The following is a 47075-nucleotide window of genomic DNA, read 5'->3' as shown; positions in this document are numbered from 1 at the left end:
CTTTGCGACTCTGCGTCTTTGCGAGATTCCCTTTTATTATTCTTTAAAAAAAACTTTGCGTCTTAGTGTCTTCGTGGCAAAAAAAAATATTGAATCCTTTAATCTGTGGTTTTTTTTTTTAACACATAGAGACATAGCTTTTTAGGGATGTGTAAAAGGCGTTTCACTTATTTAAACACACATAGTCTTGCGTTTATTTTTGATGTTTTTTCACGCTCCCCATAGCTATCGGGATTAAACAGATTTGAGTAGATTTAAATTTATTAGTTTATTTTAAAAAAAAACTTTGCGACTCTGCGTCTTTGCGAGATTCATTTTTATTATTCTTTTAAAAAAAAACTTTGCGTCTTCATGGGAAAAAAAAACATTGAATCCTTTAATCTGTGGTTTTTTTTAACACATAGAGGCATAGCTTTTTAGGGATGTGTAAAAGGCGTTTCACTTATTTAAACCCACATAGTCTTGCGTTTATTTTTGATGTTTTTTCACGCTCCCGATAGCTATCGGGATTAAACAGATTTGAGCAGATTTAAATTTATTAGTTTATTTTAGAAAAAAACTTTGCGACTCTGCGTCTTTGCGAGATTCCCTTTTATTATTCTTTAAAAAAAACTTTGCGTCTTAGCGTCTTCGTGGCAAAAATAATCCATTGAATCCTTTAGTCTGTGGCTATTTTTTAAACACATAGAGACATAGCTTTTTAGGGATGTATAAAAGGCGTTTCACTTATTTAAATACACATAGTCTTGCGTTTATTTTTGATGTTTTTTCACGCTCCCGATAGCTATCGGGATTAAACAGATTTGAGCAGATTTAAATTTATTAGTTTATTTTAGAAAAAAACTTTGCGACTCTGCGTCTTTGTGAGATTCCCTTTTATTATTCTTTAAAAAAAACTTTGCGTCTTAGCGTCTTCGTGGCAAAAAAAAATAATCCTTTATCCCGATAGCTATCGGGAGAGGCACTTTTTTAAATTACAATTTTATAAATATTGATTTTCGAAGTTTTGGCTTGATATTTTTTGTTTTGTGGCCTTTTCCAGTAGTGTCTTCTACCAATAAAATTGAACCAGTCGGGAATGTTCTTTTTTCGCCCAGCGAAGTTTCGATTTCTACGCCTCCTTCCAGTAAAACAATGTACTGGCGGTCAGGCGCATTATGAAAATCGTAATCGTAAGACGGACTTACTTCTCTAAAAACAATAGATTTGACAGGTTCATCTTCAGATAAAAATCCAATATCGCCATTGTTTTTCAACGGAACTTCAAAGTCTTCAAAATTACTTTCTCCGTTAGTATCGCTGTAAACACGGGTTATAGTGATCATTATTTTTTATTGAAAATCAATGCATTTGCGCAATCTACTTCATCTTGACTGATAGTATGTCCCATGTTTGGATAGATTTTTTTAGTTACGTCGGCACCCATTTTTTCCATAAGCGCTTCGGTATCATTTACTCTTTCTACAGGAACGTGAAAATCAGGATCGCTTGTTCCAATAAAAACTGGCGTATTTTCAAAGTTTCCAGAATAGTGATTTTCATACACCTTATCACCAATAAGTCCGCCTGTAAAAGCTACGATTCCGCCATATTTTGCGGCATTTCGGGTCGTAAATTCCAAAGCAAGACAAGCTCCTTGAGAAAAGCCTAAGAAATAGATATTTTCTTTCTCAATTCCGTTTTGTTGAATAGCGACAACAACCTGATGAATTGCATCTAAAGATTTTGAAAATGAAGGTTCGTTTTCGTTTAACGGAGCCAGAAACGAATATGGATACCAAGTTCTATTTTCTGCATGAGGAGCAACCAATGCAAAATCTTCAACTTTAAGATGTTTGGCAATAGAAAGAATATCATGAGCACTCGCACCGCGTCCGTGAATCATGATTAAGGCTTTTTTCGCTTCGTTTAAAGGAACACCGTCTGTTAATATATCTGTATTCATAGTTTTTAATCTTTAATTTTAGTATAGAGACTAGAGACTTTCATCTCCAGTCTTTAATCTTTCTTCTTTATTCTTGCTTCTTTCGTCTTTCTACTTCTTCCAAATATCTTCATATTCATCTGGATGCCTTTTGAATTGTGCGTGTACATAAGGACAAAGTGGTAAAACTTTCAAATTGTTGGCACGAACGTACGATACCATTTCTTCTAAAAGTTTCTTTGCATAACCTTTTCCTTCTCCTTCTGGCTCAACTCCAGTGTGATAAACCGTCAATAGATCAGGTTTGATGCTTACTGTCATTTCGCCCAGTTTTTTACCATCGACATAGAGATTAAAAGCACCGTGTTTTTTTTCGTCTAATTCTAATTTTATTGTTTCCATTTTATTGGGTTGTATTTTTGTTTTATACCTAATATCAGCAATTTCTTTTTTAGGAAAAAGAGATAAAACCATTCTTTAAAGATACTATATTATTTAGTAAACTGCAATTCAAAAAAGCTTGTTTACTGGCTATCTCGATGGTATAAATAGCAAATAATCATAGCAGTTCCTGGAAGAATTAAAGTCCCTAATCCGAAAAACTTTCCTGCAACAGCTCCAAGAAAACATCCGACAAGAAATCCGATTAGAGTAACTAATTGCTTTTTAAAACTTAATAGAACTTCAGCGTCTTTAAATCCGTTTTTTAGAAGATTTCCCAAATCGAGAGAAGCCTGAGTTACATTTCCTGTCATCATAGTTGTCGGGCCGTGCGTTTCTTTAGCGTAAAGCTTTCCAAAAGCATTCTGAAGCCCCATTGCAAATACAGTCGTCATGGCAACAGTGTACATTGTCCATTCTTCGAAATTCTGAAGATAACCGAAAGCATAAGAAGCTATGCCGCTTAAAACCAGTATTATGCCTTCCCAAAATAAAATAGTGTAACGATTAGTAGCTTTTAATGCAATTCTTCCTCCCGTAATGACTGCAATAATAAAAATGGGAAAAGTAAGCAGTTTTATCCACGCATGAAGGTCTGAGCCTTTGATAATCTGGTAAGCAAATACGATAAAGTTACCTGTAACATGCGCCGAAAATATCGAGTCGGCAGCGACAAAGGTTACGGTATCGCAATACCCTGCTATGATTGTCAGAAGCAGGGTTACGTACCAAATATTGTTTTGTTTTATTTCCATAATATGATTTAGTTTAAATGAGCGCGAAGCATCCACGCCATTTTTTCATGATTTTCTACAAGACCAGTTATAAAATCACTTGTTCCTGCATCTTGCAGATCGTTAGCAATAAGATTGATGTTTTCTCGAAGATAAATAATAATGCTTTCGTGATCTAAAAGTAATTCTTTAATAAAACCATTACTGTCATTTTTTTCCTGTAATTCTTCAGTAAGATGTGTTAAAGCTAAGAAATCTTTTAAAGTAGCTGGAGTATAATGACCTAGAGAACGGATTCTTTCTGCAACAGTATCCACAATTTCATCAATGGCATCATATTGCTGTTCGAAGAAAATATGTTTGTTATAAAAATCAGGACCTTCAACGTTCCAGTGTGCTCTTTTTGTTTTGGTGTAAAGTATAAATTCGTCTGCAAGAACTTTAGTCAAAATTTCTACGATTTTTGAGATGTTCTCTTGTTTGATTCCGATGTTTGCTTTCATTTTTGAATTGGGTTTTATTAAGTTATGAATTATGAGTTATGAATTATGAATTATGAGTTATGAGTTATGAGTTTTGAGTTATGGTGGAATCTAAATGAATAAACACATAGAAACATAGATTTTTCTTGATTTTGAAAAGAATAATGAAAGAAACTAGTTTCTCACACATAGTTCTTTGCGAGAACTTTGTCAAAGCTATGTGTATTAATGCAAGTGAAACGCCTTTTACTCGCTCCAAAAAACTATGTTTCTATGTGTTTAAATCAATTGTTTAGAAACGTTATTAGATAATAATCAAGTGAATACGTTCCTGCGCCAAGGGCAAGAAGCAGTAATAAGGATAAAGTGTACATGTAGGGCACATCGCGCACTTCGAGCGAATCGTTTTTGTGAACCACAAAATAGCCAATTGCCGTTACACCAATTGTAGGTAAGACAGCGAGCCTTGTTCCAAGTCCCAGAATAATAAAAAACGGAATTACAGTATCTGAAAACGTCGCAACTAAACCGTTTAGTTTTTCTGGCAAATGCAACGGATTCGGAACATGTTCTTTTTGTCCGTTTTCGACTCTGAATTTCTTCATTCCGTGTACTCTGAAAAGTTCAACTGCAAGTAGAATTCTAAATACTAAAAGCGCCGCATTGTTGAATGATGTTCCTAAATCGGAATAAAGGATTTGTTTTATAATATCAATCATTTTTTTAAGTTTAAAAAGCAAAACAAGAACAGCCCAAAGCGCCCCAAAATGCATTATAATTGTTAACTGGAACATTGCTCATTCGTGCAGCATCGTGATTGTGTAAATGAACGTCGCAACTTCCTGAACAACTGTGAATTTGCGAAGTCAGTTTTGGTTTTGCATCTGCTTTTGCATTTTTTTCAATAGCACTTTGCAGACCGCTTCTCATAGGATATCCGTTATAAATATTCGTTGGCGACCAATCTGGTAGAATCGGAATATGAGGCGGGGAGAAAGAAGAAAAATCTCCGTTGGCATACACAATTTTTCCGTCTACGATGGTTAAGTCAGCCTCGATTTTTTTAATGTCTTCGTCCTCAATTGTAAAATAATCGCGGTCGAGAACTACCAAATCGGCAAACATTCCCACTTTAATATCACCTTTTTTAGTTTGTTCCTGCGAAAACCAAGCGCTTCCTCTGGTATACAATTCCAAAGCAGTTTGTCTGTTCAATCTGGTTTCGTTGTACAATTGCAATCCTCCAACTGTTTTTCCAACCGTCATCCAATACATAGAAACCCACGGATTGTAACTACTCACACGTGTAGCGTCTGAACCAGCGCCAACAGGGACTTCCATTTCGAGCATTTTCTTAATTGGCGGTGTGTTTTCTGCTGCTTTTGCACCGTATCTATCTGTAAAATATTCACCTTGATAAGCCATTCTGCTTTGTATAGCGATTCCGCCTCCTAAAGCTTTTACACGTTCGATGTTTCTTTCATCAATAGTTTCTGCGTGATCAAATATCCAAGGAAGTCCGTTGAAAGGAACGTCTTGATTGATTTTTTCAAAAACATTCAAAAATCTGGTAATGCTTTCGTTGTAAGTTGCGTGCAGTCTAAATGGCCAACGGTTTTCTACTAGAAGGCGAACCACTTTTTCTAGATCTGCTTCCATATTTTCTGGAAGATCTGGTCTTGGCTGTAGAAAATCTTCAAAATCGGCTGCAGAAAAAACCAACATTTCGCCAGCACCGTTGTGGCGGTACATATCGTTTCCTTGATATAATTTTACAGTATCAATCCAATCGGAGAAATCTTCAAATTCGTGTTTTGGTTTTTGAGTGAAAAGATTGTACGCAATTCTTACTGTTAATTGGTTCTTTTCATTTAATTCATTCACCACTTTATAATCATCTGGAAAATTCTGAAATCCGCCACCAGCATCAATAACACTTGTGATTCCGAAACGATTCAGTTCTTTCATAAAATGACGAGTCGAATTAATCTGATGTTCATACGAAAGAGTAGGACCTTTTGCCAAAGTCGAATACAGAATCATCGCGTTTGGTGTCGCAATAATAAGTCCTGTTGGTTCTCCGTTTGAATCGCGTTCTATTTGTCCGCCTGGAGGGGCAGGAGTATTTTTGTTGTATCCAACCGCTCTCAACGCCGCTCTGTTCATAATGGCTCTGTCGTATAGATGCAGAATAAAAACAGGAGTATCTGGCGCAATAGCATTGATTTCTTCTAAGGTTGGCATTCTGCGTTCAGCAAACTGAAATTCAGACCAACCGCCAACTACACGAACCCATTGCGGATTTGGCGTGCGATCTACTTGTTCTTTCAGCATTCGAAGAGCATCGGCTAGAGAAGGAACACCATCCCAGCGCAATTCTAGATTATAGTTTAATCCGCCGCGAATAAGATGAATGTGTGAATCATTGATTCCAGGAACCGCTCTTTTATTCTGAAGATCGATTATTTTGGTTTCTTCAGAAGCAAAACTCATAATGTCGCTGTCATTTCCAACGGCAATAAATTTTCCGTTCTTAATAGCAACTGCTGTCACATCTGGAGTTTCTGGATTGAAACTATGAATTTTTCCGTTGAATAAAATTAAATCTGCTTTCATAATTCGATTATTTAGAGTTTAATTTTGCAATTGCTTCTTTAATTCCTTCTCCTGCAACTGTATAATATGCAGGGCCTGCAAGAAGAATAATTTTTGTTAAAGGCTTATAATCCGTTAACTTTTTTTCTTTTAAATAAGATTGAGTTCTATAGGCTTCAAATGAACCTAAAACCACATTTTCGGCTACTATAGCAGTTGGAGAATCAATTCCTGCATCTTTAATATCGCTTGCAAAAGAATAATTTGAAACGCCTAAACGTAAAGCTTCACGCATGGCAGTGCTTCCCACGCTAATCATTAAATCGGGTGTGAATTTATTGCGGTCTCCCAATCCGATTAATAATAATTGTTTGGATGCCAAAGTGCCTTTTGGGGGCGTGATCAATAAAGTTTCTAGAGAATGTCCTTGAAATTTACCGCTTTTGCGTAATTCTGTAATAATGCCTTTTAACGCATCGTCTAAATGCACCATTCCGTTTAGGTTTGCAGGAAGAGCAGGAGGATTAAAAATATCACCTTCTGTATATTCAAAAACGCAGGCAACTTGTAAATCAGCTTCTGCTGCAGATGGCCCTTGAACCAATCCGTTAACTGCAATTCCGTCTACTTTCCCCCAAGTTACTGTAGAACCAATTGAAGCGGTTTGTGCAAATGCATTGTTACTAAGTGAGCCTGCAAATGTTATAAGTAAAAGAAGTAGATGCGAAAATCTAATTCTGTATGTTGAAGTGTTTGTTTTCATGGTTAAGGGTTTAGTGTTGTTTTTATTTTTTTATGCGTACAAATTTTGACGCGGATATAACGGATTTGCTATCGCAAAAGCGCGGATTTACACAGATTTTTTTACGATTTTATTTAATAATCCGTTTTTTTCAGCGTCTTTGCGATAGCAAATCTGCGTTATCAGTGTTCTAATTTAGCGTCAGTATATTTTTATTAAAATTTAAATGTTAATCTAGCATTAAAGAAAACGCCGTCTTTAGAATTCGGAATGACATCATTGATAAAAGCACCTGTTTTGAAGTACTGAATACCGCTGACAACCGAAATATATTTGTTGATACCGTATGTAAAATTGGCGAGATAAGCCGTTCCAATATATTTCTCATCAGAATCGCTTCCGCGGAGGTTTAAAATACCGCTTGGTCTGTAAACTCCATCTTGTGTTGAATATCTCCAGTTTAAAACCACATCGACCTGCATCTTTAAATTTGAAAGTAAATCCAATGTGGCATACGGATGAATATCGATAAGGTTTACTGGCCCAACCTGCGGACTAAAACCAAAATAACCTCCTTTTGGATATAGCGGATTAAAAGTCTGGAGATTTCCGTTGCCTTGATTTTTATCTCCTGAGATATAATCATTTCGAAGGTTTATGGTTGGTTTGAATTTTATATTTTCAAACATGTATCCAATATCGATAGATCCTGTCCAAGCGTTGATATCTCCCGATCCGAATGTTCCAAACTGATACGCTGCTTCTAGATTGTAAATAAAACCGCCGCCGTATTTCCATAATCTAGAACCTATTGTATGGCGTCTTTCGGGAGCAATTCCTTCTTCAAAAACAGAAGCATCTCTTCTGAACCCGAGATAATACAGATCGAGATTTCCTGCTTTCGGAAATATTATTTTAGAATAGGCTCCCCAAAGGTTAAGCTGTTTAGACATTTTGTTATCAAAAACGCCTGTATAAACAGTATCTGCCATCATCGCAAAAGCATCAACAGATACTCTTGACGAAGTATACATTAGTTTTCCTCCTGTAAAATAAAGCCTTGCATTTGGACCTTCTCGCACAGAAATCAATCTTCCAGAGCCATAATCTAATTCTTGTCTTCCGGCACGGATCGTTATTTTTTTGTCTTTTTGCTGCCAGACATTCACATCCAAAAATAAATTCTGAACATTCAGCTGATCTTCGTCTATCCCGCGTGCTCCGTTTGTACGACCGTCTTCTAAGGCACTTCTTAATTGGGCAAATATTCTAAAGGTTTTTCCTAAATGAATATCGGCATGAAGATCGTAGCGCTGGAGTAGGAAATTGTTATGTCCGACATTAAATCTTCCCCAGTCTTCATTGTTGAAATCAACATATTCATATCGTGCTTCACCGCCAATTGACATATAAATGTCTTTCTTTTGATTTAATGGAATGAATTTTAGTCTTTCATAAAAGTTTCGATTTGAATCTTTTAAAAATTCATAATTTTCATCGTAACGGAGTAGCTTGAAGTTTTGAGCCGATGCCGTGTTTCCTATTAAAAGAAAAGAAGCAATACATATGAAAAGGATTTTGGATAGTATGGATTTTGCTGATTCCAACATAATGAAGCGTAAGAGATTGATACTAAATTTAGGTTTCTTGATTAGTGTTTTAGCATCTTGTGTGCGTACTGAATGCCTAAACCATAAGAACCGCCATATTTTTTCATTAAAGAAGTTACAGGTCCATAAGTAGCTTCGCGCGCCCAGTCTCTTTGAAGTTCTAACAAATACTGGATAGAAGTAATAGGAATTGCGCCGGCTTGTACCATTCTCTGTACAGCACGTTCGTGAGCTTCTTTGCTTACATCGCCACAAGCATCTGTAATAATGTAGACTTCGTAACCTTCTTCAATAGCCGACAATACAGGCCCAACAATACAAACGCTTGTCCATAAACCAGCTAGAACTAGTTTCTTTTTGTTTTTCGCTACAATAGCCTTGTAAGCGTTTTCATCTTCCCAAGTATTCATAGTGGTTCTGTCAATATATCCAGAAGTAGCAATTGGATAAAATTCTTCAACTTCAGGGAAAACAGGACCTGAAAAACTTTCTTCTGCAACTGTAGTTACTACTGTTGCTACATTGAAGATTTTTGATGCTCCAGAAACGATTGCCACATTGGTGCGTAATTCGTGTACAGGAAGATTGACTGTAGCAAAAGCCATTTGCCCTTCAAAATCGATTAAGACTAAAGCGTGATTGTCTGGAGTTAATAAGTTAGAGGATGGTTTCATGATGTTTATTATTTTTTAGATTTATAATTAGTTAAAAGATTATTTTTAGGTTCCGAGAGAACTAGCGATATATCGTTATTCTTGCGATATGCTGTTATTTTTATATTAGTGTGTAGAAAGCTTTTTAATCATTTCGGCAGAAACAGAGTCTGCATAAATTCCAAAGGCGCTAGTTAGAACACCTTTTACATTGTAAATGTCAGAGATTATGCCGTACACAATGTCTTCATCGCCAGGATCAGTATCGCCTTCAAAACGAAATAAATACTCAATTTTGAAATCTTCAGGAGACATACTAAGCGTATTGTTATTGTATCGTATACAATCTGAATCGAGGTTAAAGTTTTCTGTAAAACCTTGTCCATTCAGCCATTGCAAAGCTTCTGTAACGGTTTCAAAATAGGGTTGTTGTAGTGAACTCATGATCTAGAGAGGTTTAAGCTGTCTGCAAAGAATTTTTCCAGACAGCTATATTTTAAGCGTTATTTTATAAAAGCTAGAATATCATTGTTGATTGTTTCTGCTTCTGTAGTTGGCATTCCATGAGGAAATCCTGGGTAAGAGATCAATTTTCCGTTTTTCAGCAATGCAGCCGATTTTAGTGCTTGGTGATAAGGAACTATCTGGTCATCTTCTCCGTGCAAAACCAAAACCGGAATATCTAAACTTTTAAGATCTTCTCTAAAATCGGTTTCAGAGAAAGCTTTAATTCCTTCATAATGAGCCAAAACAGAACCCATCATTCCTTGACGCCACCAATTTTGCTTAATTCCTTCTTGAACTGTTTGGCCTTCACGGTTCCATCCATAAAAAGGAATTGGAAAATCATAAAAATATTGTGATCTAGTAAAAGCTGTCCCTTTTCTAATTTCGTCAAAAACAGACAAAGGCACACCTTCAGGATTTGATTCGCTTTGCACCATAATTGGCGGTACAGCGCTAATGATTACTGCTTTTGAGATACGTCCTTTTCCGTATTTTGCTGCGTAACGAATTACTTCACCGCCTCCTGTTGAGTGACCAACGTGAATAGCATCTTTTAAATCAAGAGCCTCAACTAATTGAGCGATATCAGATGCGTAAGTTTCCATGTTATTTCCTTCAGAAGTTTGGCTTGAGCGACCGTGTCCGCGGCGATCGTGGGCAATAACTCTGTATCCTTTTTGAAGAAAAAACATCATCTGTGCGTCCCAATCATCGCTTGATAAAGGCCATCCGTGGTGAAAAACAATTGGCTGTCCTTTTCCCCAATCTTTGTAATAAATTTCTGCTCCGTCTTTTACTTTAAATGTGCTCATGGTTTTCGATTTTATGATTAATATTTGTTTATATTTTTAATTTAAATTGATTTATAGGTTTAAAATTTAAACTTATAAGCGGTATTGTGTTTTGTTTTGTTATGATTACACTGCAAATGTATTGCAGAGTGAAAGCTGAATTGGTTAATCTAGATTAAGAAGTGATTTTTTTTGTTTCTAACATACGCTGAGGCTTGGATACTGGAGGGTTTTTATTAGTTGTCATATTTCGTCTTTTTATATTTGTTAATAATGCCAGACTTTAGCCAATTAGCGTGCCTTATTTGCAATGCCTTTATTTTAAAGGCTTTATCGAAAAGAGGGAGTTTTTTATTTACGATATTTCGTTAATTCGTGCAGAGTTCGTTTTTCTGTAAACTGGATTGAATGGTTTTTATAGATAAAAAATGATAAATGCTTTAAAATAAATACAAAATAGTATGTATTTTTGCCAGCAACTATTGAACAAGCAATTGAAAAGGGTAATCATCATAGCGCTTTCTATTTTAATTCTGTCGCCATCTTTTGGCAGCTTGTTCGTTTATGCTTCTTTTAAAATCAATCAGAAAGAAATAGCCAAAACCATTTGCGTTCAGCGTAAACAAGCTTTTAATAGCTGTAATGGTCGTTGCGAACTTCAAAAAAGCATTAAAAAATATTCTGATAACGAACGAAAAATGCAGGACAGCCTAAAAGATAAATTAGAGCTTGTGTATGTTCAAAATACTGCTGAAATCAATTTTAGCGTGATTCCAGTTATCGAATCAAAAGAGAATACTTCTATTTTATCTGTAAAGAAACCAATCGGGGCTTCTAATCTTACTTTTCATCCTCCGCTCTATATAGTGTAGAGGTCTTTTTTAGTTTTAAATTCCAATATTTTTAGACTCCAAATTCCAAATTCTAACTTTGGATTGGCTTTTTACAATCTATTTTTTCTTTTAAAACTGATTTTGATCTTGTTTTGTAATTGAAAAGGAAAACTCTTCTATTTTCAGTTACGGTGCCATTCCTTTGGCTTATTCACAGCATTTTGGCTCTTTTCTGGTATTCGAAAAATTATATCAAAATGCTACAGTTTAAATTTTTTTTATCACATCATCAAATGAAATCTTTTAATTTTTGGATAGTCGCAATATTGTTTGCGGTTAGTTCCTGTACAATTGATAAAACAGATTACGAAGCAGAAACTGGTTCTGAAGTTCCTGAAAATTATGTTTTTAAAGAAGCAACTTCGTTTAGTAGTGGCGTCTATAAGATTAGTATAGAAGCTTTAAACGGAACATTTTATAAAGGGTATAATGAGCTTCACTTAAAAATTGTCAATACGCAAAACAATCAGGAGTTGACTTCTTCTGCTGTAACTTTTCTGCCTATTCTGAGCAACGCTGACGGAAGCAAAAGCTCATGCCCACATGAATATAATGTGGCATACGATTCTGCAAATAAATATTACAGCGGGTATTCTGTTTTTACTGGTGAAAACTCTACTACGGCAAGCTGGAAACTGTACATCAGTTTTACGGCTGATAATCAGAAGTTTGAGATTAACAAAGATGTTTCTGTAGCGCAACAAACCAATAAGAACCTTAATATGACGGCTTTTGCAGGAAGTGACGGAGAGCAATATGTAATCGCGCTCGTTTCACCTCAAAAACCGACAGTTTCAGAAAATCCGCTTGTGGCTGGAGTTTACAAATACAATAAACCAACAACGCCTGCTGGAACTTTTCCAGATCCAACTCAATTTTCGTATTCAAAAGTAGTGGGTTATACTTTTAAGTTAGATCCTAGAATGCCAGAACCTTCTATGGGAAATCATTCTTCGCCAAATAATAAGGATTTGGTTCAGGAAAACGACGGGTTGTATCATGGTGTGGTTAATTATACGATGACTGGAAATTGGACATTGAATTTAATTATGATGAATCAGAACGGATTAATCGTAAAAGGAACTGTAGTTCCAACTGATCATACGCCTGGAGTAGAAGGCGTAAAAAGCGAACTATATATTGATACTTTATTCTAATAACATGAAATATATTATAATGCTGCTTTTTTTGGGAATGTCAGTAGCAGCTCAAAATCAGCATGCACATCACGACAGCATCAAAAACTTAGAAGAAGTAACAGTAAAAAATAGGACGAAAAAGAAAATTGAGACAGAAATGAAAATGGCCGTTTCTGTTGATGAATTTTTGTCATCATCGGAGAATATAAGTTTTATAAAGCGTGGAGCTTATGCGTGGGAACCATTATTGAACAATATGAGCACGGAACGTTCTACGGTTACTATTGACGGAATGCATGTTTTTGGCGCTTGTACCGATAAAATGGATCCGATTACGTCTTATGTAGAAAGCAATAATCTTGCGGCAATTGATATTAAATCGGGACAGGAGGGAAGCCTTCACGGATCAACCATTGCGGGAAGCATTGATTTAAAAAGAAAAAGCACGCCGTTTGGTCTTCAAAAGAAATGGAATGGAGCATATCAGACAGGATTTGAGTTTAATAATAAGCAGTTTTTCAATTTAGGAAATATCTCTTATTCGGGAACTAAGTTTGTGGCAGACGGAAGCATTTCGTACCGAACTGCCGATAATTACTATGACGGAAATAACAATGAAGTGAAGCATTCGCAATACAATAAATTCAACACTTCATTGGGATTAGCTTATAAAACTAGCGATTTATCTTCGTTACGATTAGACGCGATTTTTGATGTGGCAAAAGATGTAGGTTATCCTGCTTTGCCAATGGATTTATGGCTTTCGCGCGCACTGATTACTTCGGCTTCCTATAAGCAATTGTTTGAAGAAGGTTTGGTAAGAGTAGTAGATACAAAAGTATATTTTAATGCTATTGAGCATTATATGGATGATACTACACGTCCTGAGAACTTGGTTCACATGGATATGCCGGGCTGGAGCACAACTTACGGATTGGTTTCTAAAGCCAATTTGAAAAGGAATAATTACTCGTCTGAGATTCAGTTGAATGCTTACGATAATTTGTCGATTGCAGAAATGCGTATGTATCCGCAAGACAGAAGTAAAAGAACAATGTTTGCGTATAGCTGGCCTTGGGTTACCACTCGTTTTGCGGGGCTTTCTATGAATAATTTTTGGGAACTTTCAGAAAAAAGTACGGTGAATTTAGGTGGTTCTTTGGGAGTGAATTACAATTATTCTAAATACATAGAGTTCAACTGGATTTTTCACCCTGGCGCACCTCAAGAAAAAACGAGATTTCTGCCAAGTGTAAATGCCAGTTACCAGTTAAATGTTGACCAGTTTAATTTCTCTGTAGGAACAGGCTACGGTCATCGTGCGCCTTCTGTTTCTGAAGGTTACGGATATTATATTTATAATAGTTTTGACCGTTATGATTATATCGGAGATCCGAATCTGAAAAATGAAATTTCGTATGAAGGAAATGCAAGCGCAGGTTTTAAAAACGAAAGATTAAGCATTCAAGGAAAAATAAACTATTTCTACATTGATAATTATATAATTGGTAAAATCTTGAGTTTAGGAAGCCCAATGAATTATCAGTCGGTTGGGGTAAAAGGATATACTTCGCTAGATTATGCAACACTTTTGAATATGTCGGCGAATGTGAGTTATGATATTTTGGAGCATCTTCACTGGAATGGAACGCTTACTTATGCCCGCGGAATGGATAATAAAGGAGGAAATCTGCCTTTTATTCGTCCGTTGAGTTATGTGACTTCATTGCATTATATGTATAAAAATTTCGGAATTCAGACTTCTGTAAATGGCGATTTTGAACAGATTAACTATAGTCCAGAATATGGTGAAGATTTAACGGCTGCTTATGCCATTTGGAATATTTCTGCCGATTATTCTTTTAAAATCAACAAAGTAAGAAGCACGATACAGATTGGCGCAGAGAATGTATTAAACGAATATTACAGCACGTATGCCGATTGGGGAAATATCCCAAGAATGGGACGCAATATTTTCACGTCTTTAAAATTGAATTTCTAATTAGAAAGATATCAAAATTAAACACATAGAAACATAGGTTTTTCTTTCTGAAAAGAGAATTGAAAGAAACTAGTTTCTAACACATAGTTTGCTATGTGAATTTAAATTAGGGAAACGCCTTTTTTAAAGCTAAGCAAACTATGTTTCTATGTGTTAGAATAATTAACTCAATAGTTTAAAATAAAATAAAACACAATAAATTAAAATCACAATATGGAAACTTTAAAAAAATACCTTTTATTATCGGCCGCAGCACTAACATTTGCATCATGTTCAAGTGATGATAATAGTCCCGCAGCAAACAATCTAACATTGGAATTCAATAATACCTTCAAAGACAAAACAATTGTTTTAGGAGATGCGACTTCAGCTTCTGCAACTACAAATACTTCTGCAGCAGGACAAATTCATCATTTTTCTGAGGTGAAATATGTAATCAGCAATATTCGCTTAATAAAAGATGATGGAAGCGAAGTACCTTACAATGTAAATGATTTAGATAAAGGTGCGACAGTAATCGATCAGGCAAAAACAGCTTCTTTAAGTTATGTTTTGAGTAATGTGCCATCGGCAACATACAAGCAAATTAAATTTGGTTTAGGAATCAAAACAGAACAAAATACATTAGACCAAACAAGATTTCCAAAATTTTATGCAGCTGCTGGAGCTAATGACACACAGATGATGTGGGAGTGGGGAACAGGATACCGTTTTACAAAAGTAGAAGGATTTTATGATGCAGATAGCAAAGTAATGTCGATTCATACTGGGAGTACTATTGCTGGAACAGAAGGTGCTTATACTCAAGGTGTAAATGCCTATAGAGATGTTACATTAAGTCTTACTACAAATGCTGTAGTTGGAAATAAAGCTTCGAAAATCAAAATTAAAGCTGATTTTGATAAATTATTGAGCGGAAAAATAAATACAATTACATTATCAACAGGAACAGGAATGGGCGATAATGCCACTCCAAATGTGCATACTGCTGCACAAATGGTAAAATTTGTGGATAATCTGGGAGGAAACGGAACAAATGATATTTCAGGAATGTTTTCTGTTACTAGCGTAGAAAACTAAACTAAGCTTTGATGTACAAAATATTGCCTCCATCTTTAGATGGAGGTGAATAAATTTAGCAAAATTAGGGCTTTAGCCTAAACGCGTTAATTTGGCTAAAGCCTAGTTTGTTTACATTTTTAAAATCCCCTAGTTAAAACTAGGGGCTATTGAAAAACTAAATCTAATCTATTGATTTAAATTATATGAGCCGTCTGAAATTAAAAGACGGCTCTATTTTAAAATTCATTAAAATGAAAAAAATATTTGGCTTTATCATAATTGTAATCATTTTCGCTTCTTGCAGCAGTAGCGATTCTGATGAAGCTTATTTTGATAATCCTGAGCTTTCATTGCATATTCCGACTGATTTTCCAGAAGTAAACAGTTATGTGAGTTTGAACAAGCCCACAAAATATGGCGCTGAATTGGGAGAAAAACTTTTCTCTGACAAAAGATTTAGCGCAGACAATACTATTTCTTGTTCAAGCTGTCATATTCAAGGAAATGCTTTTGCAGATCATAATGCGCGAGCAATTGGAATTGAAGGAAGGGTCGGACTTAGAAATGCGCCACCGCTTCAGAATTTAATGTTTCTAAAGTTCTTTAATTGGGATGGAAGCAGACTTCAGTTGGAAACGCAGCCTTTAGTGCCAATTATTACGCATGAAGAAATGGATTCTTCGATTCTAGATGTTATTGGAAAAATTAAAGACGATGCATCTTATAAAGACTTATTCAAAAAAGCTTTTGGAGACCAGGAAATTACTCCCGACAGAATTTATAAAAGTATTGCTCAGTTTGAATATACTTTAATTTCTGCTAACAGCAAATACGATAAAGTAAAACGAAAAGAAGGACAGTCGTTTACAGAAAGTGAAGCGGCGGGTTACGCAACGTTTCAGCAGAAATGCGCCAGCTGTCATAGTACAGAATTGTTTACTGATCAGAGTTTTAGAAATATTGGATTTCCTTTAAACACAGATTCTAACGAGGCGGGAAGAGGAAGAGTAACAGGAATTCCGTCTGATTTTATGAGTTTTAGGGTTCCAAGTCTGCGTAACGTTGAATATACAACGCCTTATGGAAGTTTTGGTCAGTTCCCGACTTTAAAATCTGTTTTGGATTATTTTGATAATGGTGTTTTGGAAGCAGAGAATCTAGATCCTATTTTTAAGAATAATGGCAATAGAATTCCGCTTACTGAACAAGAAAAAGAGAATCTTCTTGCATTTATGAAAACCCTGAGCGACAAAGATTTTACAGGAAACTAATCTCGAAACGCTTGAATTTACTGGCATTTGGGATTTCTTTTATAAAAAAGAAGAAATGTTTATAATATGTTGATAAATAATACGTTGCTGATTGTGTTAAAATCTGATTTCGATAGATTAAATGTTTTAAATTTAGTAACTGAATGATAGTTAATTATTTAAAAGTATTTGAATATGGAAAGAGCTATAAAATTACAGGTTCGCAAAGAACTTGACGGGAAGCAGCAGGTAAACGTAATTAAGTTAAAAGGCAGTTTAATTACCAAAGGCTACACAGAAATTATCCATATTAGCGATAAGGACGATGAATTTTACATTAATTCGTTTGCAACCAAAACAGAAGCAAGCAATGAAGTAAAAGAATTTATTTTAGATTTTATAAACAAAGAAAATTTAAGCAATACAATTAGTGTTCTAGCATAATATGATAGAACTGTACAATTGTAAGGTTTAATATCGCAGATTTAAACTGCACTTGTAAAACTTGTATTTTGATCCAGATAAAGAGGCTTGTCTTCTATAACATCATCTGGTTTTTCGTCCCAATCTCCCCAATCTCCTACATAAGTTTTACGGAATATTAATTCGTTATTGTCACCATTACAAACCAAAGTTCGGTCAGTGCAGGTTTCATTGTTTGGACTGAAATTTATTTGTAAATTTTTCATGACGTGATTATTTGTAATTGTTTGTATATGAGATTATAAAAGTAGAAATAACCAATGGAAATTAATTATAAAATAATATTAAATTATTGTTTAATTTGCATGTATTAGATTGGAAAATAACGTTATACAAAAAATGCTAAACATATTGTTTAGCATTTTTTGTATAGTATTTAATCTTTAGTCTCTCATCTCTCATCTCTCATCTCTCATCTTTCATCTTTCATCTTTCATCTTTCATCTTTCTTTCTCTTAAGGCATCTACCTCGGGGTTCATCGCCTTCTTGAAGTATAATTTCAGAATGTAAGAACTGGGCGGCATCTGCAGAACCTTGTACTTTTGCTGCACTGCGTTCGAGCATTTCAGTTTCAAATTCGTTTAATACAGATTCTCTCAATCCTTTTTCTTTCCATTTTGATTTAGCGTTACAGCCTTTCGAAATTTTTCTGGCCAATTTTAAAGCATCTAATAATGCTTGATTGGCGCCTTGTCCCTTAAACGGACTCATCGGGTGTGCCGCATCGCCAATTAAAGTGATATTTTGATTTTTTTCTAATAGTGCTGAACTTAATAATTCGCGGTCGTAAACGGGATATCCAGAAATTAAATTTTCCTGTGTTGCCTGCAAAATTTGAGGAATAGGAGTGTGCCATTGCGTTCTTCGGCAAGCTTCTTCTTTCAAGGCTTGTGGCCCTTTTGAACTCAATTCTTTGGCTTCTTCTTCAGACATCGGAAAACTAAGCTGCCACATCACAGAATCTGCTGTATAGGGCATTACATAAATACGTTCATTCCCGTTGGCAGTCTGAAATATTGTTTCACCATCCAGCAAATCATTAGAAAGCCCTTCTAGAGCACTTAATGGACAAATTCCTAAGATTACAATGCAATCTAAATAACGTAGTGGTGTGGTCTCTTCGCCAATTATGAGTCTTCTAACAGCACTGCGAATGCCATCTGCACCTACAACAAGATCGGCTTTTACTGTTTTTATATTTTCATTTGTCTGAAAGTCTAGTTCTACACCGTCTTCAGATTCTCTTAGATTTACTAATTGATGTCCCCATTGTACAGCATTGTTTCCTTCGAGCTGTTCCAAAAGAGCCAATCGAAGTAATTGTCTTGCGATATGTATGTTGGTGCGTTTTGTAGGCGATTTAATGGCGGTTTCCAACCATTTTCTCGTTCCCCATTCGCCTAATATTTTTCCCTCAGTATTGTGTACAATATGTTTTGTCGAAATTACGCCATCTAAAGAAGTAATTCCTAAACCTTTCATGGCTTTACTGGCTTGCTGTAAAGTAAGTCCGTAGCCTTGAGATCTTGCATCAAAGTCGCTGTCTCTTTCATAAATTGTAAAAGGAATTCCGCGGTGTAAACAGGCTACCGCTAATGCGACACCGCCTATACCTGCACCAATAATGGCAACATGCGGTTTTGTAAGATCAGGTTCAAGATACTTTTCAGATTGCATTAATCCAGATCCTGAACAATTTGTGCACAAATGCAGATGCGCCTTCGGACGTATCGGAGCAATGTTACTCTGCTTATTCTCGTAAGCAGCCAATTCCGTTTTATAAAGGCGTTGCGCTTTTTTACTGAGTCCGCGATTTATTTTGCCCTGTCCTTGGCATTCATGGCATATAGTCCACATAATCTGTTGTAGCTTGTTTTAAAGATGCAAAAATAACTAAATGATGTCAGAATAAATCGTTAATCTTTATAAGGTGTGATTTCCAATGTTTTATAGGATATGAAGTTTTGACAAATGAAGAAAATTATGATGTTGATGCCAAAAAGTTCAAAGGAGAAGAACCTGAACTCGATGATAAATTGAATAATGAAAAAAAATAATGTGAGAATGCATCATGTTTATTTGAGACGTTTTTTTTGTGTTTCTTTCTTCGTTGAAAATTCATTTTATACTTTTATAATGACTTTTTTCAAGAGATAAAGGTGAAGAAGTAAAAAATATGACTTGATTTTTATAGATTTGTAAAAATCTAATATAATCTCTCAAATAGTAATTGAGAAACAATATATAATACAAGGCATGAAATCGGTTACTTCAGTTTTTTTACTTTTAATGTTTGTCTGTTCAAGTTCTTACTCGCAATTGAGCTCTGATAAAATATTCGAGAGTTTTAAGCAGGGAGAACGCACCAATTGTTCATCTATTGCTTTTATTAAAGCGTCTTTAAATATTTATGGTTTAGATAACTTGTTTGTAAGCGAAAAGTTAAACGATGATTTATATAAAATCACACTAAAAAACAACGCAACATTCAATCTCCACAGCAGCGAAATACACAAGGCCAAAGAATCTGCTGGTTTTGTTTATATTAAAGACAATTGCGACAGCGAGAAAATTACCGATTATGCAGAGCTGACTTACGCAGTAATGGCAAAATACAAACAGATTATCGATAAAGAATCTACTTTTGACAAAGCATTGGAAGATTTAGAAGACGGTACAGTTTATACTCCAACTATCTACAAATACCTCGGATTTGCGTTAGGCAAACAGATTCAAAAGCTTAAAAAAGAATCAGGAACAGATTATTGCGGTGTGGTGGCTTGGTCAAAAGTGCATGCCGTTTTTGTATGTGGAGAATTTATGGACTATTATGGAAACAAAAAGAGTTTGTGGATTAAATATCCGAGCCGTTTCAGAATAATTAAGTCATAAAACAGTAAAATTATCATTTGTAAAAATGTCCTGAAATAGTCTAATTTCTACCCTTTACTGTAATCTTTTACTTGCTGCAACGTAACAATTATAATTTTATTGTGAAAAAGAAATTATAAAAGTTGCATTTTAACATAATTTATATATTTTTGTTTTTATTCAAGAACCAAATCTATTAAGAAAATGAAGAGCAAGATTATTTTATTATGTGTCCTTTTCTTCTTGACGACTGCTGCCGTTTCTGCACAGGCAAAAAATGCACCAAGAAGTATCATTAGTACAACAGCTTTAATTCGTAAATACCATGATCAAAAAGAATTAAGCGGTATGCAAAAAGGAGAACTTTTAGAATTGTACATTGAACGTATTAAAGTTCTAGTAAAAACACTTCCTTATATTGCTTTGGTTACTAAACCTGGTGTAACAATGGCAGATTTAGGTATTCCAGACACTGGCGAAAATAAAAAAATCTTAGACGGACAAGCAGAGGGAACAACTGTTTTCTTAGATACTACAGTAGATTTTCAGAGAAAAATGATGCCGTACTCTGATAAAGGAAATCTTATCGCTGCAATCTTATTTTACGAAACTACATTGAAATCTTTACACGAGTTCAACGAATTGTAATATTTCAATAATTAAATATAGAAGCTCCAAGGTCATATGATCTTGGAGTTTTTTTTGTTTATAGTTTACTTAGATCCTTTTTTAGTTTCACAATAAAAATATCTTAGTGCATTTTGCGAGTAATATTTAACGCAAAGCACGCTAAGTTTCTTTTCTAAGAATCATTTAAGAATGGAAGTCCACAAAGCTTTGCGAACTTAAATTATGTTCTGCTTAGGATTGTATTTAAAAAATCTTAGCTCACTTTGCGATAAAAATATAAAGCTATAAAGCAATGGACACAATCCCGATAGATATCGGGATTCGCAAAGTGAAAATATTCAGCTTTTAGTACAATTCTTATAAAACGATAAAAAAACTAATTTTATCTAACTGTTTTATTTTTAATTGTTTAAGGTTTTCTGTTTAAATGGATTAACATTTTTTTTGCAAAAAGTTTAATTAAAATTTGGGAACTAAAAATTTTAACATACTTTTGTTCTATCAAATTAGTAGAGTTTAAAAATTAGTTAGAAATACAGAGATTAAAACCTTATCATTTCATTTTCTGAAATATAAAAGCATAAGACATTTGCAACTTATGCATCACTACGGTTAAAATTCCTCTTTTTAAATTCATTATAGATTTTTAATAACACTATCCTGAACAAGGATAAAAATTGTATAGGCCAAATAAAATAATAATCTAAAAAAAGTAAAAATGAAAAAACGAATGTGCTGCAGATAAAAAGAAAAACCATTTCTGTTGCAGCAGAAATGGTTGGAGTTTAAAGAAATTGTCATCTCTAAAAGGAAAGTAAGAATTGTGTAAAACTGTTCTAGGCTCGCCTTATTTATTAAACTAAAACAAAGTAATGAAAAAAAAATTAAAAAGATATGCTTGGCTATGTATTTTGTTGATTTCCATAGGGGTTAAAGCTCAAGATACTAAGCCTTTAATTCAGTCTAAACTGGAAGGAACAGTGGTCGATGCCATTACAAAAGAGCCAATTATTGGAGCTTCGGTAACCATTAAAGGAACTACACACGGTGTTATCACAGATACAGATGGAAAATTCTTCTTCCAAACAGGACAAAAATTTCCTTATACACTTTTAATTAGTTATTTAGGATATAAAAAAGAAGAAGTTGTAGTAAATAAAAACGCTATAACTATTAGTCTTACCGAAGAACAGAACGCGTTATCTGAAGTAGTGGTTACGGCACTTGGAATTTCTAAAGAAAAGAAATCTCTCGGATATACAACTCAGGCATTAAAAGGAAAAGAATTGGCAACTACAAAAGAAACCAACTTTTTGAATGGACTTTCGGGTAAACTGGCAGGTGTTCGTATTACCAATTCACAAGGAGATATGGGATCTTCGCGTATTATTATTCGTGGAGAAACCTCTATTGCAGGAAACAATCAGCCGCTTTTTGTGGTAGATGGAGTTCCTGTAGATAACTCACAATTGAACTATGGTGGAGCTACACGTGATTTTAGAAACGCCATTGCCGATTTAAATCCGCAGGATATTGAGACGTTGACAGTTTTAAAAGGTCCGAATGCTGCTGCTCTTTACGGATCACGTGCTGCGCATGGTGTAGTGCTTATTACTACAAAATCTGGAAAAGGACAAAAATCAGGATATGGAGTTACTTTTAATACGGGTATAACTGTTTCTCAAGTGGCTACTTTACCTTCTTTCCAAAATACTTTCGGACAAGGTTCTAATGGAAAATTTAGCTACGTAGACGGAAAAGGAGGAGGAGTGAATGATGGAGTTGATGAAAGCTGGGGACCAAGAATGGATGGGCGTCTTATTCCGCAATTTTATTCTAAAGGGGAAGCAGTGCCTTTTGTAGCACATCCGAATAATGTGAAAGATTTCTTTAACACGGGACTTACTTACGATAATAGTGTTTCTATTGCAAAATCTAACGAAAAATCAGATTTCCGTTTAGGTGTAAACAATCAAAAACAGCTTGGAACGGTGCCAAACAGTGAAATAAACAAAACAAATTTTACAGTTAATACCAATTATCAGATTTCTGAAAATGTAAAAGTTGGGGTCAATGCTAATTATATTGTAACAAATGCTCCACAATTGCCAGGAGGTCCATCTGGTGGACGTGCGGCGGGTGTAATGCTCCAGTTTCTTTGGTTCGGTCGTCAGGTTGATATCGACCAATTGGACAAAGACTGGACAACTAACTGGAACAACAGTTACTACAGCAACCCGTATTGGAATGCGTATTACAATACAACAAGCCAACAACGTAACCGTATCATTGGAGATGTTCACTTAGATGCGAAATTAGCAGAAGGATTGAACTTCAGATTCCGTACAGGGGTTGATTATTATAATGATCGAAGAAAATATACTATCAAGTATGGTACAAACGGAACTCCTTTCGGATCGTATGCAGAAGATGCTTACACTGTAAATGAGCAAAATACTGAGGGTATATTTCAATATACCAAACAGCTTAATGATGATTTCAGTTTAGATGCACTTGCAGGTTTCAATATTCGTAACCATAGCGATGCCAACAACTATCAGAAAGCGCCACGTTTAGCGGTTCCAGATTTGTACACATTGACAAACTCTAGAGATCCGTTGACATCATCAAATTCATTATCGAGATTGAGAGTTTACAGTGCTTATGCTTCTGCACAGGTAGGATTTAGAAATTATGCCTTCTTAAACGTTACGGCGCGTAATGACTGGTCTTCGACATTGCCAAGCAGCAACCGTTCTTATTTCTATCCGTCTTTTAACGGAAGTGTAATCTTAACAGATGCATTGAATATCAAGAGCAGTACACTTGATTTCTTAAAAGTTCGAGGTGGATGGTCTGAAGTAGGTAATGATGCCGATCCGTACCAATTGGCTACGGTTTACAATTTCCAAACTGCTTTTGACGGAAATCCGATCCAGACTTCTTCTCAAAAGAAATTAAATGAAAACTTAAAACCAGAAACAACTCGTTCTACAGAGGTAGGTCTTGAAGCTTCTTTCTGGAAAAACAGACTTCATTTTGATGTAGCGTATTACAATACAAATAGTTTCGACCAAATTTTAGAAATTAAAACTACAGCATCAAGCGGTTATACTTCGCAGTTAATCAATGCGGGTAAAATTAACAACCAAGGTATTGAGGTACAATTGGACGGAAATCCGGTTCAAACTGAAAATTTCAAATGGAATGTGGCTTTAAATTATTCAAAAAATAAGAGTAAAGTAGAAATTCTTGATTATGCTGGAGATATTAAAAACTATACAATTGGTTCTTCTGGAGGTGTAGATGTATTGGCATCTGTTGGACAAGCTTATGGAGCACTTTATGGAACTGCATATGAGCGCGATGCTAGCGGTAATATTGTGGTAGGAGCAAACGGTCTTCCGAAAGCAGACCCTACAAAGAGAGTTTTAGGACACTATACGCCAGATTATTTAGCAGGTCTTACAAATACTTTGACTTATAAAAATCTTGAACTTTCATTCCTTGTTGATGCTAGCGTTGGTGGCGAACTTTTCTCTGGAACTAACAGAACAGGAAATTACACAGGAGTTTTAGCGCAGACTCTTCCGGGACGTGGTGCTGAAAACGGCGGATTAAGCTACTATTACCCAGGAAACAATACAGCCAACCCAAAAACTCTGGTCGCTGGCGGAGCTGCTCCAAGCGGTGTGACAGTTTATGATGACGGAATGATTTTCGGAGGTGTATTTGCAGACGGAACGCCTAATAATAAAGTGATTAGTGCACAGGAATATTATAAAGCATCATACAACATTAGCGAAGCGTATATCTATAGCTCAACTTTTGTAAAAATGAGAGAAATCAAGCTTACTTATAATTTTAATAAAAAGCTGGTTAAAAAACTAGGATTAGAAGGAGCAAGCGTTACTGCTGCTGGCCGTAACTTATTCTTTATCTACAAAGATGCACCAAATATTGACCCTGAAACGGCTTTCAATACAGGAAATGCACAAGGATTAGAAAGTTTAGCGTTGCCAACAACCAGAAACTACAGCCTTAACCTTAATGTTAAATTTTAAAAACTCGGAATCATGCTAAAAAAACTATCATATACAATACTGTTTGCATTGGCACTGAGCTCTTGCAGTGATACTTTAGACGATATAAATAAAAACCCAAATGCAACTGAAACTCCACTAGCACCATATTTGCTGACGGGAACTTTAAAACAAGGAGCAGATTTGTATTGGGGAGATGCGAACAACTTTAACTCAACGTTGCTTTTTGTACAGCATTGGGCTAAAATTCAATATACAGAACCAGATCGATACGATGTTTCAAATGCTTCTTTCACTTCATTGTGGGATAAGGGATATGCGACTCTGATTACAGATTTGAATACTATTATAAAATTTCCAGATGCACAGGCTAACTCTAATTATAAAGGAATTGCCTTATCGCTACGTTCATGGACATTTTTATTGCTGACAGATGCTTACGGAAGCATTCCGTATAAAGAAGCGGGGCAAAATGTTACTCCGGCGTACAACACTCAAAAAGAAGTGTACACAGGTTTGCTTGAAGATTTGAAACAAGCGCAATCTTTATTGAATGCTGCAAATGGTTCTATTACTGGAGATTTAGTTTATAAAGGTGATATAGTAAAATGGAAAAAATTTGTGAATTCGCTTCGTTTACGTATTGCATTAAGAATTTCAGACAGAGAACCTGCTTTGGCTAAACAAGCTGCGATTGAGGCAACAAGTGATGCGGCAGGAGTAATCAGCAGCGAAAGCGAAACATTTAAGTTCACTTATACAAGTTCGCCACAGCAAAATCCAGCTTCGGCTTGGTTTGAAACTCGTGATGATTTCCGTATTTCAAAAACTATGGTGGATCAATTAGACGCATTATCAGATCCGCGTTTGCCAGTATTTGCACAATTGCCATCAGACGCAAGTGTAGGTAAGTATGTTGGAGGTGCAAACGGATTATCAAATAGTGATGCTAATAGCCAAGGTTTTGCTAAAACATCAAAACCGGGAACTTATTTCCTTACATCGGCTTCACCTGCGGTAATTGCTTCTTATTCAGAAACCTTATTTAATTTGGCAGAAGCTGCAGCAAGAGGTTATATTTCTGGAGATGCAGAGCAGTATTATAAAAATGCTATTACGGCATCGTTCATTCAATTTGGAGTTACAAACCCAACAACGATTTCAACGTATCTGAATCAGGCAAGTGTAAAATACGATGCTTCAAACTATGCTAAATCAATCGGTACACAAAAATGGATTGCATTTTTCGGACAAGGTCTTGATGCTTTTACAGAATGGAGAAGATTGGATTATCCAGTGTTAACAGCTGGTCCAGCAACTGTTTTGGACGGAAAAATTCCTTCGCGTCTTTTCTATCCTGGAACAGAGCAGTCATTAAACGGTGCTAGTTATAAGGCAGCTGTAGCTGAACAAGGAAAAGATGTATTGACAACCAAATTATGGTTTGATGTGAAATAAATTTGCTTGCAAATAATATTCCGTAGGAATATCTGGTTGGTAGAAAAAAATGGAACGTTGTGCATAGTGTCCTGTAGTGACACCTGTTTTTGCGGAAACAATATCTATAACGTCTAATCAAACGTTCCTACGGAACGTAAATTCATGATCCTAATTTAATTTCTACCAATGAAACATTCCTACGGAATGAAAAATTCTACTGACCAAACATTCCTACGGAATGAGGTGCATTATTTTTTTGATATTTTAATATTCCGTAGGAATATCTGGTTGGTAAAAAAAAAATGGAACGTTATGCATAGTGTCCTGTAGGGACACCTGTTTTTGCGGAAACAATATATTTAACGTTTAATCAAACGTTCCTACGGAACGTAAATTCATGATCCGAATTTAATTTCTACCAATGAAACATTCCTACGGAATTAAAAATTCTACCGATCAAACATTCTTACGGAATGAGTTGCATTATTTTTTTGATATTTTAATATTCCGTAGGAATATCTGATTGGTAGAAAAAAAATGGAACGTTATGCATAGTGTCCTGTAGGGACACCTGTTTTTGCGGAAACAATATATTTAACGTTTAATCAAACGTTCCTACGGAACGTAAATTGATAATCCGAATTTAATTTCTACCAATGAAACATTCCTATGGAATGAAAAATTCTAGCGACCAAACATTTCTACGGAATGAAATAGGCCCTGTATCAAAATTTGATACAGGGCTTTTTGCATTATTCCATTCGTTCTTTCCGTCTTTCCTGATTTGATTCTTCTTCAGAACTTTCGCGTTTCCAGTATGAAACAGCATGAAAACAGTCACGTTCCAATTGAAGCTCTTCTTTCAAATATTTTCTTATTTTCCTGATTGTCTCAAATTCTGCTGCGGCAAATACATATTGCTGGTTTTCTTTAGCTAATAAATCGATACATTCTTCAGCTAGTTTACTACCGTCAAATGGTGAAGGATTATAAATCCATTTTACATTGAGATGGGCTTTGGTATTTAGAATCAATACATCTCTATAAGAATTCACTTCGAGTAAAAGCATAACATTTACATTCGAAGGCAAAGTTTCTAAAATAGCTGAAATAACCGGAATCGCTGTACTGTCTCCAACGATAAAATAGTTTTCATAAGCGGGGACAAGCGGTTTTTGACTTTCTTTCATTGCAATTCCAAGAAAATCTCCCGATTTAGCATTTTCTGCCCATTTAGAGGCAGGTCCGTTATCGCCATGCGCGACAAAATCTATTTGGAGAGTTTTATTAATTAAATCAATATTTCGTGTGGTATACGTTCGCATTGCCATAAAAAAGCCAGAGTCCCAGATGGATTCTTCATAATCGTTGCAATACATGGCGGTTTCAGAAGGAATATAAATTTTATTATTGCTTCCAGAACGCATATTCTGAAAAAGATTTACTTGTTTATCAGACATTTTAAAAGTTATTCTGATGTAATGTGGAGTAAGAAATGTTTTTTCTTTTACGACAAAAAGAGAACGTGCTGTATTTCGTATTAGTTTATCCATAATTACTTTAATATTTTAGTTTACAATTGCCTGAATTTCTTTTCTTTCTGATTGAAGAAGGCTTGCAATGGCAATAACACAGCTGAATGCCCCGAAAAAGTAGATGGACTGGTAACTGAACCATCCTGCAATTAGACCTGCCGTTGGCCCCGCAATTCCTAACGAAAGATCAAAAAATGCCGCATAAGCGCCTAAAGCTGTTCCTCTCATTTGCGGTGTTATTTTCTGGATAGCCAATACGCCTAAAGATGGAAAAACAAGCGAAAACCCAATTCCGGTAAGAGCGCATCCTAAAATAGCTATCCAGCCATTAGTGGATAAACCTATGCATAACTGACCAGCTATTTCAATCAAAAAGGAAATCATAGCAACTTTGAATCCGCCAAAACGATCTGGATAAGAAGAGAAAAACACGCGGGTCAAAATATAAGAACCCCCAAAGAAAAGAAATCCAAGAGAAGCTCCATCCCAATTTTTCTGACAGAACAATAAAGCGATAAATGATGCAATGCAGGCAAAAGCAATAGAAGAGAAGGCAAGTGCAATTCCTTGTGGGAACACTTTTCCGATTACTTTATAAAAAGGAGTTCTTAAATGTCCTTTGTGCACAGCAACTATTGGCAATCTTTTGGAAGCTGTCCAGCTTATAAATGCCAGAATGATAATTGAAGAAAAAGCTAGAGTACTTCCAAATTGGACAATCCACAGGCTGAAAGGGGCACCAATTGCGATTCCGGCATACATGGCGATTCCGTTCCAAGTCATTACTTTACCCGAATTCTGCTGTCCTAAAAGTCCAATTCCCCAAGTAAGTATTCCTGTTACCAGAAAACTTTCAGCTATTCCGTGAACGATTCTGGACAATAGCAATAATGAAAGCGATAATAAAGGAATTGAAATTGCAGAACAAGCGCACATATATAAAACACCTGCTAATAGAACCAGCAAAATGCCTCGTGTTGTACTGATTTTTGAACCCAAAACATCAGTTGTCTTTCCTGCATAAGCGCGGGTGAGCAGTGTTGCCAGTGCTTGCAGACCAATAACTAAACCAACGGCAAGATTGCCAAATCCTAATTCATGTTTTATAAATTTTGGCAGTATGCCTAGAGAAATACCGATTGTGGTATAAACTGCCAAAACCGTTATCACAATAGGAATTAAAAGTTTGGTATTCGATTCAGAGTTTAATTTTGGAGTACTGTTTGTAGTGGTACTTTCTGTCATAATTTTACTTTGTATATTAATAATTTTACAAAGGCAAAATTATGCCTGCGCTACGTTTTAATGGTTGTCTATAGTAGGGGTATTGTTGGACAAATCATGGTTTTTTAATCTGAATTCAGAGGCAGTCATACCGATGTTCTTTTTCATAAAACGTGAAAAATAAGCATGATCTTCATAACCCAATTCAAAAGCGATTTGTTTAATATCTAGTTCTGTGTAATACAATAAACGTTTGGCTTCCAATGCGATGGTCTGCTGTATCCAATAACTTACGGTGAAACCGGTAACTTGTTTTACGATTTCATTTAAATATAAAGGCGTAATGTTTAACAGACTTGCATAATCTTTAACCTGTTTGCATTCTCTAAATTTTGATTGCACAAGTTGTTTAAATGCATTTACGGTCTGATACTTTTGTCCGCCAATAAGTTCTTTAGCGGAATCTTCTTGTATAAGTGCTCCGATAAAAAATCCCAAAAAAGCATCAGCCAGCGAATATTCGATTTGATCTTGAAAGAATTCGCTTTTTTGTTTTAGCAGATTTTCAAGTATCGGAATAACAGAAAAAATCAAATTATCAGACGTCAGCTGTACTCCCTGTCTGCTGTTTAAATGCGTATTTAAGATTTGAGTGTATTTGTCAGAAATCAAAAGCGAATCCATAAAAACATACCATCCTTTGCAATTGTTTTGATTGAGGTAAGAATGCACTTGTCCAGGCGCAACATAATAAGCGCAATGATTGGACATTGTAATGTGTTTAAAATCAAGTTCCAATTCAAAAATACCCTGAGTCAGCACAATAAACATATAATGGTCATCACGATGAGGCGCCTGCGCTTTCTCTGAAAATGCTCCAATCGGAATAATATCTATCCCAATGGTTTTCATTTCATCCCGATGTATTTCAATGTGATTTAGGCTCATTTTTTAGACTGAATTGTATTCAAAGGTAAAAGGAATTAGAAAAAGTTGTTCGTTATTTTACAATTTTTGCCTTATCTGAATAATTTCCTTTGTAAAAAAATATATAAACCATGAAAACAAAAATCATTTTAAGCACATTCATGATGCTTACTTTTTGGTGTAATGCCCAAACGACAGATCCTGCTTTAAAAGAGGTAAAAAAAGTTATTGAAGCCAGCAACAAAACGTTCTCCGATTTTACTAACAAGAACGACGGTTCTATTGTGGCAAGATATACGGATGATGCTTGTCTATTTCCGCCAAATGGAGAACCAAAATGCGGAGCAAAACAAATTGATTCCTTTTTTAGAGGCGGACCTCAAGTGCATGTTGTATTCACAATCCAACATCTTTACGGAGACGCAAAAACAGCTGTTACAGAAGAAAGTTTTTATGAAATGACTGATATGAATGGCAAAAAACTAGATGACGGAAAAGTAATTGTAATCTGGAAGAAAACCAAAGACGGCTGGAAAATGCATCGCGATATGTTTAGCAGCAATCATCCTGCAAAACAAGGCTAAAAACCAATGTTGACAGCCTGCTGTAAATCGGTATCGTTTTTTAGCATCGAATTTCTGGATGCCGATGGCGTGATGCCCGTAAACTTCTTAAACTCTTTTATAAAATGAGCCTGGTCATAATAGCCATTGTCGTAAGCTATAGTAGTCAATGATTCTGTCGTATTGAGCACTAAATCCAGACTTTTATTAAATCGGATTACAGAAGTAAAAGCAGCAGGACTGATGCCAATATTAGACAGATAAAGTTTTTGGATATACCTTTCTGATAAACCTGAATTGCGGGCAAGGAAAGGTAAATCCAATTGCTGATGATTGCGAAAAAGTTCCTGACTTAGATGCTGCACTATTGAAACTTTCTTTAGACGAGTTTCATTCTTCTTTAATTTTTGAAGAAAATACGTTTCTAAAACACTGATTTTAGACAATAAATCGTCCTTTTCCATAATCTGATCGTACAAATCTCTATTCTCTCCTAAAGCTACATCATACATATCGGTAGCATAATTGGTAAATTCTGATAAAGGATCTGAAAAAAACAATGCGCTGGCATGCGGATAAATCCTTGCTATAAGTACAGATGTTCCTTTTGCTACAGAAAGACGTGTTGGAAGCGTGAGATGTCCTAGTAATTCTATTGCAGGAGTATCTTTTTGTTTGCCGTTGATAATAGTAGCAGCAAATCCTCCAGAAATATTTACAATCAAATCGACATATCCGCTAGGATAAAATACTTCATTGTTGAGATCTTTTTCAATTGTCACAACAGTGTAATTCTTGATAAAAGGCGCTAAACTGGCGGATGGCAAAATCTGCATATCGTTTTTTGTTGTAATTTAGAAGTAAATTAACTGATTTATAGCAAGTTCTAAATTAGCAATAATTACAATATAAACGAAGTAAAGTTTTGGAGATATTGTTACAATTTTCCATAATTTAGAAGCTTACAAGAAATCACAAAACGAATAACTGATTAATAGAAATAAGCGAAATAATATGCAGACAATATTAGGAGCAAACGGGCAGATTGGCGAAGAACTGGCGAGAGAACTAAAAAGAAATTATACTTCAGATATTCGAATTGTAAGTCGCAAAGCACAAAAAATAAATGATACAGATACTGTTTTTTCAGCAGATTTAGCTATTAAAGAAAAAGCAATAGAAGCTGTTAAAGGCTCTGAAATCGCATATTTTACCTTAGGACTTCCGATGGATTCTGATTTATGGGAAAAGCAATTTCTGCTCATTTTAAGTAATGTTATCGAAGCCTGTAAAATCAACAAAACAAAATTGGTGTTTTTTGACAATACGTATATGTATCCACAAGACGGCAGAGTTCTTACTGAAGAAACCGCTTTTGAGCCCGTTGGCAGAAAAGGAAAAGTCAGAAAAGAAATGGCTGAGATGGTTTTAAACGAAATAAAATCAGGTAAGTTGGAAGCAGTTATTTGCCGAGCACCAGAATTTTACGGTCCAGCCAAAACGCAGAGTATTACCAATACTTTACTATTCAATGCTATTAAAGAAAACAAAAAACTCAAAGTGCCTTTGAGCGACACTAAAAAACGAAGCCTAATTTGGACGCCTGATGCAAGTCGTGCTACAGCGTTAATAGGCAATACACCAGATGTTTTTGGACAAACTTGGCATTTGCCTGTTGATGAAAGCCATATTAATTATAAAGAGTTTGTTGCTCTGGCTTCTGAAATATATGGGAAAGAATTGAAATATAAGGTTATCCCAAAATTTGTTTTTACAATAGGAGCATTTTTCAATAAACAAGCAAAAGAATTACAAGAACTGCTTCCAAGATATGAGCATGATAATATTTTTGATGACTCAAAATTTAGAAAGCGTTTTCCAGATTTTGCGGTGACAAATTATAAAAATGGAATTGAACAGATTAAAAATGAATAATATCAATGAAAATTGATATTATTCATTTTTATTAATATTCCGTAGGAATATCTGATCGGTAGAAAAAAAATGATGTAATTAGGCATGTGTCCCGTAGGGACACCTGTTTTTTGTGAATAAAATATGTCTGACAATTAATCAAACGTTCCTAAGGAACGTCTATTCTCGATCCTAATTTAAATTCTACCAATGAGACATTCCTACAGAATGCTTTTTACAATTTTTTATAGCTTTTCATACCAATCCAAAATATAATCGGCGACAGTTTCCCAGCCAGGTTCTCCACAAATAAAATGGCTTTTACCATCAAATATTTTAAGATCTACACGTCCTGCATTTTCTTTGTATCTGCTGGCAATTGTTTCTGTTAAGCTTGGAGGAAAAATATGATCACTGCCACCGCCAACAAATAGAATTGGTTCATGCGGTTTTTTGAAATCAATATTAGAAAATGAATTTAAAACCAATTCGCGGCTTACCTTATAACTTTCTGGTACAGCAAATTTCTCAAAAGCAATACTTTTTTGTGCTTCAGGAATGGTATTAAAAAAGGCATAATCGTACCATTTTCGACTTCCCATAAAATATTTAGCCGAAGAGAAAAAGCCAAAAGCTGGAATTACTGTTTTTAAGGTTTGAAATGGCGGAAACACATTTTTTGGAGGTGCGCCATCAATACTTACTCCAGCCGCTGCTTTGCCCAATTCTACCAATTTTAATGTAGCCATACCAGCCATTGAATGCCCGACTACCAAAGGCTTTTCGGGTAAAGTATCTATTAATTTAGTGATATTATTGACAATATCTATAAATCCGGTTTTAGTTAAATCTGGATGAACTTTTGCTCTTAAGTCGGCAGGATTTCCATCGTGTCCAGGATTTGCGGGAGCATAAACAGTATAGCCTTTCTGCTCATAGTACTTTTTCCAATCGGCCCAAGTTTTGTCATTGACAAAATTTCCGTGAATAAGCACAATCGTTTTTGATTTTGACATGATTTTATTTGATTTATGTTAGAATCTCTTTGAAAATTTCTCTTTTGGAATTTTTTAAAAAATTAACTTTCCCTCAAAAAAAAACAATTTATATGCCACGCCAAAGTATGGTTTAATAATAAGGTTTTTTAGTGCAACTTGTTGATTTGTAAGTGTTATATATCGCTAAATAAATTTAGATTAGTGAGATTTCGCTATAAAGCATTTTAAATTATCGTCTTTTGTCATTGATTGGAAACTCTTTCGAAAATTCAATTTTAAGAATCGTTCCGTTATTGTTTTCCATAGAAAAAGTCGCATCCAAGTCATCGCTTAAACCTTTTATAAGGCTCAAACCAAATGAATTGATTTTCTTATCCCTAATAATCGCATCAAAACCAACTCCGTTATCGGCAATAGTCAGCAGATATTTGTTTTCAGATGTAGCTTGCAATGTCACGTAAATCATTCCAGTTCGATTATCTGGAAAAGCATATTTTATAGAATTCGTAATCGATTCGTTTAGAATAAGTCCAAGAGGAACTGCCTGTGCAACGTCTAATTCTAAAGGCTCGATTTTGAGTTCAAAACGAACACGCTGTCCTAAAAAGAAAGATTCTTTTAAATATTCGACCAATTCTTTGATGTAATTCGGCATATTAATCGTAGAAATATTCTCCGAATTATATAATTTCTGATGAATCAAGGACATCGAATGAATACGATGCTGGCTGTTTTTAATAGCCGACAATGCCATATCATTTTCCAAATAAGCCGATTGCGAATTAAGCAGACTAATCACAGTCTGAAGATTATTTTTTACACGATGATGAATTTCTTTCAAAAGCCACTCTTTTTCATCAAGCAAATGTCTCAGATTGATATTTTTCTGGTTGATTTCCTTTTCTTTCAGTTCAAGTTCAGCATTAGTTCTCTGTTTTAAACGATATCGATTGTACAGTAAGACAATTAAAAGGGCCAATAAAACCAAACTGGAAATGGAAACTGTGTTTAATAATTTTGATTTTTTTAAGGCTGTTTCCTGTAAATTAGTTTCGTTGTCTAAAAGTTTGATTTTCTGTTCTTTATTTTCTGTTTCATATTGTATTCTAAGTTCTTCAATCTGTTTGTTTTTTGCATAATCCAAAAGTGAATCGCTCATTTTTTTATACAATTTATGATGCTCTAATGCCAATCTAAAATCGCCATTTAAAGAATCTAATTTATATAGAGACATCTGGAGCGCTTCTGAATTATATTTCTGGTTGTATTTTTTTGAAGCAGCTTCAATCTTATCGATATACAATTTTGTTTTCTGTAGGTTTTTTCGATTTGCGAAAAACAACGCAATAGAGGAATAGGTGTTGCATACATCTCGATATGTTTGCTGTGAATCTAAGCCATCGGCATCTTCTCCGGCTTTTATAAAATACTTTTCTGCTGTTCTATAATTTTTAATTCGCCAATAACAATTGGCATAACCAAAATTCATAAGCATATTATCAAACTTGTTTGGAGGCGGATATTTGCTGGTTATTGAGTTCATATATTCAACAGCCTCTTTGTTTTTTCCTTTCATCGATAAGGCTGCTGTGGCTGTTATAAAACTTTTATACCAGCTACCACTATTATAGGAGTTTTGTCCGTATTTAATGCTTTTTTCAGCGGCCTTCATTGCATCGTCAATATGCCCCATGTTTAAATAAATTATTCCCAATCGCATATAAAAAATATCAGCAAAAGTGTAATCCTTTGTTGATTCCATGGTTTCAACACTTTTTAGAGCATAATAAAGAGCATTCTTCATATTGAATTGCACGCCCTCGATATAAGCAATCGTGGTTTCAATGTATTGCTGCTGTCTGAAACCAATTTTTCGCATATCAGCAGTGTTTTGATATAATATTTTCTTGGCATCATTTATTTTTCCGTGCCAGAAATAGATGGTGCATATCCTTGCTTTTGTGATTATTCTTTTTTCTTCAAAGCCCAGGGTTTTGTATAAAGCTTCGGCCTCTTTTAGAGTTTTTTCTTTTTCGGGATCTAAATCGTGTAGATTTGTTGCCTGATAGAATAATGCATCAGCCAGCGCGGCTTTGTCATTTTGTTTTCGACACTCATTTACTACTTGCGAAAAGCATTTTTTGCTTTCAGGATAATTGTTGATCTGAAAGTAAAACTTTCCCAAAAGCATTAAACTCTGATGTTGCCATTTTTGAATTTTTAGCTTATTACTAATTTTTACAGCTTCAGTGATATAAAAATTTGCATTTTTAATGTCATCTGGTTTGGTAAAAGGTTTAAACAAATAAAAAATTCCCAGTTGCAGAGCTAGTTTTACTCTATCGATGTCTTTTGATTTGTGATAAAGTTTTTTAACAGCCTCAATATTTCCTTTTTCTATCAAATCATTTCCAATTAGATAAGAACCATCATTAAAGCCTTCATTGTAAGCTAAAGAAACTGGCAATTTGTAAGCTTTACAGGCTAAAACCACAGCACTGTCTGCATCTATTGATCCTTGATTTGAATTGTATAAATAAGAAGAGCAGGTTTGTATTAATAAACGCTTCTTTTTTAAATCATAGCCTACTGTTGCGGGATGATTTTGCGCTTCAGAATTAAGGGTTATAAAGAAAAGCAGACAAAAAGTGTACAGTAGCTTCATGGATTTATTTAGAATTAAATTTTAGTAAGTGTTTAATTAACAAATATAAAGAGAAACAATTTGGTTTGGATTGCAAAATAACACGAAAATTATGGTAAAATGTGATTTTTATTTAGCTAAATTTGGAAACGCTTAATTTTAATTATGATAATTAACTATTTTTGTATCAATTAATTAAGTGTAATGTAGGACAAAATTTACTCACTTATGAAAAAGTCTGCCGATAACGGATATGAAGCTGCAATTTCAGCATTAAAAAAACGAATTTTAATTGTTGAAGATCAGTTTATTGAAGCACACGATTTACAGCTTATTCTTGAAAAAGCCAATTATGAAGTTACAGGAATTGCGAGATCGGTGGAGCAGGCTTTAGAACAGATTGAGATTGAAAAGCCTGATCTTGTTTTTTTGGATATCATGCTAAAAGGCAAGCGAGATGGTATAGAATTAGCACATATTCTTAAAGAAAAACATATCGGATTTATATTTATTTCGGCCAATTCCAGCAAAAGTGTTTTAGACGAAGCAAAAACCACACAGCCATACGGATTTATTGTAAAACCGTTTAGAGCTCAAGATGTTCTCACAACTCTTGAAATTGCTTTTTATCGTCAGCAATATAGTTTAGAAAGCCAGTTGAGACAGCAATTTCAGCTTCAGAAATCAATTTCAGAAATTATAAATTCAAATGTAAAGAAAGAAGAAGCTTTGTTGGCTTTTGCAAAAGCGGTTCAGACTTTTATTCCTTTTGATTATTTAGAAACGGGTTTTGTAACAGCAACACATTATGATAATCTCGGCATTGTCCGTAGAAATATAGATCAGTATCAGATTATTAACTTGCAGAAACTTACTCAGATAACAGAATTGTCTGAGAAAGAAATAAATGAAACCTACAAGAAATCTAAAAAAGATAAAGAACCTATTATTTATAGTGCAGAAACACTGATAAATAATCTTCAGGAAGCTCCGATGAAAGCTTTGATTGCGCATAATTTTGGAATAAAATCATATTTGGTTTTTCCACTTTTGATTTCTGAAATCCAGCGCTATCATTTTACTTTTTACAGTCGTAACCTGAATGTTTATTCTCCGGAGCATTTGCGCATTTTGAATTCGCTAGAACCTATTTTCTGCCAGTTTATAGCAAAAATCTATTCGAAAGAAGATTTAAATCTGCCACAGAAAAAAGTTGAAATTAAAAACACTAAACCTGTCAATACCGAAGAAGATTTCGGTGGTATTATTGGAAATAGTTCGCAAATGAATTCTGTTTTTAATTATATCCGAAAAGTAGCGCCTTCAGATACTTCAGTTCTGGTTCTTGGCGAAAGTGGGACAGGAAAAGAAAAAATTGCCCAAAGCATTCATGCTTTATCACCAAGAAAAGAGAAGCCTCTGGTTATTATCAACTGTGGTGCAATTCCTGAAAATCTTGCAGAATCGCTTCTTTTTGGACATGAAAAAGGGGCTTTTACAGGGGCATTGGATAAACGTATCGGTAAGTTTGAATTGGCAGATGGCGGGACTATTTTTCTGGACGAAGTAGGAGAGATGTCTCTTGAACTTCAGGTAAAATTGCTGCGTGTTTTGCAGGAAAGAGAAATTGAGCGCGTCGGCGGTAGTTCTCCTATGAAAGTTGATGTTAGAATCATCGCGGCAACCAACAAAAATCTTGAAGAAGAAGTGGCAGCAGGAAGGTTTAGAATGGATTTGTATTATCGTCTGCACGTTTTTCCGATTATGGTTCCGCCATTAAAAAAGAGAAAAGAAGACATTCCCGATTTAGCTAATCATTTTATTGAGGTTTACAGTGATAAAATGGGCAGAAAAGCGCCAATTCTTTCCGATGCCGCTGTGCAGCAGATTATGAATTATAATTGGCCAGGAAATATACGTGAACTTGAACATGTTATGCAGCGCGCTATTCTATTGACAGAAGGAAATACGATTAAAGAAATTGAACTCTCGATGTCTTCAAAAATGCATCCTGAACAGCCAGCAGAATCATTTTCGATAAAAACGATATTAGAAAACGAAAGAGATTATATTCTTTACATTCTTAAAAAATGCAACGGAAAGATTTCTGGAGCTGGAGGCGCAGCCGAAATTTTAGATATTCATCCTTCTACATTGAATTCTAAAATTAAAAAGCTAGAAATTAAAAAAGGGATTATTTAAGGCTTATCTCAAAAAAATAAACACATAGAAACATAGATTATATATTTTGATGCATAAAAAGAGGGCAAAGAGAAACATATTTCTTTCACATAGTTTGCTATGTGGATTTAAATTAGTGAAACACCTTTTTTAAGTTTACTTAAACTATCCCCGATAGCTATCGGGGCTATGTGTTAAAATGATTAGCAATATGTTAAGTAATTTTCGTTAGCCAATTTGCTATAAATTCAGCAATAGTTTCCCAGTTTTCCTGAATTATACTTAGATGATTTGAATCTTGAAATTCTTTGTAACAAGTTATAGAATGCAGGTTTTTGTATTTTTTAAAGTTGGAATAATTTAAAGAAGGGGGAATTAAAGCATCTTGTGAACCCGAAATAAAAAGAAGTGGATCGTGTTTCTTTTTAAAATCTATTTTTCCTGTTTTAGTAAAAATATCACGCATAATTAATTTTGATTCTGGAATTAATAATGCTTCATAGCTTTCTTTCTGTTCTTCAAAAGTCATTTCGTTGGTAAAAAGCTGCTGCCACACTTTAAATGGCATCAAATAGGTTTTGCTCGAAGAACTAAAAAAGACAGAAGTGTTCCAAGCTATTTTGCAGAGAGAAAAATTGCAATAAAATATATTGCTTGGCGGAATAGAATTGATGCAGATGCCTGCGTAGCCAAGTTCTTTCTGAATGAGTAACTGTGTTAACAGACCGCCATAAGAATGACCGATTAAAATTGGTTTTTCAGGAAGTTTATCAATAATTTCGGTATAATAATCCAGTAAATCAGCTAATTGAATTGAGGCAATTTTTGAATTGGGATGGACGTGTCTTAAATCAACGGCAAACTCATTTTTATGTAGCCAGGGCGGAGCAACTATTTTATAGCCTTTATTTTCAAAAAACACGATCCATTCTTTCCAACAAGCATGACTTACAAAAGCTCCAGTAATAAACATAATGGTTTTTTTATTAGATAAATACATCATATCGAAGCTATTAGGTTAATTTCAGAAAAGGCACGCAGATTGAAAAACAAAAGGAGTGCCTTTTTTGTAAAGCATTGATTATAAAAGCTTTGTTGAAACAGATATTTGTAGAATTATTATATATCGTTAAAAACAAGTTTTGATTCTTGAAATATCATAAGTCCAAGCAAAAAAAAATCTTGTAAATCCTTTATTTTAAAGGTTCTGCGTTTTGGTTTAATCTTTGTCTCCCTCAAAAAAAACAATATGGTTTCAATCTTTAAATTATAATTATGGAAAAAATTTATGACACAGAAACAAGTTTCGCCGAATTGGGCGATCGTACCATTGCTTATCGTTCGTATGGAAAAGGAAAGGCAATAATTTTTGTGAACCGTTTTAGAGGAACGCTCGATACTTGGGATCCGCTGTTTGTGGCAAAAATGGCAGAAAAATTCAACGTTATCGTATTTGATTATTCTGGAATTGGTTCTTCTACAGGAAGTCTCGCTCCAGATATTACTGTCGTAGCCAAAGATGTCAAAGATCTTGCTGATTTCTTAAAGCTAGATTCAGCTATTGTTTTAGGATGGTCTTATGGTGGATTGGTGGCGCAGACGGCAACTCTATTGTATCCTAATCTAGTGACGCATGCTGTTTTGGTAGGAACAAATCCGCCTGGGAAAAATGAGGTTCCGATTGAACAAGTATTTTATGATGCCGCGCTAAAACCTTTAAATGATTTTGATGATGAAATCGTTTTGTTTTTTGAACCAAAATCAGAATCTAGCCGATTGGCCGCGAAAGCTTCGCATGACAGAATTCATAAAAGAATAGAGGTAGAGAAGATTCCATCGACAATGGATGTTTTTCAGTTGTATTTTGGCGGAGGAGATACTTTTAGAGAAGATCCGTTTAATTTCAGGGAACAGCTTAAGAAGATAAAAACGCCGATTCTGATTATTTCTGGAGATCATGATATCAGTTTTGCGGTAGACAATTGGTATCCAATTATCAATCAAATGACTAACGCCCAAATGATTGTGTATTCTGCAACAGGACATGGACCTCAGCATCAATATCCTGAACTCACAGCACAGTATATCACCAATTTTGTAGAATACGTATAATTTAAGTTCATCAGCAGAACTTGATTATATGCAAAAGGAATAGTGTCAGCAGCTATTCCTTTTTTTTATGTAAAAAAGTTTTCTTTTTTTTTATCAAAATTAATTGCAGATGATATTTCGCTAAAAACTGTCTTTTAGCGAAATATAACAAAGAAAATCTCCAATTTATATATCGATAGTACTGTTTATTTTAGTAAGAAATAATTGAAGCGAAGCATTTTTAAACGCATCCAAAGCCTTTTGATGATCCATAACAATAAAACCGAACGTATCATAATGAACGCCTAATATTTTGTTTACTCCGACCAGTTTTGAGGCTTCAATAGCTTCCTCGATTCCCATTGTAAGACCGTCGCCAATAGGAAAAACAGCAAAGTCAAGTTTTGTAAATTTTGGAATAAGCTGCATGTCTAAAGTTAGAGCCGTGTCGCCACTGTAGTAAAAATTGCCATCAGAAGTTGTTAGCACAAAACCACAGGCAATTCCTCCATAAGAACCATCGATAAAACTGCTCGGATGTTGAGCTACCACGCATTTTACGGTTCCAAAATCAAAATCAAATTTACCGCCTGGGTTGATAGGATGCGCATTTTCGATACCGTTTTTCAATAGCCAATTATAGATTTCAAAATTCCCAAGCACTTTTGCTCCCGTGTTTTTTGCGATGCGTTCAACGTCTAAAATATGATCATAGTGCGCATGAGAAATAAAAATGTAATCTGCTTTTATGGCATCAACATTAACCTCTTTAGCTAATTCGTTTGGCGTAATAAAAGGATCAAAAAGAAGGTGTTTTCCGTTGGCATAAACTGAAAAACACGAATGCCCGTAGTAAGTAATTTTCATGGTAAATAGTTTTAAATCAGTTAATAATGAAGAATGTTTTTTCAAGAAATGTGCCAGTGGTGAAGAGCGCTATAAAAGTGAAAATTTAGAAGAGTTGTCTTTAAGTGCGCCAGCGAAGCAAAATATTGATAGAGAATTTTAAATTTGGCTAAAGCCCTATCTGCTGAAATTCCTGCTAACCTCTAGCTAAAGCTAGAGGCAATTGATTTAATGCTCCGGCGGAGCAAAATGTTGGTAGCAGGTTAAATTTTACACCAACAAAGAAACACAAGCTAAAGCTGGAGGCAATTGATTTAATGCTCCAGCGGAGTAAAATGTTGGTAGCAGATTAAATTTTACACCAACAAAGAAACACAAGCTAAAGCTGGAGGCAATTGATTTAATGCTCCAGCGGAGCAAAATGTTGGTAGCAGATTAAATTTTACACCAACAAAGAAACACAAGCTAAAGCTGGAAGCAATTGATTTAATGCTCCAGCAGAGCAAAATGTTGGTAGCAGGCTAAATTTTACAACGACAAAAAAACACCAACTAAAACTGGAGGCAATTGATTTAATGCTCCAGCGGAGCAAAATATTTATAGCAGATTCAATTCCTAGGCGACAAAAAGCTCCAGAGGAGCGACATCAAAATGCTTCATATTCCTAGTTTTCAAAGAAACCAAAAGCATCATATTTTCCATAAATTAAAATAGCACTTATAAAATAAAATCTTTATCTTTAACTAATTGGTATATCAGTTTATATGCTTTTTTTGCTGTTTAAGTTAAGAACCCCAAATTTTCGTAAACAGTATATTTTAAATACATTCAAACAGTTTCAGAATTTATCTGAATAATAAGTTTTTATCTCATTTCTATTTTATCCTGCTGTTTTTAATTAGACAGCAAAGAAGTCGCTAATTAAAAGTAATTTCAATTCATAAGAATATTATATAGATGCACATAAAACTAAATTTTCTAAAGCCATTTATCTTGTTTTGCTTTTTGTTCGGTCTGGAAACAAAAGCGCAGACCACTTCTCTGGAAGAATGTTTTTCTATAGCACAGCAAAATAATATTACCATAAAACAAGCAAAATCTGCATTAAAAACAGGAGAGTATAATCTTCAGGCCGAAAAGAAAGGCTATTTACCTAAAGTAGATCTTTTATCTAGCTATTCTTATTTGAGCAATCCGCTTACGATAAATCTGCAGACTGTTAAAGACGGAGTTGTGGAAGGTTCATCACAGCAAAGTGTGAATACGGCAAACGAAATTTATCATGAAATTACTGGAAATAACTTATCGCAGGCAGCACAGGATCGCATTTATAATGCCTCGAAAACGGTTATTGGTGGTATTTATCCAGATTATAATCCTAGTTTAAGTAAACAGTCTTATTTTATTGCAGGAGTGGGAGTTCGCCAGCCAATTTTTCTTGGAAACAAAATAAATTCAAGTATAGATTTGGCTCAATCGGTTGCCAATTCGGCAGGAATTGGTGTAGAGCTTGCAGGCAAAGAAGTTGATTTTTTAATTGCAGTGCAATACCTCAGAATATTATACCTCAACTCTTTAATTAAAAAACAGGAACAGATTGTAAGTGCTTTAGACAAAAATAAAAATTACGCCCAAGAACTTGTCAAAAACAAAATATTGCCTCCGTACCAACAAAACTGGACGAATGTGGTTTTAATTCAGGCGCAAAGTCAGTATAACAATATTAAGATGGACAAACAAAATGCCCATCTCGAACTGAATAAACTGATGGGAGTTGATCTTGACACCACAATAGTAATTTCAGATACTTTAAGATATGCCGAAATCAATCTAGAAAAACCTATGAAGGATTATTGGCTTACCAATCCAGTTTATAGAATTGCAAGCAATAAAATCTCTTATGCGGAGACTGCTGAAAAAATCAGCAAATCATTGGCTTTGCCGAATGTTTTTGCTATTGGAAATTACAATTTATATCAAAAAGATTTACCGGTTTCGATTCCTGATTGGTTTGTAGGATTGGAATTGCAATGGACTTTGTATAACGGACAGACTAGCAAAAAAACTTTAGCCGCAAAACAATTAATAGAAGAAGCCAAGTTAGGAGAGGAGAATTCTAGTTTAATGCTTCAGGTACAGTCGAGAGTCGCAAAGAATAAAATGACTTCGCTGCAAAATGATGTTATGGCTATGGATGCGGCGAGAAAAGAAGCTAATACAACAAGCAGTTTAATTACCAAAAGAATGAATAATCAGCTATCATCGCCAAAAGACGTTAATGATGCTTTGCTGGTAGAAACTGAAATAGAAAAAGGATATTATACCGCTGTTTTAGGATACTATCTGGCATTAGCTGAGTATTTTAATAGTTTAGGAAATCCAAGTCAAATAACGCAATTTATTAAATAGATGAAAGATATATTTAAAAACTACTGGGCGCTGATTATTCCAATCTTTGTAGTAATAGCAGGACTGATTTTTTTCTTAAAAGACAATAACAAAGAAGACGATAATTTTATAGGAATGGTTGATGCAACAAGTGTTGACGTTGCGGCCGAATTCCCAGGCAGATTAGATTCGTTGCTTGTAAAACAGGGCGATACTGTAAAAACAGGACAATTGCTGGCTGTACTTCGATCTAACGAAATAAACGCCATAAAAGCACAGGCATTATCGGCAATTGATGCAGCAAAAGGACAGCAGGAACTGCTTACACAAGGAGCAAGACCAGAATTGATAGAAGCGACTTCTAAACTCTATCAGATCAGTCAGGAACAATATAAATTGTTTAGCACGACTTATGATCGCATGGAACGATTGTATAATGAAGATGTAATATCAGGACAGGAAAAAGATGTTTTCTATTTTAAGTTTCAAGCCGCGAAAAAGGAAATGGAAACCGCTCAATTAAATCTTCAGATGCTAAAAAACGGAACAAGACCCGAATTACTAAAAACGGCAAATGCTATTGTAAAACAAGCAGAACAAGCCTATGAATTGACCAAAGCGCTTGGTGATAATACAAGAGTTTATGCTCCTGCTGATGGAGTAATTTCGAATTTGGTTACACATCAGGGAGAAATTATTTCTATAGGATATCCGATTATGACCATAGAGAAGAAAAACTCCACGATAATTAAGTTTAATATCAGACAAGACAAATCAAATCTGCTTAAAGTTGGAAGCAAGACATCGGTTAAAGTTCCGGGTTGCGAACCTGAAACGTTTGATGTTGTCGTACATTCTATTGCACCGACATTAGAATTTGCTAATTGGGTCCCATCAAAAGATAAAGGAGAATTTGAATTGAGAACTTTTACAATAGAGGTGAAACCCGAAAACCTTGCACAAATTAAAGGACTTCGTTCTGGTATGACTGCTTCTTTAATTCTTCCTCAATGATTTTGATGATAAATATAATTATTAGAGAATGGAAGCGCATTCTAAGTCTAAAGGTTTTTTACTTGGTAATGCTTGTTGTTCCTGTCGCTTTGTTTTTCTTTTACGCTTTTATTTACCAAAAACAAGATGCTAAGAATTTGGCATTTGCAATTTGGGATGAAGATCAAAGTGCCATAAGTCGAGAGCTGATTTTTTTATTAGAACAAAAAGAAACGCTTCAAATTACCAGAAGAGTAAGCAGCGAAGCCGAAGTTAAAAAACTGATTCAAGAAGGGAAAATATTGGGTGCCGTACATTTCCCTGCCAATCTGCAGAAGAATATTTATAGCCGTCATCCGAGTAACGTGACTTTGTATACCAATGCCGCTGCGCTTGTTCCTGCTAAGTTAGTTTATAAGGCTGTCGCCGAAGTGGTAATCACAGGAAGCACAGGCGTAATTTTGCAGAAATTGGTAAAAACCGGAATGAAATCTGATCAGGCGATGGCGATTGCAAATCCGATTAGTCTGAGAACTTATCAGCTTTATAATCCAACTTACAATTATCAGGAATATTTGGTTCCAGGTTTAATAACGGTCGGAATGCAGATGATTTTGATTATCAGCTCTATGCTGGCTTTAAATTATGAATGGGTTACTGGGACGATGCAGGAATTGTACGATTCGTCAAGAGGTTCTGTTGTTGTTGCAATTATAGGTAAAACAATAGCTCATCTTGCCATTAGCTGGATTAATTTTATCATTATTACAGGAATTATTTTTCCTTTTTTTGATATTGGCATTCCTGCCGCTACTGGAAAGTTTTTTATACTATATACCATGCTTTCTCTAGCGTGTATTGGCATCGGAATGTTTATATCGGCTTTGTTTAAAGATGTGATGCTTTCGGGAGATGTTGCGCTTTTCTATACTTCGCCCGCTTTTGTTTTCAGCGGATTTACTTTTCCGAGATGGGCAATGCCTTGGTACGATCAGTATTATGCACTTATTATGCCTTATACCGCTTTTTTAGACGGTTTTTTTAAGGTGTATTATATGAATTTGCCTTTGAAATATGCTCAAGGAGAGTTCGCCAAACTCTTATTATTTTGTGTAGTAATGTATCCGACCGCGATGTTGTTGTTTAAACGTCAATTTAATTCAATTAAAGATGAAAAAGAAACCGCAACAATCGCTGATTGATCTCTTTTTGAGAGAAGCTTCGCAAGTAGTAAAGGATCATAGTTTGCTGCTTACGCTTCTTATTGCTCCATTGCTTTATGCATTCTTTTACGGAAGTATTTATATCAATAAAGAAGAATTTGATGTAAAATTGGCTGTTGTTGATGATGATGGCTCAAGACTATCCCGTTTGCTCCAGCAAAATATAGACGATTCTCCGATAGTAGAACTGATTCATTTTTCGAATCTGGAACAGGCAAAAGAACAGATGTATCAAGGAAATTGCCAAGGATACTTTTATATTCCGGAAGGAACAGAAGCCAATTTACTGAGTTTAAAACAAAGCAATGTAGTATTGGCAATCAACGCTGCGAGATTTCTTCCTTCGAGTGATTTGTTATTGAATGTACAGCAGATATGTCTGACAGTTGGAGCAGGAGTGAGGCTTCAGTATTATCAGAAAAAAGAAGGAATGAGCACCACTATTGCAATGGAAAATGTAATGCCAGTAAATTTAGATTATCGCCCTTTATTTAATGAAAGATCGAGTTATGGTGCATTTTTATTGCCAGGATTGTTAGCCTTAATTTTACAGCAAACTTTATTAATTGGTTTGTGCGAAAGTGTGGCAGGCGAGAGGCAGCGTTCTCGATTAAAAGAATGGCTCGGTTCGGGTATCTCTAATGGTATTTGGGGAAAAGGATTGTTTTATCTGATACTTTTTTCTTCGTATGGCTTTTTCTTTTTAAATGTAAATTACAAACTGCTCAATTTACCCATGAGAGGTAGCGGATTCGAATTAAGCTTATTACTGCTTTTGTTTATTTTGACTTTAATTCCGATGGCTCAGTTTATAGGTTCTTTATTCAAATCGCAATTGCTTTGTTTGCAGATGATGGCTTTTTCGACTTATCCGATTTTCTTAATTACAGGATACAGCTGGCCGTTTGAATCGCTTCCACTAGCATTACAGTGGCTGTCTAATCTTTTGCCTACAACACCATTTATTGTTTCGTATACCGCTATTGTGCAATCGGGTGCCAGTTTATGGGATAATCCATCTGTTTTATTGCATCTTATACTGCTTTTTGCTTTTTATAGTGTAATCTGTTTTATTCGTTTAAAATATTTGAAAAAGAGTTATGAGTTATGAGTTATGAGTTATGAGTTATGAGTGTCGCCTAATCATTGCACAATATATTCAAAACATAGCCCGTGGTTTCAACCACGAGGATACGAGTGATATGCGTATAAATCAATTATTAGTTTGAATTGGCTCCAGCTTTAGCTGGAGTTT

40 protein-coding genes are annotated in these 47075 nt (G+C 35.0%); 18 read left to right on the top strand and 22 right to left on the bottom strand.

What is annotated here, in order from left to right:
• Window positions 1–974 precede the first annotated feature (974 nt).
• The 12 genes from DM397_RS02185 to DM397_RS02130 form a co-directional block, all read right to left on the bottom strand.
• Window positions 975–1325 carry a cupin domain-containing protein gene (locus DM397_RS02185; RefSeq protein WP_111375982.1) on the bottom strand — a complete coding sequence of 117 codons (351 nt, stop codon included), beginning with the start codon at window positions 1323–1325 and terminating at the stop codon, window positions 975–977.
• Window positions 1325–1945: an alpha/beta hydrolase gene (locus tag DM397_RS02180; protein WP_111375981.1), complete on the bottom strand. Its 621-nt coding sequence runs from the start codon at window positions 1943–1945 to the stop codon at window positions 1325–1327. The genes DM397_RS02185 and DM397_RS02180 overlap by 1 nt, the downstream gene beginning before the upstream one ends.
• A gap of 90 nt (window positions 1946–2035) precedes the next feature.
• Entirely contained in the window at window positions 2036–2398 is a 363-nt protein-coding gene (locus DM397_RS02175) for a GNAT family N-acetyltransferase (protein ID WP_338083529.1), read from the bottom strand.
• 50 nt (window positions 2399–2448) lie between these two features.
• A complete protein-coding gene (locus DM397_RS02170) occupies window positions 2449–3120 on the bottom strand; it encodes a YoaK family protein (protein WP_111375980.1) in 672 nt (223 codons plus the stop codon).
• Window positions 3121–3128: 8 nt separating this feature from the next.
• Window positions 3129–3602, bottom strand: a complete 474-nt coding sequence (locus DM397_RS02165; RefSeq protein WP_111369494.1) for a Dps family protein — start codon at window positions 3600–3602, stop codon at window positions 3129–3131.
• A gap of 263 nt (window positions 3603–3865) precedes the next feature.
• Window positions 3866–4300 carry a DoxX family protein gene (locus DM397_RS02160; RefSeq protein WP_167511680.1) on the bottom strand — a complete coding sequence of 145 codons (435 nt, stop codon included), beginning with the start codon at window positions 4298–4300 and terminating at the stop codon, window positions 3866–3868.
• A 10-nt stretch (window positions 4301–4310) separates the two neighbouring features.
• Window positions 4311–6197, bottom strand: a complete 1887-nt coding sequence (locus DM397_RS02155; protein WP_111375979.1) for an amidohydrolase — start codon at window positions 6195–6197, stop codon at window positions 4311–4313.
• A gap of 7 nt (window positions 6198–6204) precedes the next feature.
• Entirely contained in the window at window positions 6205–6939 is a 735-nt protein-coding gene (locus DM397_RS02150) for a M17 family peptidase N-terminal domain-containing protein (RefSeq protein ID WP_111375978.1), read from the bottom strand.
• Between the two features lie 194 nt (window positions 6940–7133).
• Window positions 7134–8528 carry an alginate export family protein gene (locus DM397_RS02145; protein ID WP_111375977.1) on the bottom strand — a complete coding sequence of 465 codons (1395 nt, stop codon included), beginning with the start codon at window positions 8526–8528 and terminating at the stop codon, window positions 7134–7136.
• A 41-nt stretch (window positions 8529–8569) separates the two neighbouring features.
• A complete protein-coding gene (locus DM397_RS02140; RefSeq protein ID WP_111375976.1) occupies window positions 8570–9202 on the bottom strand; it encodes a hydrolase in 633 nt (210 codons plus the stop codon).
• A gap of 105 nt (window positions 9203–9307) precedes the next feature.
• The gene (locus DM397_RS02135; RefSeq protein WP_111375975.1) at window positions 9308–9625 is read right to left on the bottom strand and encodes a phosphoribosylpyrophosphate synthetase; all 318 of its coding nucleotides are present in this window, start codon (window positions 9623–9625) and stop codon (window positions 9308–9310) included.
• Between the two features lie 59 nt (window positions 9626–9684).
• The gene (locus tag DM397_RS02130) at window positions 9685–10500 is read right to left on the bottom strand and encodes an alpha/beta fold hydrolase (RefSeq protein ID WP_111375974.1); all 816 of its coding nucleotides are present in this window, start codon (window positions 10498–10500) and stop codon (window positions 9685–9687) included.
• 473 nt (window positions 10501–10973) lie between these two features.
• On the opposite strand from DM397_RS02130, the gene DM397_RS02125 reads away from it, so the two are divergent.
• The 6 genes from DM397_RS02125 to DM397_RS02100 all read left to right on the top strand — a co-directional run bounded on the left by DM397_RS02125 (window position 10974) and on the right by DM397_RS02100 (window position 17269).
• The gene (locus DM397_RS02125) at window positions 10974–11351 is read left to right on the top strand and encodes a hypothetical protein (RefSeq protein ID WP_239457773.1); all 378 of its coding nucleotides are present in this window, start codon (window positions 10974–10976) and stop codon (window positions 11349–11351) included.
• A gap of 254 nt (window positions 11352–11605) precedes the next feature.
• A complete protein-coding gene (locus DM397_RS02120; RefSeq protein ID WP_111375986.1) occupies window positions 11606–12529 on the top strand; it encodes a hypothetical protein in 924 nt (307 codons plus the stop codon).
• Between the two features lie 4 nt (window positions 12530–12533).
• On the top strand, window positions 12534–14513 hold the full coding sequence (locus tag DM397_RS02115; RefSeq protein WP_111375973.1) for a TonB-dependent receptor plug domain-containing protein: 1980 nt from the start codon (window positions 12534–12536) through the stop codon (window positions 14511–14513).
• A gap of 213 nt (window positions 14514–14726) precedes the next feature.
• Entirely contained in the window at window positions 14727–15593 is an 867-nt protein-coding gene (locus DM397_RS02110; RefSeq protein ID WP_111375972.1) for an MbnP family protein, read from the top strand.
• A gap of 233 nt (window positions 15594–15826) precedes the next feature.
• A complete protein-coding gene (locus DM397_RS02105; RefSeq protein ID WP_111375985.1) occupies window positions 15827–16846 on the top strand; it encodes a cytochrome-c peroxidase in 1020 nt (339 codons plus the stop codon).
• 174 nt (window positions 16847–17020) lie between these two features.
• Window positions 17021–17269 (top strand): hypothetical protein, encoded by a 249-nt coding sequence (locus tag DM397_RS02100; protein ID WP_111369468.1) that lies wholly within the window; start codon window positions 17021–17023, stop codon window positions 17267–17269.
• Window positions 17270–17310: 41 nt separating this feature from the next.
• Here DM397_RS02100 and DM397_RS02095 read toward each other — a convergent pair whose 3' ends face one another.
• A complete protein-coding gene (locus DM397_RS02095; protein ID WP_111375971.1) occupies window positions 17311–17514 on the bottom strand; it encodes a hypothetical protein in 204 nt (67 codons plus the stop codon).
• A 227-nt stretch (window positions 17515–17741) separates the two neighbouring features.
• Window positions 17742–19166, bottom strand: coding sequence for an FAD-dependent oxidoreductase (locus tag DM397_RS02090; RefSeq protein WP_111375970.1), 1425 nt, complete (start codon window positions 19164–19166; stop codon window positions 17742–17744).
• Window positions 19167–19565: 399 nt separating this feature from the next.
• On the opposite strand from DM397_RS02090, the gene DM397_RS02085 reads away from it, so the two are divergent.
• From DM397_RS02085 to DM397_RS02070, 4 genes are all read left to right on the top strand, one after another.
• Window positions 19566–20201: a hypothetical protein gene (locus DM397_RS02085; RefSeq protein ID WP_111375969.1), complete on the top strand. Its 636-nt coding sequence runs from the start codon at window positions 19566–19568 to the stop codon at window positions 20199–20201.
• A gap of 183 nt (window positions 20202–20384) precedes the next feature.
• Window positions 20385–20828, top strand: a complete 444-nt coding sequence (locus DM397_RS02080; RefSeq protein ID WP_111375968.1) for a hypothetical protein — start codon at window positions 20385–20387, stop codon at window positions 20826–20828.
• 854 nt (window positions 20829–21682) lie between these two features.
• Entirely contained in the window at window positions 21683–24874 is a 3192-nt protein-coding gene (locus tag DM397_RS02075) for a SusC/RagA family TonB-linked outer membrane protein (RefSeq protein ID WP_111375967.1), read from the top strand.
• A gap of 12 nt (window positions 24875–24886) precedes the next feature.
• Entirely contained in the window at window positions 24887–26311 is a 1425-nt protein-coding gene (locus tag DM397_RS02070) for a SusD/RagB family nutrient-binding outer membrane lipoprotein (RefSeq protein ID WP_111375966.1), read from the top strand.
• A gap of 734 nt (window positions 26312–27045) precedes the next feature.
• On the opposite strand, the gene DM397_RS02065 is transcribed toward DM397_RS02070, so the two are convergent.
• From DM397_RS02065 to DM397_RS02055, 3 genes are read right to left on the bottom strand one after another with little or no spacing between them, the layout of a single operon-like run.
• Window positions 27046–27846 (bottom strand): siderophore-interacting protein, encoded by an 801-nt coding sequence (locus DM397_RS02065; RefSeq protein ID WP_111375965.1) that lies wholly within the window; start codon window positions 27844–27846, stop codon window positions 27046–27048.
• A 15-nt stretch (window positions 27847–27861) separates the two neighbouring features.
• Complete coding sequence (locus DM397_RS02060; protein ID WP_111375964.1) at window positions 27862–29073, bottom strand: MFS transporter; 1212 nt, start codon at window positions 29071–29073, stop codon at window positions 27862–27864.
• 57 nt (window positions 29074–29130) lie between these two features.
• Window positions 29131–30000 (bottom strand): helix-turn-helix domain-containing protein, encoded by an 870-nt coding sequence (locus DM397_RS02055; protein WP_111375963.1) that lies wholly within the window; start codon window positions 29998–30000, stop codon window positions 29131–29133.
• 110 nt (window positions 30001–30110) lie between these two features.
• On the opposite strand from DM397_RS02055, the gene DM397_RS02050 reads away from it, so the two are divergent.
• Window positions 30111–30563: a YybH family protein gene (locus DM397_RS02050; RefSeq protein WP_239457772.1), complete on the top strand. Its 453-nt coding sequence runs from the start codon at window positions 30111–30113 to the stop codon at window positions 30561–30563.
• Here the strand turns inward: DM397_RS02050 and DM397_RS02045 are convergent.
• Complete coding sequence (locus DM397_RS02045; RefSeq protein ID WP_111375962.1) at window positions 30560–31378, bottom strand: helix-turn-helix transcriptional regulator; 819 nt, start codon at window positions 31376–31378, stop codon at window positions 30560–30562. The genes DM397_RS02050 and DM397_RS02045 overlap by 4 nt on opposite strands.
• 178 nt (window positions 31379–31556) lie before the next feature.
• Between DM397_RS02045 and DM397_RS02040 the strand changes: the two genes are divergently transcribed.
• The gene (locus DM397_RS02040; RefSeq protein WP_111375961.1) at window positions 31557–32477 is read left to right on the top strand and encodes an NAD-dependent epimerase/dehydratase family protein; all 921 of its coding nucleotides are present in this window, start codon (window positions 31557–31559) and stop codon (window positions 32475–32477) included.
• Window positions 32478–32701: 224 nt separating this feature from the next.
• Here the strand turns inward: DM397_RS02040 and DM397_RS02035 are convergent, their stop codons facing one another.
• Window positions 32702–33472, bottom strand: a complete 771-nt coding sequence (locus DM397_RS02035) for an alpha/beta hydrolase (RefSeq protein ID WP_111375960.1) — start codon at window positions 33470–33472, stop codon at window positions 32702–32704.
• A 211-nt stretch (window positions 33473–33683) separates the two neighbouring features.
• Window positions 33684–36119: a sensor histidine kinase gene (locus DM397_RS02030; protein ID WP_111375959.1), complete on the bottom strand. Its 2436-nt coding sequence runs from the start codon at window positions 36117–36119 to the stop codon at window positions 33684–33686.
• Window positions 36120–36326: 207 nt separating this feature from the next.
• Between DM397_RS02030 and DM397_RS02025 the strand changes: the two genes are divergently transcribed.
• Complete coding sequence (locus tag DM397_RS02025; RefSeq protein ID WP_111375958.1) at window positions 36327–38300, top strand: sigma 54-interacting response regulator; 1974 nt, start codon at window positions 36327–36329, stop codon at window positions 38298–38300.
• Window positions 38301–38493: 193 nt separating this feature from the next.
• On the opposite strand, the gene DM397_RS02020 is transcribed toward DM397_RS02025, so the two are convergent.
• Entirely contained in the window at window positions 38494–39282 is a 789-nt protein-coding gene (locus DM397_RS02020; protein ID WP_239457771.1) for an alpha/beta hydrolase, read from the bottom strand.
• Window positions 39283–39554: 272 nt separating this feature from the next.
• On the opposite strand from DM397_RS02020, the gene DM397_RS02015 reads away from it, so the two are divergent.
• A complete protein-coding gene (locus DM397_RS02015; protein ID WP_111375957.1) occupies window positions 39555–40391 on the top strand; it encodes an alpha/beta fold hydrolase in 837 nt (278 codons plus the stop codon).
• A gap of 165 nt (window positions 40392–40556) precedes the next feature.
• Here the strand turns inward: DM397_RS02015 and DM397_RS02010 are convergent, their stop codons facing one another.
• Window positions 40557–41237 (bottom strand): metal-dependent hydrolase, encoded by a 681-nt coding sequence (locus DM397_RS02010; RefSeq protein WP_111375956.1) that lies wholly within the window; start codon window positions 41235–41237, stop codon window positions 40557–40559.
• A gap of 936 nt (window positions 41238–42173) precedes the next feature.
• Here DM397_RS02010 and DM397_RS02005 point away from each other — a divergent pair.
• Genes DM397_RS02005 through DM397_RS01990 form a run of 4 tightly spaced genes read left to right on the top strand, consistent with a single transcriptional unit; the run spans window position 42174 to window position 46931 of the window.
• On the top strand, window positions 42174–43625 hold the full coding sequence (locus DM397_RS02005; RefSeq protein ID WP_111375955.1) for a TolC family protein: 1452 nt from the start codon (window positions 42174–42176) through the stop codon (window positions 43623–43625).
• The gene (locus tag DM397_RS02000; RefSeq protein WP_111375954.1) at window positions 43626–44618 is read left to right on the top strand and encodes an HlyD family secretion protein; all 993 of its coding nucleotides are present in this window, start codon (window positions 43626–43628) and stop codon (window positions 44616–44618) included.
• Window positions 44619–44623: 5 nt separating this feature from the next.
• On the top strand, window positions 44624–45799 hold the full coding sequence (locus tag DM397_RS01995) for an ABC transporter permease (protein ID WP_239457770.1): 1176 nt from the start codon (window positions 44624–44626) through the stop codon (window positions 45797–45799).
• Entirely contained in the window at window positions 45768–46931 is a 1164-nt protein-coding gene (locus DM397_RS01990; RefSeq protein WP_111375952.1) for an ABC transporter permease, read from the top strand. Before DM397_RS01995 ends, DM397_RS01990 begins: the two co-directional genes overlap by 32 nt.
• Window positions 46932–47075: the final 144 nt, after the last annotated feature.

Source organism: Flavobacterium nitrogenifigens, from assembly GCF_003254565.1.
GTDB classification, from domain to species: domain Bacteria; phylum Bacteroidota; class Bacteroidia; order Flavobacteriales; family Flavobacteriaceae; genus Flavobacterium; species Flavobacterium nitrogenifigens.
This window is presented reverse-complemented; position numbering and strand designations above follow the sequence as displayed.

Coding starts and splice junctions, on each gene's coding strand:
- DM397_RS02140 (WP_111375976.1), bottom strand. CDS start 9,202: ATGAAACCATCCTCTAACTTATTAACTCCAGACAATCACGCTTTAGTC.
- DM397_RS02010 (WP_111375956.1), bottom strand. CDS start 41,237: ATGAAAATTACTTACTACGGGCATTCGTGTTTTTCAGTTTATGCCAAC.
- DM397_RS02150 (WP_111375978.1), bottom strand. CDS start 6,939: ATGAAAACAAACACTTCAACATACAGAATTAGATTTTCGCATCTACTT.
- DM397_RS02025 (WP_111375958.1), top strand. CDS start 36,327: ATGAAAAAGTCTGCCGATAACGGATATGAAGCTGCAATTTCAGCATTA.
- DM397_RS02080 (WP_111375968.1), top strand. CDS start 20,385: ATGAAGAGCAAGATTATTTTATTATGTGTCCTTTTCTTCTTGACGACT.
- DM397_RS02050 (WP_239457772.1), top strand. CDS start 30,111: ATGAAAACAAAAATCATTTTAAGCACATTCATGATGCTTACTTTTTGG.
- DM397_RS02060 (WP_111375964.1), bottom strand. CDS start 29,073: ATGACAGAAAGTACCACTACAAACAGTACTCCAAAATTAAACTCTGAA.
- DM397_RS01990 (WP_111375952.1), top strand. CDS start 45,768: ATGAAAAAGAAACCGCAACAATCGCTGATTGATCTCTTTTTGAGAGAA.
- DM397_RS02095 (WP_111375971.1), bottom strand. CDS start 17,514: ATGAAAAATTTACAAATAAATTTCAGTCCAAACAATGAAACCTGCACT.
- DM397_RS02180 (WP_111375981.1), bottom strand. CDS start 1,945: ATGAATACAGATATATTAACAGACGGTGTTCCTTTAAACGAAGCGAAA.
- DM397_RS02160 (WP_167511680.1), bottom strand. CDS start 4,300: ATGATTGATATTATAAAACAAATCCTTTATTCCGATTTAGGAACATCA.
- DM397_RS02175 (WP_338083529.1), bottom strand. CDS start 2,398: ATGGTTTTATCTCTTTTTCCTAAAAAAGAAATTGCTGATATTAGGTAT.
- DM397_RS02135 (WP_111375975.1), bottom strand. CDS start 9,625: ATGAGTTCACTACAACAACCCTATTTTGAAACCGTTACAGAAGCTTTG.
- DM397_RS02065 (WP_111375965.1), bottom strand. CDS start 27,846: ATGGATAAACTAATACGAAATACAGCACGTTCTCTTTTTGTCGTAAAA.
- DM397_RS02165 (WP_111369494.1), bottom strand. CDS start 3,602: ATGAAAGCAAACATCGGAATCAAACAAGAGAACATCTCAAAAATCGTA.
- DM397_RS02045 (WP_111375962.1), bottom strand. CDS start 31,378: ATGCAGATTTTGCCATCCGCCAGTTTAGCGCCTTTTATCAAGAATTAC.
- DM397_RS01995 (WP_239457770.1), top strand. CDS start 44,624: ATGATAAATATAATTATTAGAGAATGGAAGCGCATTCTAAGTCTAAAG.
- DM397_RS02155 (WP_111375979.1), bottom strand. CDS start 6,197: ATGAAAGCAGATTTAATTTTATTCAACGGAAAAATTCATAGTTTCAAT.
- DM397_RS02170 (WP_111375980.1), bottom strand. CDS start 3,120: ATGGAAATAAAACAAAACAATATTTGGTACGTAACCCTGCTTCTGACA.
- DM397_RS02120 (WP_111375986.1), top strand. CDS start 11,606: ATGAAATCTTTTAATTTTTGGATAGTCGCAATATTGTTTGCGGTTAGT.
- DM397_RS02105 (WP_111375985.1), top strand. CDS start 15,827: ATGAAAAAAATATTTGGCTTTATCATAATTGTAATCATTTTCGCTTCT.
- DM397_RS02130 (WP_111375974.1), bottom strand. CDS start 10,500: ATGAGCACATTTAAAGTAAAAGACGGAGCAGAAATTTATTACAAAGAT.
- DM397_RS02030 (WP_111375959.1), bottom strand. CDS start 36,119: ATGAAGCTACTGTACACTTTTTGTCTGCTTTTCTTTATAACCCTTAAT.
- DM397_RS02075 (WP_111375967.1), top strand. CDS start 21,683: ATGAAAAAAAAATTAAAAAGATATGCTTGGCTATGTATTTTGTTGATT.
- DM397_RS02110 (WP_111375972.1), top strand. CDS start 14,727: ATGGAAACTTTAAAAAAATACCTTTTATTATCGGCCGCAGCACTAACA.
- DM397_RS02070 (WP_111375966.1), top strand. CDS start 24,887: ATGCTAAAAAAACTATCATATACAATACTGTTTGCATTGGCACTGAGC.
- DM397_RS02020 (WP_239457771.1), bottom strand. CDS start 39,282: ATGATGTATTTATCTAATAAAAAAACCATTATGTTTATTACTGGAGCT.
- DM397_RS02100 (WP_111369468.1), top strand. CDS start 17,021: ATGGAAAGAGCTATAAAATTACAGGTTCGCAAAGAACTTGACGGGAAG.
- DM397_RS02000 (WP_111375954.1), top strand. CDS start 43,626: ATGAAAGATATATTTAAAAACTACTGGGCGCTGATTATTCCAATCTTT.
- DM397_RS02185 (WP_111375982.1), bottom strand. CDS start 1,325: ATGATCACTATAACCCGTGTTTACAGCGATACTAACGGAGAAAGTAAT.
- DM397_RS02040 (WP_111375961.1), top strand. CDS start 31,557: ATGCAGACAATATTAGGAGCAAACGGGCAGATTGGCGAAGAACTGGCG.
- DM397_RS02005 (WP_111375955.1), top strand. CDS start 42,174: ATGCACATAAAACTAAATTTTCTAAAGCCATTTATCTTGTTTTGCTTT.
- DM397_RS02015 (WP_111375957.1), top strand. CDS start 39,555: ATGGAAAAAATTTATGACACAGAAACAAGTTTCGCCGAATTGGGCGAT.
- DM397_RS02145 (WP_111375977.1), bottom strand. CDS start 8,528: ATGTTGGAATCAGCAAAATCCATACTATCCAAAATCCTTTTCATATGT.
- DM397_RS02115 (WP_111375973.1), top strand. CDS start 12,534: ATGAAATATATTATAATGCTGCTTTTTTTGGGAATGTCAGTAGCAGCT.
- DM397_RS02090 (WP_111375970.1), bottom strand. CDS start 19,166: ATGTGGACTATATGCCATGAATGCCAAGGACAGGGCAAAATAAATCGC.
- DM397_RS02055 (WP_111375963.1), bottom strand. CDS start 30,000: ATGAGCCTAAATCACATTGAAATACATCGGGATGAAATGAAAACCATT.
- DM397_RS02085 (WP_111375969.1), top strand. CDS start 19,566: ATGAAATCGGTTACTTCAGTTTTTTTACTTTTAATGTTTGTCTGTTCA.
- DM397_RS02035 (WP_111375960.1), bottom strand. CDS start 33,472: ATGTCAAAATCAAAAACGATTGTGCTTATTCACGGAAATTTTGTCAAT.